Source organism: Streptomyces sp. NPDC021356 (assembly GCF_040641015.1).
Taxonomy (GTDB): Bacteria; Actinomycetota; Actinomycetes; order Streptomycetales; family Streptomycetaceae; genus Streptomyces.
The window spans coordinates 56,725-113,535 of sequence record NZ_JBFACU010000011.1; the positions used below are offsets into that span (position 1 = coordinate 56,725).

46 protein-coding genes and 5 pseudogenes (1 of these 51 only partly in view) are annotated in these 56,811 nt (G+C 72.0%); 15 read left to right on the plus strand and 36 right to left on the minus strand.

All coding sequences use genetic code 11. The features are described from left to right. The 8 genes from AB0G56_RS16700 to AB0G56_RS16735 all read right to left on the minus strand — a co-directional run. Positions 1-1,122, minus strand: partial view of a cytochrome P450 gene (locus tag AB0G56_RS16700; protein ID WP_360970077.1) — the beginning only. It extends 1,362 nt beyond the left edge of the window; 1,122 of the gene's 2,484 nt are visible here — the first part of the coding sequence; the start codon lies at positions 1,120-1,122; its stop codon lies beyond the left edge, outside the window. Continuing rightward, positions 1,071-1,829: a hypothetical protein gene (locus AB0G56_RS16705; protein ID WP_360969717.1), complete on the minus strand. Its 759-nt coding sequence runs from the start codon at positions 1,827-1,829 to the stop codon at positions 1,071-1,073. The genes AB0G56_RS16700 and AB0G56_RS16705 overlap by 52 nt, the downstream gene beginning before the upstream one ends. 213 nt (positions 1,830-2,042) lie before the next feature. Next, a complete protein-coding gene (locus AB0G56_RS16710; protein ID WP_360969719.1) occupies positions 2,043-2,600 on the minus strand; it encodes a type VII secretion system-associated protein in 558 nt (185 codons plus the stop codon). A 121-nt stretch (positions 2,601-2,721) separates the two neighbouring features. After that, on the minus strand, positions 2,722-3,081 hold the full coding sequence (locus AB0G56_RS16715; RefSeq protein WP_360969721.1) for a hypothetical protein: 360 nt from the start codon (positions 3,079-3,081) through the stop codon (positions 2,722-2,724). A gap of 1,443 nt (positions 3,082-4,524) precedes the next feature. After that, entirely contained in the window at positions 4,525-5,511 is a 987-nt protein-coding gene (locus AB0G56_RS16720) for a hypothetical protein (RefSeq protein ID WP_360969723.1), read from the minus strand. Between the two features lie 270 nt (positions 5,512-5,781). Then, entirely contained in the window at positions 5,782-6,402 is a 621-nt protein-coding gene (locus AB0G56_RS16725; protein ID WP_360969725.1) for a hypothetical protein, read from the minus strand. A 278-nt stretch (positions 6,403-6,680) separates the two neighbouring features. Further along, a complete protein-coding gene (locus AB0G56_RS16730) occupies positions 6,681-7,445 on the minus strand; it encodes an MBL fold metallo-hydrolase (RefSeq protein WP_360969727.1) in 765 nt (254 codons plus the stop codon). 190 nt (positions 7,446-7,635) lie between these two features. Continuing rightward, a complete protein-coding gene (locus AB0G56_RS16735) occupies positions 7,636-8,157 on the minus strand; it encodes a cupin domain-containing protein (protein WP_360969729.1) in 522 nt (173 codons plus the stop codon). Positions 8,158-8,948: 791 nt separating this feature from the next. Between AB0G56_RS16735 and AB0G56_RS16740 the strand changes: the two are divergent. Together AB0G56_RS16740 and AB0G56_RS16745 are read left to right on the plus strand one after the other, a co-directional pair. Beyond that, a pseudogene (locus AB0G56_RS16740) lies at positions 8,949-13,045 on the plus strand (discoidin domain-containing protein). A gap of 124 nt (positions 13,046-13,169) precedes the next feature. Further along, positions 13,170-13,607 carry a hypothetical protein gene (locus AB0G56_RS16745; protein WP_360969730.1) on the plus strand — a complete coding sequence of 146 codons (438 nt, stop codon included), beginning with the start codon at positions 13,170-13,172 and terminating at the stop codon, positions 13,605-13,607. Positions 13,608-13,667: 60 nt separating this feature from the next. On the opposite strand, the pseudogene AB0G56_RS16750 reads toward AB0G56_RS16745, so the two are convergent. The 5 genes and pseudogenes from AB0G56_RS16750 to abc-f form a co-directional block, all read right to left on the minus strand. Beyond that, positions 13,668-17,032 (minus strand): annotated as a pseudogene (locus tag AB0G56_RS16750) (right-handed parallel beta-helix repeat-containing protein). Positions 17,033-17,194: 162 nt separating this feature from the next. Further along, positions 17,195-18,265, minus strand: coding sequence for a hypothetical protein (locus AB0G56_RS16755; protein ID WP_360969732.1), 1,071 nt, complete (start codon positions 18,263-18,265; stop codon positions 17,195-17,197). A gap of 950 nt (positions 18,266-19,215) precedes the next feature. Continuing rightward, positions 19,216-19,773: a CGNR zinc finger domain-containing protein gene (locus AB0G56_RS16760; RefSeq protein ID WP_360969733.1), complete on the minus strand. Its 558-nt coding sequence runs from the start codon at positions 19,771-19,773 to the stop codon at positions 19,216-19,218. 60 nt (positions 19,774-19,833) lie between these two features. Further along, positions 19,834-21,510, minus strand: coding sequence for an ABC-F family ATP-binding cassette domain-containing protein (locus tag AB0G56_RS16765; protein ID WP_360969735.1), 1,677 nt, complete (start codon positions 21,508-21,510; stop codon positions 19,834-19,836). Between the two features lie 83 nt (positions 21,511-21,593). Next, entirely contained in the window at positions 21,594-23,228 is a 1,635-nt protein-coding gene (abc-f, locus tag AB0G56_RS16770; protein ID WP_360969737.1) for a ribosomal protection-like ABC-F family protein, read from the minus strand. A gap of 276 nt (positions 23,229-23,504) precedes the next feature. Between abc-f and AB0G56_RS16775 the strand changes: the two are divergent. Next, positions 23,505-23,654 (plus strand): annotated as a pseudogene (locus tag AB0G56_RS16775) (hypothetical protein); the annotation flags it as partial. 97 nt (positions 23,655-23,751) lie between these two features. Next, entirely contained in the window at positions 23,752-24,555 is an 804-nt protein-coding gene (locus tag AB0G56_RS16780) for a thiamine pyrophosphate-dependent enzyme (RefSeq protein WP_360969739.1), read from the plus strand. 68 nt (positions 24,556-24,623) lie between these two features. On the opposite strand, the gene AB0G56_RS16785 is transcribed toward AB0G56_RS16780, so the two are convergent. From AB0G56_RS16785 to AB0G56_RS16810, 6 genes and pseudogenes are all read right to left on the minus strand, one after another. Next, on the minus strand, positions 24,624-25,010 hold the full coding sequence (locus AB0G56_RS16785) for a hypothetical protein (protein ID WP_360969741.1): 387 nt from the start codon (positions 25,008-25,010) through the stop codon (positions 24,624-24,626). Positions 25,011-25,087: 77 nt separating this feature from the next. After that, entirely contained in the window at positions 25,088-26,455 is a 1,368-nt protein-coding gene (locus AB0G56_RS16790) for a cytochrome P450 (RefSeq protein ID WP_360969743.1), read from the minus strand. A gap of 43 nt (positions 26,456-26,498) precedes the next feature. Then, entirely contained in the window at positions 26,499-28,343 is a 1,845-nt protein-coding gene (locus tag AB0G56_RS16795; protein ID WP_360969745.1) for an acyl-CoA dehydrogenase, read from the minus strand. A 12-nt stretch (positions 28,344-28,355) separates the two neighbouring features. Beyond that, positions 28,356-28,886 (minus strand): EF-hand domain-containing protein, encoded by a 531-nt coding sequence (locus AB0G56_RS16800; protein ID WP_360969747.1) that lies wholly within the window; start codon positions 28,884-28,886, stop codon positions 28,356-28,358. Positions 28,887-29,022: 136 nt separating this feature from the next. After that, on the minus strand, positions 29,023-29,394 hold the full coding sequence (locus tag AB0G56_RS16805; protein WP_360969749.1) for a DUF2255 family protein: 372 nt from the start codon (positions 29,392-29,394) through the stop codon (positions 29,023-29,025). Continuing rightward, a pseudogene (locus AB0G56_RS16810) lies at positions 29,391-30,246 on the minus strand (helix-turn-helix transcriptional regulator). Before AB0G56_RS16810 ends, AB0G56_RS16805 begins: the two are co-directional and overlap by 4 nt. Before the next feature lie 294 nt (positions 30,247-30,540). On the opposite strand from AB0G56_RS16810, the gene AB0G56_RS16815 reads away from it, so the two are divergent. Next, positions 30,541-31,467, plus strand: coding sequence for an alpha/beta hydrolase (locus AB0G56_RS16815; protein ID WP_360969751.1), 927 nt, complete (start codon positions 30,541-30,543; stop codon positions 31,465-31,467). Between the two features lie 67 nt (positions 31,468-31,534). On the opposite strand, the gene AB0G56_RS16820 is transcribed toward AB0G56_RS16815, so the two are convergent. The 5 genes from AB0G56_RS16820 to AB0G56_RS16840 form a co-directional block, all read right to left on the minus strand. Then, complete coding sequence (locus tag AB0G56_RS16820) at positions 31,535-32,932, minus strand: FAD-binding oxidoreductase (protein WP_360969753.1); 1,398 nt, start codon at positions 32,930-32,932, stop codon at positions 31,535-31,537. A 273-nt stretch (positions 32,933-33,205) separates the two neighbouring features. Beyond that, positions 33,206-35,449, minus strand: a complete 2,244-nt coding sequence (locus AB0G56_RS16825; RefSeq protein ID WP_360969755.1) for a helix-turn-helix domain-containing protein — start codon at positions 35,447-35,449, stop codon at positions 33,206-33,208. Then, positions 35,340-36,206 (minus strand): acyl-CoA thioesterase, encoded by an 867-nt coding sequence (locus AB0G56_RS16830; RefSeq protein ID WP_360969757.1) that lies wholly within the window; start codon positions 36,204-36,206, stop codon positions 35,340-35,342. The genes AB0G56_RS16825 and AB0G56_RS16830 overlap by 110 nt, the downstream gene beginning before the upstream one ends. Next, positions 36,154-36,504 carry a hypothetical protein gene (locus tag AB0G56_RS16835; protein ID WP_360969759.1) on the minus strand — a complete coding sequence of 117 codons (351 nt, stop codon included), beginning with the start codon at positions 36,502-36,504 and terminating at the stop codon, positions 36,154-36,156. Before AB0G56_RS16835 ends, AB0G56_RS16830 begins: the two co-directional genes overlap by 53 nt. Positions 36,505-36,649: 145 nt before the next feature. Then, entirely contained in the window at positions 36,650-37,084 is a 435-nt protein-coding gene (locus AB0G56_RS16840) for a nuclear transport factor 2 family protein (protein ID WP_360969760.1), read from the minus strand. Between the two features lie 407 nt (positions 37,085-37,491). On the opposite strand from AB0G56_RS16840, the gene AB0G56_RS16845 reads away from it, so the two are divergent. Beyond that, positions 37,492-37,833 (plus strand): hypothetical protein, encoded by a 342-nt coding sequence (locus tag AB0G56_RS16845; RefSeq protein ID WP_360969762.1) that lies wholly within the window; start codon positions 37,492-37,494, stop codon positions 37,831-37,833. 13 nt (positions 37,834-37,846) lie between these two features. Here AB0G56_RS16845 and AB0G56_RS16850 read toward each other — a convergent pair whose 3' ends face one another. From AB0G56_RS16850 to AB0G56_RS16860, 3 genes are all read right to left on the minus strand, one after another. Beyond that, a complete protein-coding gene (locus tag AB0G56_RS16850; RefSeq protein WP_360969764.1) occupies positions 37,847-38,107 on the minus strand; it encodes a hypothetical protein in 261 nt (86 codons plus the stop codon). 75 nt (positions 38,108-38,182) lie between these two features. Then, entirely contained in the window at positions 38,183-38,947 is a 765-nt protein-coding gene (locus AB0G56_RS16855) for a hypothetical protein (protein WP_360969765.1), read from the minus strand. Positions 38,948-39,194: 247 nt separating this feature from the next. Next, positions 39,195-40,076, minus strand: a complete 882-nt coding sequence (locus AB0G56_RS16860) for a S41 family peptidase (protein WP_360969767.1) — start codon at positions 40,074-40,076, stop codon at positions 39,195-39,197. A gap of 395 nt (positions 40,077-40,471) precedes the next feature. Here AB0G56_RS16860 and AB0G56_RS16865 point away from each other — a divergent pair, with 395 nt between their 5' ends. Next, complete coding sequence (locus tag AB0G56_RS16865) at positions 40,472-41,671, plus strand: SGNH/GDSL hydrolase family protein (RefSeq protein WP_360969768.1); 1,200 nt, start codon at positions 40,472-40,474, stop codon at positions 41,669-41,671. A gap of 273 nt (positions 41,672-41,944) precedes the next feature. Further along, positions 41,945-42,916 (plus strand): L-threonylcarbamoyladenylate synthase, encoded by a 972-nt coding sequence (locus AB0G56_RS16870; RefSeq protein WP_360969770.1) that lies wholly within the window; start codon positions 41,945-41,947, stop codon positions 42,914-42,916. 384 nt (positions 42,917-43,300) lie between these two features. Here AB0G56_RS16870 and AB0G56_RS16875 read toward each other — a convergent pair whose 3' ends face one another. From AB0G56_RS16875 to AB0G56_RS16885, 3 genes are all read right to left on the minus strand, one after another. Then, positions 43,301-44,350, minus strand: a complete 1,050-nt coding sequence (locus AB0G56_RS16875) for a MerR family transcriptional regulator (RefSeq protein ID WP_360969772.1) — start codon at positions 44,348-44,350, stop codon at positions 43,301-43,303. 5 nt (positions 44,351-44,355) lie between these two features. Continuing rightward, a complete protein-coding gene (locus AB0G56_RS16880) occupies positions 44,356-45,033 on the minus strand; it encodes a HEAT repeat domain-containing protein (protein WP_360970079.1) in 678 nt (225 codons plus the stop codon). A 199-nt stretch (positions 45,034-45,232) separates the two neighbouring features. Next, on the minus strand, positions 45,233-45,619 hold the full coding sequence (locus AB0G56_RS16885; protein ID WP_360969774.1) for a nuclear transport factor 2 family protein: 387 nt from the start codon (positions 45,617-45,619) through the stop codon (positions 45,233-45,235). A 100-nt stretch (positions 45,620-45,719) separates the two neighbouring features. On the opposite strand from AB0G56_RS16885, the gene AB0G56_RS16890 reads away from it, so the two are divergent. Further along, positions 45,720-46,436 carry a TetR/AcrR family transcriptional regulator gene (locus AB0G56_RS16890; protein ID WP_360969776.1) on the plus strand — a complete coding sequence of 239 codons (717 nt, stop codon included), beginning with the start codon at positions 45,720-45,722 and terminating at the stop codon, positions 46,434-46,436. Here the strand turns inward: AB0G56_RS16890 and AB0G56_RS16895 are convergent. Continuing rightward, positions 46,414-46,797 carry a hypothetical protein gene (locus tag AB0G56_RS16895; protein WP_360969777.1) on the minus strand — a complete coding sequence of 128 codons (384 nt, stop codon included), beginning with the start codon at positions 46,795-46,797 and terminating at the stop codon, positions 46,414-46,416. The genes AB0G56_RS16890 and AB0G56_RS16895 overlap by 23 nt on opposite strands. A gap of 228 nt (positions 46,798-47,025) precedes the next feature. Here AB0G56_RS16895 and AB0G56_RS16900 point away from each other — a divergent pair, with 228 nt between their 5' ends. The 3 genes and pseudogenes from AB0G56_RS16900 to AB0G56_RS16910 form a co-directional block, all read left to right on the plus strand. After that, positions 47,026-47,313, plus strand: coding sequence for a hypothetical protein (locus AB0G56_RS16900; RefSeq protein ID WP_360969779.1), 288 nt, complete (start codon positions 47,026-47,028; stop codon positions 47,311-47,313). A gap of 324 nt (positions 47,314-47,637) precedes the next feature. After that, a complete protein-coding gene (locus AB0G56_RS16905) occupies positions 47,638-48,555 on the plus strand; it encodes a hypothetical protein (protein WP_360969780.1) in 918 nt (305 codons plus the stop codon). Between the two features lie 125 nt (positions 48,556-48,680). Then, positions 48,681-48,992 (plus strand): annotated as a pseudogene (locus AB0G56_RS16910) (alpha/beta hydrolase); the annotation flags it as partial. A 68-nt stretch (positions 48,993-49,060) separates the two neighbouring features. Here the strand turns inward: AB0G56_RS16910 and AB0G56_RS16915 are convergent. The 3 genes from AB0G56_RS16915 to AB0G56_RS16925 all read right to left on the minus strand — a co-directional run bounded on the left by AB0G56_RS16915 (position 49,061) and on the right by AB0G56_RS16925 (position 52,403). After that, positions 49,061-49,855, minus strand: a complete 795-nt coding sequence (locus AB0G56_RS16915; protein ID WP_360969782.1) for an SDR family oxidoreductase — start codon at positions 49,853-49,855, stop codon at positions 49,061-49,063. Between the two features lie 293 nt (positions 49,856-50,148). Continuing rightward, complete coding sequence (locus AB0G56_RS16920; RefSeq protein ID WP_360969784.1) at positions 50,149-50,973, minus strand: aldo/keto reductase; 825 nt, start codon at positions 50,971-50,973, stop codon at positions 50,149-50,151. A gap of 125 nt (positions 50,974-51,098) precedes the next feature. Beyond that, positions 51,099-52,403 (minus strand): MFS transporter, encoded by a 1,305-nt coding sequence (locus tag AB0G56_RS16925; protein WP_360969786.1) that lies wholly within the window; start codon positions 52,401-52,403, stop codon positions 51,099-51,101. 224 nt (positions 52,404-52,627) lie between these two features. Between AB0G56_RS16925 and AB0G56_RS16930 the strand changes: the two genes are divergently transcribed. Beyond that, entirely contained in the window at positions 52,628-53,098 is a 471-nt protein-coding gene (locus AB0G56_RS16930; protein WP_360969788.1) for a MarR family transcriptional regulator, read from the plus strand. 151 nt (positions 53,099-53,249) lie between these two features. Then, a complete protein-coding gene (locus AB0G56_RS16935) occupies positions 53,250-53,876 on the plus strand; it encodes a GNAT family N-acetyltransferase (RefSeq protein WP_360969789.1) in 627 nt (208 codons plus the stop codon). Between the two features lie 159 nt (positions 53,877-54,035). On the opposite strand, the gene AB0G56_RS16940 is transcribed toward AB0G56_RS16935, so the two are convergent. Both AB0G56_RS16940 and AB0G56_RS16945 read right to left on the minus strand, forming a co-directional pair. Then, entirely contained in the window at positions 54,036-54,710 is a 675-nt protein-coding gene (locus tag AB0G56_RS16940; RefSeq protein ID WP_360969791.1) for a helix-turn-helix domain-containing protein, read from the minus strand. A gap of 16 nt (positions 54,711-54,726) precedes the next feature. Beyond that, positions 54,727-55,485: an SDR family oxidoreductase gene (locus tag AB0G56_RS16945; protein WP_360969793.1), complete on the minus strand. Its 759-nt coding sequence runs from the start codon at positions 55,483-55,485 to the stop codon at positions 54,727-54,729. A 313-nt stretch (positions 55,486-55,798) separates the two neighbouring features. Between AB0G56_RS16945 and AB0G56_RS16950 the strand changes: the two genes are divergently transcribed. Further along, positions 55,799-56,671, plus strand: a complete 873-nt coding sequence (locus tag AB0G56_RS16950; protein ID WP_360969795.1) for a DUF4132 domain-containing protein — start codon at positions 55,799-55,801, stop codon at positions 56,669-56,671. The last annotated feature ends 140 nt before the right edge of the window (positions 56,672-56,811 follow it).

The following is a 56,811-nucleotide window of genomic DNA, read 5'->3' on the forward strand; positions in this document are numbered from 1 at the left end:
GCCATTCCCGTCCCCCTCCGTACACACATGTTTCCCCGTCCGTGGCCGCGGGGAGTGCACGGCCACGGACGGGCGGACCCGGGGGAGGGACGGGCCCCCGGGGGCTCTCGGTGAGGAGCGGCCGGACCGTCGGGTGGCGGGCGGCAGGTTCGGGCCGGTCGTCCCGAGCTGCTCCGTGGCGACCACCGGCGGCACCGGCCAGGTCACGCCCTTCGGCGGCCAGCTCTGCCCGGTCGCCTTCAGGAAGTCCGCGGGCGGCTCGTACAGCGGCGGCTGGGTGCCGTCGGGGATCATCGAGGCCCACTGGATGCTCTCGGTGCGGCCCTTGAACTCCTGCTTCATCGCGTCGAGCCGGTCGGGCTGCTCGACGAGGTCGATGGCGCCGGCCGCGAGGTAGCGGGCGGCCGACAGCATCGCCTGGTGCCCGATATTGGTGGCCGCCGTCGCGGTCACGCCCCAGTTGTGGTTGGGCAGTCCCGGCGGGTACGCGGCGGACAGCAGCACGGCGGTGGGTGCCTGCCAGCTGATGTCGGCGGTGTCCGTGGCCAGCCCGCCGGTGCAGGCGGCGGCCGGGGGAGCGAGCGGTACCAGTTCGGTGGGCATGCCCACCTCCGGGCGGCCCAGCGACTTCTGCACGGCCTTCGCCAGGGTGTGGTCGGCGTCGGTGAACTTCGGCGCGCCGATCTGCTGCATGTTGTCGTACAGCAGCTCGGCGCCGGCCTTGTTCGCCAGCAGGTTCCAGGTCGCCGAGTGGAACTTGTGCACCAGCCGGGTCTGGCTGGCCTGCGCTGCGGCCTTCGCGCACTCCACGATCTTGTCGTAGAGCACCCGGGCGCGTGCCGGGCTGCCCTCGCGGACGAAGAACCAGATGGAGCACATGTCCGGGGTCACGTTCGGGGCGCCGCCGCCGTTGATCACGGCATAGTGGAACCGGCCCGACGGCGCGACGTTCTTCTCCCGCAGGTACTCGGACATGGTCGCCATCAGCAGCGCGCCGTCCAGGCCGCTCTTGTTGCCGAGCGGGGTGCCGCCGTGACCGGAGGCGCCGAGAAAGGTGAACGTGGCCGATATCAGCGCACGGGTGGTGTTCCAGAACGGGTCGTGTTGTTGAACGGGTGCCAGTCGAGGAACGCGTCGAGGCCGTCGTAGACGCCCTCCTTCACGGCGTACGCCTTGCCGACGAGCTGCTCCTCGCCGGCGCTGCCGAACAGCTTGACGGTCGCCTTCAGGCCCTGGGTGCGGATGGCCTGCGCGACCGCGATGGCGGCGGCCGTACCGCCCGCGCCCAGCGCGTTGTGGGCGTCGCCGTGCCCGGAGCCGTACGACGGGCCGTAGGCGTCGTAGTTGTAGACGAGCGGGTCGTGGGTGGCCACGCCCTTCTTCTGCGAGAGGCCCGGCAGCGCGTCGTACTCGGCGTTGAAGCCCAGCACCGGGCCGCCGTTGCCGTAGGTGGCGACGAACGCGGTCGGGAAGCCCGCCGAACCCCATTCGACCGTGAAACCGTTGGCCTTGAGGAGATTGGCGGTGGCGAGGGACGACTTCCACTCGCGCAGCGACAGCTCCGCGTACTTCCAGACGTCGTCGTTCAGCTTGGTGACCGCACCCTGGTCGGCGTCGATCCAGCCGAGCGCGGTCTGCCTGGCCGCGGTGTTCCTCGCCAGCCCCTTGGGCGCCCGGTACGTCGTCGGGGAGACCCCGGTCTTCTCGTCGTAGCCGAGGGTCGCGGCGAGCACCGGGTCGCCCTGGAGCAGGGCGGCCGTGGTCGCGGTGGCGCCCAGCCCGAACATCTTCAGCAGGCGCCGGCGGCCCGGGTGGAGGTCGTCGTTCACGTCAGTCTCGTTCCTCGGGGGAGGGAGGAGGGCCGGTGGACAGCCCACGACAGAGCTGCCAGGTGGGTCCGTAGAAAACATGTATGCCGGCAGATGTGCACACCTGGACAGACTGACGGAGTGTAACGTGCCGACGCTTCAGATACGTGTCTCATTCTCGGTGAGGGCCGGGTCCGGCCACTCCGTACGCGGACCGCCTCCGGCCGTCCCCTATTACGCCGTAATAGGGGTCGGGCGTCCGCGTCCGCAGCGGAGTTCCGTCGGGTGCCAGCCATATGCCCACGATCGTTCCGGCCAGCCGCTGGGGACATCCTCCGGAGGTCCCCAGCCGGTGGAGGCCAACTGCACCGCTTCGTCCACGGGACCGGTCGGTTTGGGCCACCCGAGCGCCAGCGGTGAGGGGCGGTACTCCTCGTTCTCCCGGCACTCCACCACTTCGCCCTCGGGGCCGGATCGGTACTCGCCCGCCACGGTCCAGCGGGGTGGCGCACCCTCGCCGCGCCATCCCGGGTCGACTAGGCCGAGCCAGTGGTCGGGCGCCACCTTCGCGGCTTCACGGAGTTCTTCCGGGATGTTGGAAAGCGGGTTCGTGTCGTCCGGTCCGGTCGATGTAACGTCGCTCATTTTTTCCGTTCGATGAGGATTCAGAATTGCGTGGATGGAAAATCTTCCACTGGCCTTCGCCGGTTTCCGGGTCGATCTCCACCGGCGAATCGATATATAAATCGTTCGTTGGTGCATGCACCGTCTGTCGAATAGTGCCCGGGCCATTCCTCATTCCTCTGCAGGTCGATTTCTGCAGCAGCGACAGCCCTTGTTGAAGAGAATCTTCCCTCTCGCTGAGAGCCCCCACGGCGCGTGTCGGCACAGTCCTTCCCAGCCTGGCAGAGTCCTAGGAAAACTCCTGGCGGTGCCCTGGATCATTCGCCTTCCCTCCTTGCTGGTGCGGGACACCGGTACTGCCACTGCTGGTTGCGGGCATGTGCCCTCGGATCTCCTGCCGAGGTGCCCTGTACTGGTGAGGCGCGGCCGGCAGTCGATAGGGGTGTTCCGGTTGGGGGTGGCGTTGCCTGGGGTGATAGGTGAACCAGTAGCCGTCCAGCCGAAGCCATTCCGTGTGGGTGTCGATGGCTTGGCCGATGGGCTCGCGGGTCTCTTCGTCGATGAGCACATGGGTCCACAGCTCCGAAGCCGGGACGGATTCACCCGTGATGGCGGTCAGGCGGATCTGTTCGGGCCGTTCGGCGGACACGCTGTGGGCGTTCGGCCGGCTGAGGATCCAGCGACTGACGGCGACACCCGCGGGGCATGCCGCACGATCCAGGTCGTGGGTGCTTGACGGTCTCCTTGGTGCAGTAGTGCCATGGGCCCGTCACCGGCCCACACGTTCCTCCCGGTCACAGCCGCCAGGATGCGCGGCAGTTCCAGCCGCCCGGCCGCCGCGTAGGGCATCACGAGAACGACCGGAGCATCCGCGGGGAAAGAGTGGTGCTCGATGACACTACGCACATGCTCGGCGAACTTCGTGAAGGACAGCTCTCGGGGTCCTCCGCGAGAGGTCACCGCCACCCCGAACGCCGAGGAGCCGGCGGCGACGAGGATCGGCATGGTCGTACCCCAGGGAGACGGCCTGCCCGGCGTTCCTTGGGGCACCTCGTGGGGCAGCCGCGGCGCGTGGGAGAGGACGAATTCCTCGGTGATCGGCGGCCCGATGGGAGCGATCAGCCGACCGTCGCCATGATGGCGGTAGTCCACGCCGGTGATCACGGAGCCGTGGCTGACGACCCACTGGCTGAGGACCGCTGACTTCAGGGCCGCTTCGAGCGGTCTCGATGGTCCGGTGAGACTCGGGCCGAGTGCCGGGTTCAGTTGGGTGCCGGGCATTCGCCAGTTCCGGTTGGCTGCGGAGTTGATGTGGTACCGGACGCCGGTTGGGTGAGTGGGTGGTCGGGGGAGTGCTCGGGAGGACTGGGGCAGCGTGCGGCGAGGGAGGGAGGCGTTGGGCTGTTGATGCTGAGGTCGGGGGCGGAAGGTGCGCCAACCCTCGTGGTGTGCTGCTTCCAGGTCTGATGTTGTGGAGCCCCAGGGGGCGTGGACGATGCGTCCGGTGATGTCGGCGACTTGTTGCGCGATGACTGTTCCGTCGGGTGCGGGGGCTGCGGTGTTGCAGGAGACGAGGACGATTTCCCGGTTGCGGTCGAGTTGCAGGCTGGGCCGTCGTTTCAGGAGGTTGCCGAGGCCGTCTCCCGTCAGCGAGTGGGTGGCGCCGTGTGAGTCGCGTACACGGACCAGGTTGCGGGCTCCATGAGCCAGGTAGAAGGAGGGCACGGGTCGCCGGCCGCCGTTTGCCCAGGGCAGTTGGACCTGCGGGGCGTTCATGATGTCCAGGCCCTCCTTGCCGTCAGCTGAGTAGATGGTTCTGGCGGGCGCGTGATGGGTCGGGAATGCGAGCGTTGACGAGCCCGGCTCCCTGACGAGCCAATCGGTGGGTGACAGGTGTGCTCGTCCGAGGTGGCGGCCGCTCTGGTCGACGATGGTGTAGCTGGCCAGTTCGGAAGCCTGTACGTGTCCGCCGAGTGTGGTGAGTTGCTGGTGGGGTTCGCCGTGGGGTTGTTGGCGAGGATGTCGGGGGTGCTGGCGAGCCAGTGGCTGGGGGGTGTGTGGGTGTCGGGCTGGTGGAGGGTGATCCAGGTGGTCAGGCCGCGTCCGTCGGGGCGGAGTCCTTGGGTGGCCTGGGGGACGAGTGCGAGTCCGCCGTCGGGTGCCCAGACGGTGCGTCCGGTGCGGGCGGCGATGGTGCGGGGCAGGTGCATTCCGCCGGCGCCGGCGTGGGGATGAGGAGGACGATCGGCTCGGCGGGGTGCATGGCCAGGATCATGTTCGCGGCGAGGTGGTCGGCGAACTCTTCGACGCTGTACGTGTACGGACCGTGAGGAGTGGTGGTCTCGGTGCCGCCGTGGGGGCTCAGCTCGGCCGCGATGAAGAAGGGTGTCTCGGAGGCGCGGTTCCAGGGCGCGTCGCTGTTGCGGACGGTGGGAGGTACTTCGAAGGGAACGGGGCCGGTGAACGTGGTGAATCCGTCGGTGATGAGCCGCGTCACGGGTGCAGGCATCTGGCCGCGCCCGTCCGTCAGACCGTCCAGGGCCGCGGCGAGCACGACGTTCATCGTCATGATCGACGCGGTCTGCGCCGCGGTGCGGGCCAGGAACTGCGTCAGCTCCGTCGTGAACAGCTCTCTGAAGAACGTGTCCAGAGCCAGTTTCTCGAACGCCGCCTGGATGGGGTTGAAGACCTCCAGGGTGGCGATGAGGGCCAGCTCCGCGAAGAACAGGACCACCTGCTCCACGATCATCATGTTCGTGTAGTCGAGCTGGTAGGCGAACTCGTTGCCGGCGTCCGCCAGCTGCAGCGCGGTGTCCTTCAGACCCTTCACATAGTCGGCGCCGTCCCCCGAGGTGAGCTGCGAGACCGCCTGCGCGTACGCCTGCATCGCCTCGCCTTGCGCCCCCTTGACGGTGGCACCGGTGATGTCCCCGAGCGCGCCCTCCAGACCGGTCAGGAAGCGTGCCGGCTCCAGGTGCGGGACCACGATCTCGGCGCGCACCCGCTCCGCGGAGCCCTCGGGGATCGACATCCCCGACAGTGCGATCACCAGACCATCGACCACCGGGTCCACAGCCACCGAAAACCACCCGCAAGCACACATCAGCCGACGGAACAGGCCGTCGCGTGATCGCGTCCACAGCGCCTGTGCCGTGGAGGGTAGGCACCCTCTTCACCTCACACGATTCTCGCCGCGGAAAAGTTCACGGCGGAAACGCGCATGGATCGAGCCACACCGGGAGCGGCGGTCTCACGGAGCGGCGGACATGTGTCCGGGGAGACGACGAGGGCGTGTCCTGGCGCGGGAGGACCGGGGCCGGGACACGCCCGAACGAGCGCGGGCAGGGGGTCAGCCGCGGGAGGCGCCGGCGCCGTCCTCGGCCGCGTCCTGCCGCCCCACCGGTTCGACCAGGGAGTACATCACCGACCGCTGCTGCTTGTGCCGCCGGATGCGGCCCTTGGCGACCAGGGCTTCCAGGGTGTTGCGCACCACCTGCGGCGTCGGGTTGCGGTCCGGGTGCTTCTCCAGGAGTTCGTCGCGCAGTTCCTTGGCAAGGCGCGGCTCCTCGTACTGGCCGAGCAGGTCCCGCAGCAGGTCTCCGAGCAGAGGCTGACGCGACTTCCCCTTCGCGGCAGTCCTCGGGGCGGTGCGGCCGGCGCGTGCGGCGGCGGTGCCGCGGGACGCCGTACGGCGAACGGGCGCGCCCGTCCCGGCGGGAACGGTACCGCTGCCGGACTCATCGGGTGTGAGAGCAGGCTCCCCCTGGGCCTGCTCGGGCAGGCGGGACGGGTCCGACGACGCCTCATACCGCTCCGCGAGGGTCAGGATGTCGACCAGGAGTCCTTCCTCCTGCTTCAACATCTTGATCTTCTCGGCCAGTTCCTGCTGCCGACGGCGATTCTCCTCAAGGTCCGACGCGGCCTGCTCGACATACCGCGATCGGAGGGTGGCGGCTGATTGGCTGGTCACAACCGTTCACTCCTTTGTATTTGGATGACGTTGCGCATGGTACCCACGCCGGGGGACCTGTGCTCAGGAGTGCGCTTCACGGAGACCGGGCGGACGACGTGTCGACGGTGTGAACCGGTGTGCCGTCCCGGCGGGACAGCCCCTGTTCCGTTGCCGCTCCGGTGTGCTCGCCTGCGATTCGGAAAACCTCCTCCGGGAGAAACATTCCCCCGAACGATGTCCCGGAACCGGCCGGCTCCGCATCGCGCCGCACGGTGCCCCGTGCCGGGCACGACCGTTCAGCGCTGCGCGCGCTCGTACGCCCGGCCTGCGGCTTCCTTGACGGATCCACGGTGCACCGGGCCGTGACCGGGCACGACGACATCCGCCTCCACCCCTTCGAGTGTGGTCAGGGCACCCAGGGCGGTGGCACGGTCGGTGTGGAACATGTCGGGCAGCAGCTGGGGGCCGGCGGTCCTCGACGCCGGGTGCGCGGTGACCAGTGCGTCGCCGCTGATCAGGATGCCGCTGCGGGGCAGGTGGTAGGCGCAGTGGCCCTTGGTGTGCCCCGGGGTGTGCACGGGAACCGGGGAGCCGGGCAGGTCCAGCGGCCCGGGCGCGGGAAACGCCTGGGGACCGGCCACCGGGACGTGCTCCGTTCCGCCGGCCCGCAGCGCGTGCAGGGCCCACGGCAGCACACCCGGGCGCCACGCCTGGGCGAGCACTTGGCCGATGGACACCTGGTCCAGGAAGTCGCGGCGGGCGTGCGGCACCTCTTCCTCGTGCATCAGGACGGGCACGCCATGGGCTGCCCGGAGCCGTTCGGCCGCTCCGATGTGGTCGTTGTGCGCGTGCGTCACCAGGACGGCGGCCACCGACTCCGGACGCAGTCCGAGCATGCCCAGCGACGCCAGCACGGCGTCGTGGTCGCCGGGATAACCGGAGTCGACCAGGACGCAGCTGTCCCCCTCCTTGACGATCACCCAGTTGGTGTTGCTCCCGGTGACCGCGTAGACCATGTCACCGACGTGCACGACGTCCTCGTCGCGCAGGTCCTTCGGCATGTCTTCCCTCCCTCGGTGGGGCCGGCGGATCCGCGCGCGGTCCTTCGGCCCTCCCCCGGGAAACCGGCAGGTGGACAGGGCCCGTCGTGCAGCCCGGCGGCCGAGGCGTGCGCCTGCCGCGGTCCTCGCGGCGGGCACGGATCGTGCCGCATGCGTGCTCAGCGCGCGCGAGCACCGCATGCGGAGTGTGTCATGCGCGGTCAGGTCCGGAGTGGCCGGCCGGGCTCTTCTCCAGGTCCGCGGGGACGGCCCCGGGCGGGCCGAGGATGATGTCGCCGAGTTCCTCGGTGACCGCCTGGAACAGGCCCATGTCCCATTCGGTCTCGGCGGTCGCCAGGTGCGCCGGGGTCCCGCTGCGGCGGATGAGTTCCGCGAACGCGGCCGGGGAGGTGATGTTGAGGGACCGTGCGCCCTCCGGGCCCGCCTTGATCGTGTGCGGGGTGTTCATCGGGATGGCGTAGAAGTCGCCGGACCGCAGCGTGAACGTGTCGGGGCCGGCCCACACCGTGAGACTGCCCTCGACGACCCAGATCCGCTCCTCGTAGCCCGTGTGCAGGTGCAGCGGCGTGCCCGCGTCGGCGGGCAGGACGATGTCCGAGAGGTCGTGCCGGCCGTCCGTCTCCTCCGCGGACGTGAGGATGGACATGCGCAGGTGCTGCCCGAGGACGAACTGGCGGTCGTGCGGTACCGGCGGCGAGGGGAAGTTGCTCACGAGGACGGGATCCTGACTGGGTGGGAGGATGACTCCAAGTCCGGACGGCGCGCAGGGTGTGTGCGCGGGCGAGCGCCCGGACCGAGTCGCAGATGACACACGGACCCCATACCCCGGTCACACTTCGCAGGGACCGATCGGCGGTGGCGACACATATTTCTGGCTCGGGAGAAACCTGACAGGGCGCCTCCTGGACAGGGCGCCTCCTGGACAGGGCGCCTCCTGGACAGGACGGAGGATGCCCGGCCGGGTCCGTGGCCCTGACGGCGGCCGCACGCTCCCCTCCCGGACGCGGACGCGCCCGCAGCGCTCCCAGTCGGATTCCTCGTTCCGCCAGGGTCCCGGGTCCCTGCGTTCCTCCGGGTCCGGGTCCCTGCGGTCCCTTGCGGTCCTCCGGCCCGCCCGCCGGTCCAGTCCCGTCATCAGCCGGGGGGCGGGCCCAGGCCCCCGGCCGTTGAAGGCGCCGCTGCCCGGGCTATGGCGCGGCCGGCGGCGGCCCTCGTCCGGCACATGTCGTCGCGCTCGTGAAGCCGGCGGCCCGAAGGCCGACGGTGCACACGGGGCCGCCAGCTCCAGAACCGCCGCACGGCTCGCCCGCACCCGTACGCTCCGGCAACGAGCGCGCCGGGCCCGACCGTCGGTGAACCGGCCGCGCCGTCCCAGCTCTTGACAGATGCCCCACCTCGCCACAGCCTATGGCCACACCTATGGCAACGTTGTCAGACCCGGGCGGGGCAGCCCCGCGCCAGGCCGCTCGTGCCACCCGCCCACCCTGTGATTGGACGACTCACATGGCCGACCAGGCGAGTCCATCGCACCGCCCCTCCCGGCGCACCGTCGTGGCCACCGGCTCGACACTGCTGGCCGGGTTCAGCCTCGGCACGGTGTTCCCGGCCGCCGCGGCCGGCGCCGAGCGCGCCGGGCAGCCGACCGCCGCCGCCTCCTCCACCCCCGCCTCCGGTGAACTCGCCGCGTACCGCCCGGTCGAGGTCTCCTCGCAGGCGTACGCGCCCACCCCGGCCGAGTTCGCGGTGGACGGCATCGGCGCACAGGGTGTGCGCGGCACCGGCTGGCGCGCGCAGGCGGGCGACCCGCAGTGGATCTCCGTCGACCTCCAGGCGGAGTGCCGGGTCGACTGGGTCCGCCTCACCTTCGAGGCCGACGCGAGCGACCCGGTGTTCACCCCGCCGAGCGACGGCAACCCGCACCAGGGCACCACCGGCAAGGAGATCCAGTCGAGTTACGCGACGGAGTTCGTCGTGGAGACCTCCCGGGACCGTGCGTCCTGGACGAGCGTGTACCGGACCACCGCGGGCACCGGCGGCCGGGTCGACATCCAGTTGCCGAGGCCGGTCACCGCCCGCTGGGTGCGCATGACGGCCCGCAGGCGCTCCAGCCCGAACCCGCTGGGCGTCAACGGCTTCGAGGTGTACGGCGCCGTCCACGGCAGGCGCCCCGCCGCCACCGGCTGGACCGACTGGGGCACCCACCACACTCCCGCCCCGCCGCTCGCCGTCGCCGGCGACGGCACCGTGCCCCTGGAATCCGGCTGGACCCTCACCCTGGACGACCGGGCCGGCGGCGACGGCGCCCACCTGTCCACGCCCGGCGTGGACACCAGCCGCTGGCTGCCCGCCACCGTGCCCGGCACCGTCCTGGGCTCCCTGGTCGACCAGGGCAAGCTGCCCGACCCGGTCGCCGGACTGAACAACCTGCACGTCCCCGAGGCACTGTCCCGCCACTCCTGGTGGTACCGCCGCGACTTCGACCTGCCCAGGGGCCTGCGCACCGGCGCCGGGCGGCACGTCTGGCTGGAGTTCGACGGCGTCAACCACCAGGCGGAGATGTGGCTCAACGGCCGGCAGGCCGGCACCCTCACCTTCCCCTTCGCCCGCTCGGCCCACGACGTCACCGGGCTCCTCACCGCCGAGGGCCGCAACGCGCTCGCGGTGAAGATCACCCCCATGCCGGTGCCCGGCAGCCCCGGTGACAAGGGCCCCGACGGCTCGGCCTGGGTGGACGCCGGCGCCGACCAGATGAACCGCAACTCGCCGACGTACCTGGCTTCCTCGGGCTGGGACTGGATGCCCGCCGTCCGGGACCGCGGCGCGGGCATCTGGAACCACGTGCGGCTCAGATCCACCGGGCACCTCGTCATCGGCGACCCGCGCGTGGACACCGTGCTGCCGGACCTGCCCGGCCTGTCGGTCGCCGAGGTGACCGTCACCGTCCCGGTCCGGAACGCCGACACCACCGACCACAGCACCACCGTCACCGCCGCCTTCGACGGCATACGTGTCTCGCGTACGGTCACCGTCCCCGCGGGCAGGAGCGTCGACGTCACCTTCGCGCCGGACGCCTACTCCCGCCTGCGCGTCAAGAACCCCCGCCTGTGGTGGCCCAACGGCCTGGGCGAGCCCGTCCTGCACGACCTCACCCTCACCGCCGAGGCCGGCGGGACCGTCAGCGACCGGCGCACCACCCGCTTCGGCATCCGCCAGTTCGGCTACGAGCACCACACCCCGCTGCCCTTCACCCCCTCCACCGACGCCTGCACGCAGTCCGTCGACCTCGGCGCACAGCACGCCCGGTACGTACGGGTCCGCTGTCTGACCCGGGCGACCGACTGGGGCAGCTCGCTGTGGGCGCTGTCGGTGTACGACAGCGCCCGGCCGGGCACCGACCTCGCCCTGCACGCGCCCGCCGACGCCTCCAGCCAGGACCAGGACGACCACGGCGCGGGCAACGCCACCGACGGCGACGCGGGCACCCGCTGGGCCTCCGCCTGGCAGGACGACCAGTGGATCCGCGTCGACCTCGGCTCGTCCCAGGGCTTCGACCGCCTCGACCTGGTGTGGGAGCAGGCGTACGCGCGGACGTTCGTCGTGCAGGTCTCCGACGACGGCACCGACTGGACGGACGCCACGTCCGTGGACAACACGGCGGTGCCGCTGCCCTTCAACAGCGGCGACGCCAGCCTCCGGGTCACCGACTTCGCCCCGCGCACCGCCCGCTACCTGCGCCTGGAGTGCGGGCTGCGCAACACCAGCTGGGGCAACTCCCTGTGGTCGCTCGCCGTCGTCGACAGCGCCGCTCCCGGCACCGACCTCGCCCTGCACCGCACGGCGAGTGCCTCCAGCGAGGAGGACGGCCACCCCGCCGCGCACGCCACCGACGGCAACCCCGGCACCCGCTGGTCCTCCGCCTACGAGGACCACCAGTGGATCCAGGTCGACCTCGGCTCGGCCCGCCGCTTCGACCGGGTCGCGGTCCTGTGGGAGCAGGCGTACCCGAAGACGTACACCATCAAGGTGTCCGACGACGGGAACACCTGGAGCAACGTCACCACCGTCTCCAACACACCCGAACCGCTGAAGATCAGCGTCAACGGCGTGCGGGTGCTGGTGCGCGGCGGCAACTGGGGGTGGGACGAACTGCTGCGCCGCATGCCCGCCGACCGGATGGACACGGCGGTGCGCATGCACCGCGACATGAACTTCACGATGATCCGCAACTGGGTCGGCAGCAGCAACCGCGAGGAGTTCTACGCCGCCTGCGACGCACACGGCATCCTCGTGTGGAACGACTTCCCCAACGCCTGGGGCATGGACCCGCCGGACCACGACGCCTACAACGCCATCGCCTGCGACACCGTCCTGCGCCACCGCATCCACCCGAGCGTGGCCGTCTGGTGCGGCGCCAACGAGGGCACCCGCCCGCCGCGATCGACCAGGGCATGGGCGAGGCCGTCGAGCAGGGGGCGCCCGGCATCCTGTACCAGAACAACTCCGCCGGCGGCATCGCCACCGGCGGCGGCCCCTACGGCTGGGTCGAGCCCGCCCGCTACTTCGACCCGGCCACCTACGGCAGCAAGAACTTCGGCTTCCACACCGAGATCGGCATGCCCGTCGTCTCCACCGCCGCCAGCACCCGCCGCATGACCGGCGGCGAACCGGAGTGGCCCATCGGCGGCGCCTGGTACTACCACGACTGGAGCGAGCACGGGAACCAGGCACCGCAGAACTACAAGGCGGCCATCGAGGCCCGCCTGGGCACCGCCCGCGACCTGGACGACTTCACGGCCAAGGCGCAGTTCGTCAACTACGAGAACTTCCGCGCCATGTTCGAGGCCTGGAACGCCCACCTGTGGGACGACGCCAGCGGCCTGATGCTCTGGATGTCCCACCCGGCCTGGCACAGCACCGTCTGGCAGACCTACGACTACGACTTCGACGTCAACGGCGCCTACTACGGGGCCCGCACCGCCTGCGAGCCGCTGCACGTCCAGGCGGACCCGGTCGAGGGCGAGATCATCGCGGTCAACCACACCCGCGCTGCGCTGCGCGGGGCCACGGTCACGGCCGAGACGTACGGCCTCGACGGCCGCCGGACCGGCCCCGCCCGCAGCACACGTGTCGACGTCCAGGCTGCCGCCACCACCCAGGCGTTCACCGTCGCCTTCACCGACGACCTGCCCGACCTGCACCTGCTGCGCCTCACGCTGAGGAGCGCCGGGGGAGAGACGCTGTCGCGCAACACCTACTGGCGTTACCGCACACCGGAGGCGATGCGCGCGCTCAACCGGCTCAAGCAGGTCAGGCTTGCGGTGTCCGCCACCCACGTCGTCCGCCACGGCGACCGACGCGAGGCGAGGGCCACCGTCCGCAACCAGGGGTCCGCCGTCGCCGCGATGGTCCGGCTGTCCCTGCTGGACGCCCACGGCGGCGACCGGGTGCTGCCCACGCTCTACGGCGACAACTACGTGTGGCTGCTGCCCGGGGAGGCGCGGACGGTCACCCTGTCCTGGGCCGCGGGGGCACTGCCGTCGGGCCGCGGGATGCTGCACGCGGAGGGGTACAACACACAGCCGGTCGGCGTCCGCGTCTGACGGCCCCGCCCTGTCCTGCCGACGGGAAGACACATGCCAGGAGCCGGACTCCTTGTTCGTTGATCATGTGTTCCATAGCATGTGTCTGTCCGGCAGCTCCCTTCACCCCAAGAGGTGTATCTCCTTGTCTGTCAGATCCGTTTCCCTGCGTGCCGCCGCCACCTTCGTCGGAGCGGCGGCCCTGGCCTCCGGTGCCCTGCTGTCGAGTGGTCCGGCGCAGGCGGCGACCGCCTCGATCGGCGCGGGGCGCGTGCAACTGTGCGCACAGGGCAACTACGCGGCCTACCCGGTGTTCAACACCGCCGCGCAGGACCAGCCGGACCTTGCCACCGCCACGGTCGCGCAGGGAACCTGCCAGACGTTCGGCATCAAGGACTTCGGCGGAAATAGGCAGACAGGGATCAGCGTGTTCGGCAAGTTCAACACGAGCAACGGCTCCTTCTACGTCGACGGGTTCGATGTCGACCCGACGGGCAGCGGCTGGAAGCATTTCGCCAGGGGGACGACGGCCGATGGCGGGGCCGGCGCTTACCTTGTGATCGAAGCCCAGCCGCGTAGCTGAGCCGGAAGCCAAGATCCCGCTCGGGCCGAGGGCCGGGCGGGATCTTTCCTTTCCCCCTCGTCAGCGGGCGTGCTCGACAGGCGCCCGGTCTGCCATGCCGGGCGTGCCCGCGGGCAGGTCCTCGGGCAGCAGCGTGGTCAGTGCTTCCAGGTCCGGCGTGGACAGGGAGGCCGGCCGCCCCGCCTGGCGGGTCATCATGGTCTCCATCAGCTGCCGGGCCAGGCGGGCGTTTCCGAAGGACCGGTTACGCGGCAGCGCGTCGAGGTGGACGCGCAGCGCCTCGCGGGTGGTGGGCGCGCAGACGTAACCCGCCGTGCCGGCCTGCTCATCGATGATGGCCAGCAGTTCGTCGGTGGAGTAGTCCTCGAAGGAGGCGTGTCGGGAGAAGCGGGACGCCAGGCCGGGGTTGGAGGCCAGGAAGCCCTCCATCTCCGCCGGGTAGCCGGCGACGATCACCACGACCTCCTCACGGCGGTCCTCCATCAGCTTCAGCAGCGTGTCGACGGCCTCCCGGCCGAAGTCCTGCGGGGAGTTGGCAGGTGTCAGCGTGTAGGCCTCGTCGATGAACAGCACACCCCCGACGGCCTCCTCGAACCTCTCCGTGGTGAGCTGCGCGGTGTGTCCGATGTAGCGCCCCACCAGGTCGGCGCGGCTCACCTCGACGAGCCGGCCGCTGGAGAGGACGCCGAAGGAGCGCAGCAATTCCGCGTACAGGCGGGCCACCGTGGTCTTGCCCGTGCCGGGCGGACCGGAGAACACGAGGTGGTGGCTGATCGAGGGCGTGGGCAGACCCACCGCCGCGCGCTGCCGGTAGGCGGTGAGCAGGTCGACGATGCCGCCCACCTCCCGCTTGACCGCCGCCAGACCGGTCATGGCGCGCAGCCGGGCCAGCGCGTCCGACTCGCCGGGTTCCTTCCTGGCCTCCGCGCGCACCTCCTCGGCCTCGTCGGCGCCCACGTCCTCGGGGACCATGAGCATCAGGTCGGCCTCGCTCGCCTCCTGCTGGGTCGCCAGCCGCAGCGACTGCCGGTCGATCATCTCCTCGAAGACCTGGCGGGCGGCCCGGCCGTTGCCGAACGTCGCGTCCCGCCGCATCCGGGAGAAGCGGATGCCGAGCGCATCCCGGGTCAGCGGGTCGAGAACGTACCGGTGGGTGGGGTGGCGCACATGTTCTCGGTGATGGTGACCAGCTCGTCCACCGAGTAGTTCTCGAACTCGATGGTGCGGGTGAACCGCGAGGCCATGCCCGGGTTGGCGGCCAGGAAGTCCGTCATCTCCTTGGGGTAGCCCGCGACGATGACCACGGTGTCGTCCCGGTGGTCCTCGATCAGTTTGACGAGGGTGTCGATGGCCTCCTGTCCGAAGTCGACGGAGGAACCCTTGCTGTCGGACAGCAGCGTGTACGCCTCGTCGATGAAGAGCACGCCGCCCAGGGCGCGTTCGAACACCTCCGTCGTCTTGATCGCCGTACCGCCGATCACCTGGGCGACCAGATCGGCCCGGGACACCTCGACGATGTGACCCGAGGACAGCATCCCGAGACCCGCCAGAATCCCGCCGTACAGCCGTGCCACCGTCGTCTTTCCCGTGCCGGGCGGACCGGCGAAGACCAGGTGGCGGCTCATGGGCGGGGCCGGGATGCCGAGCCGGGCCCGCCGCTGGGCGAGCTTGCCCAGGCTGACGAGCATGTTGACCTGTTCCTTGACGTTGTCCAGGCCGATGAGCGCGTTCAGCTCCGCGACCAGCGCGTTCTCCGGCTCCCGGTTCTCCTGCCCGCTGCTCGTGGCCGGCTCGCCGGCGGTGGACGGGGCGTCCTCGGCGGGCGGCTCCGTGCCCACGTCGGGCGTCTTGTTGTCGAGGCTGGTCAGACCGGAGAGGGTGAAATGAGCACCTGGGCGGGCGTGCTTCAGTCCGGCCCCCCTGTTGGACCGCACGGTGCAGTCGGTCACCTCCACCGGGCCGTCCGACTCGATCCGGACTCCGTCGCCGGTGTTCCCGCTGAACTCGCACGCCTTGAGCACCGCCAGGCCGTCCGCCGCGACCAGCGCACCGTGCCCGCCGGACCCCAGCACCCGGGTCCTGACCAGGGTCAGCTCACCCTTGCCCTCGACCGCGGCGCCCGACGCGGAGGAACCGGAGATCTCGCAGTCGCGCAGGGTGCCTTTCCCCTCCGCGCCCACCGAGACACCCGAGCCGCCCGCGCCGCGCAGCGCCGAACTGCCCATGTGCGGGTTGCCGCCCCCCTCGATCCGCAGCGCGTGCCCCGCGCAGTCACCGACCTCGCAGTCCTCGAACCGGCCCCGGGCCTGCCCGGAGACCTGGATTCCCGCACCGCGCGCCTCGGTGACACGGGCGCGGCGCAGCAGCAAGTTCGCCCCCGAGGCCACCGACACTCCGGTGCCGCCCGCCCGCAACACGTCCAACTGGTCGAACTCGGCGGCGGACTCCCCCTCCGGCAGCAGTCCGGTGCCCTTGCTGCCGGTGACCCGGGCGCCGGTGAAGGACGGGGTGCTGGAGTCCCCGACGTGCACGGCCGCCGCTTCGGCACCGTCGAAGTGGCAGTTCACGAAGTAGCCGAGGGAACGTCCGGTGACGTACACGCCGCTGCCCTGCGTCGCGGAGGTCTCGCAGTACGACAGCTGCGGATCGGAGCGGTCGGCGACGACGAAACCGTGGCCGGCCGAACGGTGCACCGCCACGTGGGACAGCTCGGTGCGCACCGAACTCGACACGTGGACACCGAGCGTGCAGTCCCGCAGCGTGGTCCGCACGACCCTCAGCGACGTGCCGCCCTCCAGCGCGACACCCGGCTTCTCGGTGGAGGTGATTTCGCAGTCCTCCACGACCCCGCGCGACTGGCCGTTGGCCAGCACGCCGTTGCCCCGGGCGTCGCGCATACGGCAGTTGCGCACCGTCGCCCGGCCCTCCTCGCTGACCACGACCGCCGACGTGCCCAGGTTCTCGATGAGGCAGTCCTCGATGACACTGCCCGTCGAACCGGCCTCGACGACACCCGCGCCGGTCGGGTTGGTGACCCGGCACGACCGCATCGCGAGGGAGCCGCTGCCCCGGCTGAGCAGCGCCGTCCAGCCCGCGCCCAGAACTTCGCAGCCGTCCAGGGCGACCTGCCCGCGGACCGCGTCGATCACCGGCAGCTCGCCCTCGCCGGCCCGCAGCAGCAGGTCGGTGAGCATCACGGCGTCCGCCGCGAGGGTCACCGCCGCCCCCTTGGCTGGGGCGATCTCGACGCTGCCGCGCGGGCCGTCGGCGACGATCGTCACCCGGTTCTGCACGACCAGGGTCTCCTGGTAACTGCCCGGACGGACACTGATGATCGCTCCCGGACGGGCGTTGAGCAGAGCCGCGCCGATCGTTGTGTGATCGCAGCCGCCCTCCCGGCCGACGGTGATCAGATGGCGGGCCACGACTGCTCCTTCCCGTCGGGTGCGGACGGCCGGGACGCCCGGTCCGGGGCGCCGGCGGGCGGCGCGGCGGGACCCGCGCCGCAGGCACGGCGGTGCGCGCTCTGCATGGTGATCACCTCTTCGGGGTGGGGTACCCGGCCGGGCTCGTCGGCCGGGCCGTGCTCAGTGCTGCGTCCCGGCGGCCCACAGAACGCGGCCGTCGGTGGCGAGGATCGTGACGTCGCCGTCGTTCTGGAGGACGAGCCGGGCCCCGTCGTGGCCGCCCGAGCCGGACGACCAGAGGGTCTGCTGCGCCGCCGTACGGACCACGAGGTCACCGTCCGACTGGAGGACGGCGTAGTCGCCCTGGCCCGAGGTGTGCGAGGACCAGCGGACCGCGCCGTTCTCGTCCGTGATGACGAGGTTCCCGTCCGCACGCATCGTCAGGTGCGTCCGGTCGGAGGCGAGGCTCTGCCCGGGGCGCAGGACGTGGGTGCCGGTGAAGACCTCGGTGCCCCACCGTGGGGCGGGCTCGGGATCGGGGTGCGCGGCCGGCTTCGGGTCGGCGGCGGCGCCGTCGCCCTGCGCCGGGGCGCCGGGGTCGGTGCCGGTGTCGCGGGTGGTGGTGTGGTCGGGGGTGGTGGCGACCGGGCTGGAGCCGGTGGCGTGGTCGTGGGGTGCGGCGGGGTCGGTCGTGGTGGGTTCGAGCGGGGTGAGGGGAGTCTCCGTGGCGGGCGCGGAGGCGGCGGCGCGCGCCTGGGGCGCGGCGGGCTCGGCCGCGGACGCGGCCGTGGCACCAGCCGCGGTTCCGGTCGCGGCCACGCGCGCGCGGGCCGTGGCCGTCGCCGGTTCGGAGCCGGCCCTCGCCGGCGTGTCTGCCGCGGCCTTCGTCGACGTGTCGGTCGCCGGCTTCGCGGTGGCGTTCTTCACAGCCGCGGTCTTTGCGGCGGCGGTGGTCGTGCCGACCGGCTTCTTGGCGGCAGCGGTGCCTGCGCCCGTGCCGGCACCGGTGGCCGCGGTCTTGGCGGTTGTGCCGTCCGGCACGTCCGGGTGGGCCGCGGCCGGTACGGTCTGCCGCGCCGCTCCCATCGCGGGGGCCCCGGCGGCCGTCGCGGTGCGCTGCGGTACGGCGGAACGGACCGGGGAGGAGACGTCCGCCGCCACTTGGGGCGGGGTGTTCGAGTATGCCGTTCCCGTTCCCGCCGGGGCGTTCCCGGCCCGGTCGGCGGTGTCCGCTGCGAGCGCCTGGGGCACCGCGGGGGAGTCCGCCGCCGTCTGTCCGTCCTGCGCATGGACTTCACCGCCACCCTGCAGGAGATGCTGACCACCCTCATCACAGGCACCCTCGCCAGAGCAGAGCTTGGTGCTCACTGATTTGGGCTGCTCGGCGTGACGGTGGATCGTCGAGAGCCAGCACGGTGCCTGCTGGAAGCCGTCGAGGATGCCGGGTCGTTGCTGAAGGCGTGTGAGCCCGGTTGCGTACGGGGGCTTCACAGGTGGCCTCCTTCCATGCGATGGCGGTCCGCTCGGCACGCTGGGCGACCGGCCGGCCGCGAACCTGCGGGCTGAAGCGCCGGTGACGGCTCCAAGGGCCCGCCTGCTTGGGTTCCTCGCCGATCACCGACTGCCGACAGGGCCGGGTGATCCGGGACGCTGCTGCCTCCGGCTGCCCCTCAGCGCGAGATGTCTCCAGGAGATTTCGCCCAGCGCGTCCAGGAGGGCCGACTCGTCGTTGCCGGCCTTCTGTGACCCCAGGGTGGCTCCGGTCTCGTCGGCCACAGCCGCCCGGTGATGGGCTCTGCCCGCGTCGATGCCGGCCCAGGCACGTGCCCGTTCCTCGCTCGTACACCCTCCTGGCCTCCGACGGCAGGCCGCCGGGCCCGCGGAACACCCGCTGTCATCCCCGTGATCAGCAGCCACACAAGGCGCGCACATCCCCAAAGGCCCCGGCAGGCATCGGTGGTACTCCGTACCCGCCACCGGCGAGCCCGCCGGAAGGCCGCCAGGTCTGCCCTGGTGGCCTGCGCGAACCCCGCGTGCGGCCGGCCCGGTCAAGAGACCGGCGACGACCACCGTTCCTCGTCCCATGACACCTGGCCGAGGCCGGGCTGTCGCGCCGTCGCGAGCAGACGGGCACGCGGACGGGCTCGGCGTCCACCCGGGAGCGCCGGTCCCGCCCGCTCGCCACGCCGCCGTGCGGTGCTTCAGGCCGCCGCGGGCGCGCTCTTCTTGCGGGCGCGGTACGCGGCCGCCTTGATCTTGTTGCCGCAGGACTCCATGCCGCACCACTGGCGCCGCATGCCCCGCGAGCGGTCGATGTAGACGCGGGTGCACTCTGGGTTGCCGCACTCTTTCAGCAGCGGCACGTCCGGGCCGCTCAACAGCTCGACGGCCGTGCGGGCGAGGGTGGACAGCACCTCCTGCGGCGTCGCCTCGGTCCGCCGGCCCTCCGGGGTGAGCTGCGGCACCGCGGACGGCGTGCGCGCCGTGCTGTTCACCAGCTCCAGCGCGTCGGCCTGGTACTCCTCACCGAGACGGCGCGAGGTGACCAGGTGGTAGATGGCCTCCCGCAGGGCCGTCGCCTGGTCCACGTCGGCCTGCTCGCTGGGCGTGACGGCGTCGACGACGCCCGACTCCAGGAACCAGGCGTCCAGGCGATCCGGTGTCACGAACATTTCAAACTGCAGCGTACGGCGGGCACGCAGTGTAGCGGCGAAATCCAGGACCGGATTGCCGCACACGAAGACATGGTCGAGATTCATGTCACCATTTTGACAGGTGACCGCCACCTCTGCAAGAGTCGTCACCTGTTCAGCCGGTATTCAGTTGTGTGCGGGGTTCACCGTACCGGGCGCCCGCCCTTCCTGTGCGGAGCCCAGCCGGATCTCCCGGCCCTGCCAGCGGTCGCGCAGCCAGCGGTCATGGCTGGCCAGCACGATCGCGCCCGGCCCGGTGCCGAGCGCCGCCTCCAGTTCGTCGCACAGGCGCGGCGAGAGGTGGTTGGTGGGCTCGTCCAGCAGCAGCAACCGCGGCGGCCGGGCCACCAGCAGCGCCAGCGCGAGCCGCCGCCGCTGCCCCACCGAGAGCCGGCCGACCGGCTTGTCCAGGTCCGCCTCGTGCAGCAGCCCCAGCGAGGACAGCGGCACCGCGTCGGCCCGCTCGGCGCCCAGCGTCTGCTCGTACGTGTCCCGGACGGTGCGCTCCGGCCGGTCGAAGACGGTGTCCTGGGCGAGCAGCCCCACCGTCAGCCCGGCGCGCCGCCGCACCTGGCCCTCGGGCACGAGGTGCCCGGCGAGCACGGCCAGCAGCGTGGACTTCCCCGCGCCGTTGCCGCCGGTGACCAGCAGCCGGTCGGTCGCCGACACCTCGGCACACACCGGCGCGAGCCGCCCCGGCACCCCCGCGCCGTCCAGCGACACCAGCGGCCCGTCGTCGTCCCCCTCCTTCTGCTCCACCGATGCCGCCAGCGCCGGGCCGGCGAACCGCAGCGGCCTGGGCGGCTCACCGACCTGGGCACGCTCCAGCTCCTCCAGCCGCCGGGCGGCGTTGCGCACCCGCCGGGAGACCTGGCTCTGCACCCGGCCGGCCCGGTGGCCGTAGCCCATCTTCTCGTTGTCGCGCGGTCCCCGGTCCGGTGCCACCCGGCGCGCGGTCACCTGGGCCGAGACCCTGAGTGCCGCCAGTTCCTCCTGTTCCTGCGTCCAGCGCCGCTCCCAGCGCTCCCGCTCGGCGCGTTTCTCCGCCAGGTAGGCGCTGTAGTTGCCGCCGTAGCGGACCGGCCCGACGACGGCCGGATCGAGGTCGACCAGGTCCGTGCACACGGCGTCCAGGAAGGCCCGGTCGTGGCTGGCCAGCACGACGACGCCGGGCAGACCGCGCACCTGTTCCTCGACGAAGGCGGCGGCCTCGTCGTCGAGGTGGTTGGTCGGCTCGTCCAGCAGCAGCGCGGCCGGCCGCCGGATCAGCAGCGCGGCCAGCGCGAGCCGCCCGCGCTGCCCGCCCGACAGCGACCCGAGAGTCCGGTCGTGTCCGAAGCCGCCGAGGCCGAGGCCGTCCAGGACGAGCGCGGCCCGCCGGTCGGCGTCCCACGCCTCCCGCTCCTGGGCCTGTTCGAGCCGGGCGCCGTACATATCGAGCAGTACCGCGTACTCCGGTGCGTCCTGCGCGGTGCGCGCGAGCTGTTCGGTGAGCCGTTCCAGCTCGGCGAGGTCGTCGCGGGCCTCGCGCAGGGCGTCGTCGAGGACGCCGGCGATCGTCGTGCCGGGGTCGTAGGGCATCTCCTGCTGGAGGAAGCCCAGGTCGGGCGGGCGGGTGACGCTGCCGGCGTCGGGCTCGTCCGTCCCGGCCAGCAGACGCAGCAGGGTGGACTTGCCGACGCCGTTCTCCCCGATCAGACCGATGCGGTGGCCGGGGGAGGCGGTCAGGGAGACACCGTCGAGCACCCGGCGGTCGCCGAGGGTGCGGACGAGGTCATGGGCGAGCAGGGCGGGCTGAGGCATGGGGGCACACCCTCCGGTGCGGTCGGTGCGCGGCCCGCGGGGCGGCGTACGCCTCACACGGGCCAGGTCGGCACACCGGCGGCTCACACCTCGGGCGCCCCCGTCTCCTTCAGCTCGCCGTCGGCCAGCCGCAGCCAGCGGTCCACACCGATCTCCCGCAGGAACCGCTCGTCGTGGCTGACCACCACGAAGGCGCCCTGGTAGGAGTTGAGGGCGCTCTCCAGCTGGCCGGCGCTGACCAGGTCGAGGTTGTTCGTCGGCTCGTCCAGGAGCAGCAGGTGCGGGGCCGGCTCCGCGCACAGCACACACGCCAGGGTGGCGCGCAGCCGCTCGCCGCCGGAGAGCACCCCGACGGGCAGGTGGGCGCGGGCGCCGCGGAAGAGGAAGCGGGCGAGCAGGTTCATCCGCTCGGCCTCGGGGCGCTGCGGCGCGTAGTCGGCGAAGTTCTCGGCGACCGTACGGTCCAGATCCAGCAGGTCGAGCCGCTGCGAGAGGTAGGCGATACGTCCGTCGGCCCGCCTGATCTCGCCGCCGTCCGGGGTCAGGTCGCCGTTCAGCAGCCGCAGCAGCGTGCTCTTCCCGGCGCCGTTGGGGCCGGTCAGCGCGATGCGCTCGGGGCCACGGACGGTCAGGTCGACACCCGCTCCGGCGAACACGTCCTTGTCACCGAGCCGGACGCGCAGCCCCTCACCGAGGAACAGGTTGCGCCCCGCGGGCACATTGGTGTCGGGCAGCTCCAGCGTGATGCGCTGCTCCTCGCGCAGCGCGCGCCCGGCCTCGTCCAGCCTGGCCTTGGCCTCGCTGACGCGTCCCGCGTGCACCTGCCCGGACCGGCCCGCGGACTCCTGCGCGCCGCGTTTCATGTTGCCGGCGAAGATGCGGGGCAGGCCCGCGTTCTTCAGGTTGCGGGCGGCGTTGCTCTGCCGGCGTTCGGCGCGCTCGCGGGCCTGCTGCATCTCCCGCTTCTCCCGCTTCAGCCCCTGCTCGGCGTTGCGGACATTCTTCTCCGCGACCTCCTGCCCGGCCCGGACGGCCTCCTCGTACTCGGTGAAGTTGCCTCCGTAGAAGCGGAGTTCACCGCGCTCGAGTTCGGCGATGCGCTCCATGCGGTCGAGCAGGGCCCGGTCGTGGCTGACCAGGAGGAGGCAGCCGGTGAAGTCCCCGAGCACGTCGTAGAGCTTGTGCCGGGCGTCGGCGTCGAGGTTGTTGGTGGGTTCGTCGAGCAGCAGCACATCGGGGCGCCTGAGCAGTTGCGCGGCGAGACCGAGGGAGATGACCTGGCCGCCGCTGAGCGTGCTCAGAGCGCGGTCCAGGGTGAGGGCGCCCAGGCCGAGGCGGTCGAGCTGGGCGCGGGTGCGCTCCTCGATGTCCCAGTCGTCGCCGATGGTGGTGAAGTGCTTCTCGTCGACGTCGCCGGACTCGACGGCGTCGATGGCCCGGATGATCTCGGCGACGCCCAGCACCTCGGCGACCGTGAGATCACCGGTGAGCGGCAGGGACTGCGGGAGGTAGCCGAGGGTGCCGGAGACGGACACCGACCCACTGGCGGGCCGCAGTTCACCGGCGATCAGCTTGAGCAGGGTGGACTTGCCGGTGCCGTTGGGCGCGACGAGACCGGTGCGGCCGGGGGTGACGGTGAAGGACAGGTCCTGGAGGACGGGGGTGTCGTCGGGCCAGGCGAAGGACAGGTTCGAGCAGACGACGGAGGCGTCGGACATGAAGGTGACCTCGTGAGGAGAGGACGGGGCACACGCGAGACAGGTGTGCCTCGGCGGAAGACTGGTGGCATGAGGGGACGACAGCGAGACCACTTCGGCGGCGCCTCGTACGCACCGGCCGGTGGCCTGTCGGGGCCGGGTGATCACCCGGAGATGTCGTCGTCCACCACCATGTCTGGTCTCCTCGAAAAAGGATCAAGGTCCTCTTCAGTCTAGCAGGCCGGCCGGCGGGAGCAGGTCCTGGTCCGCCTCGTCGAGGTCCTCAAGGCGCCGGTGGTGCACACCCTGCGCGGCAAGGAGCACGTCGAGTACGACAACCCCTACGACGTCGGACTCACCGGCCTGCTCGGCTTCGCCTCCGGCTACAAGGCGATCGAGGAGGCCGACACCCTGCTCATGCTCGGCACGGACTTCCCCTACCGGCAGTTCTACCCGAAGCACGCGAAGGTCGTGCAGCTCGACGTACGCGTGCTTCGGGTAGATCGGCCGGCGCACCCACGTCGGCCTGCCCCTGGTGGGCAGTGTGCGCGACACCCTGCCCGCGCTGCTGCCGCTGCTGACCGCCAAGTCCGACCGGGACCACCTGGACCGCGCCCTGGCCCACTACACCCGCACCCGCCGCTCACTGGACGCGCTCGCGGTCAACGACCACGACCGCACCCCCATCCACCCGCAGTTCGTGGCGAGCACCCTCGACCGCCTCGCCGACGACGACGCCGTCTTCACCACCGACGTCGGCTCGCCCGCGGTCTGGGCGGCCCGCTACCTGACGTTCAACGGGCGGCGGCGCCTGCTCGGTTCGTTCAACCACGGTTCGATGGCCTGCGCGCTGCCGCACGCGGTCGGCGCCCAGGCGGCGTACCCCGGGCGGCAGGTCGTCGCGCTCGCCGGGGACGGCGGGCTCACCATGCTGCTCGGCGAACTGTTCACGCTGAGGCAGAACGGGCTGCCCGCCAAGATCGTCGTCTTCAACAACGGCTCGCTCAACTTCGTCGAGCTGGAGATGAAAGCGGCGGGTGTCGTCAACTTCGGTACGGAGCTGGACAACCCAGACCTCGCCGCGGTCGCCTCCGCGATCGGCCTGTGGGCACGGCGGGTCGAACGCCCCAGTGACCTGGAGGGCGCCCTGAAGGACGCGTTCGCGCACGACGGACCGGCCGTCGTCGAAGTCATGACGGCGCGTCAGGAACTGTCGGTGCCCCCCGCGATCACCGTGGAGCAGGCCAAGGGCTTCACCCTCTACGCCATCCGTACGATCCTGTCCGGTCGCGGCGAGGAACTGCTGGACCTGGTCTCCACCAACGTGGCCCGGCGGATCCTGCGTTAGCGCACGCCAGGAAACGCGGGCGTGGGCCGGTCCGCCCTGTCGCGGGGGGCGGGTCGGCCCACCCCCGGTCACTGCCGGCGGAAGCTGTGCGCCGGGCCGAAGGTCAGCCACGAGTGGAAGTCGCCCGCCGGCTCGGTCACCGAGGCGCCGGAGCAGTCGGTGTTCTTGTAGTAGGTCACCGGCCCGTCGGTCATGTCGAAGTCGGCGAGGACACCGAACGGCGTCGTGACGCACTGGGCGTCGACGTCCTGGTAGAGCGCCACCCTGCCGTCGAACCACTGCGTCTCGAAGACACACACGTTTCCGCTGCCCACGGTGACACACCGTTCGTCGGCCTTGTCCAGGAAGGTGGGCCCGGACGTCGCCGACGCCGTACCGGGAGTCAGTCCCAGCAGCACGGCGGCCGCTGCGGAGGCTACGGCGACGGTGACACGTCTGCGAGGGGACCTGCGCATGATTCTCTCCTCATGGGGACGGGGGACACGTGCACTGCACGCGTAGCCTGCCCATACACCGCACAGCTGTCGAGAGTTCAACTTCCTTTGGCTGAATATGTGTCTCCAGGTGTGCGCCTGCGGAGCCGGACCCGGCCGCCCCGGGCGGGGACGAGCGTCACGGAGACCAGTCGCGCGGGCTCCTGGGGGCCGGCCGGCTCGGGAACGGCCGACGCGAGGACCACCTTCAGGACGGTCTCGATCTCCAGTCGGGCCAGCGACACCCCGATGCAGCGGCGCACACCCCCACCGAACGGGGTCAGCGTGTACGGCGCCGGGTCCGCGCCCAGGTGCCGCTCCGGCCGGAACACATCCGGCTGGGGCCACAGCTCCGGATCGAGGTGGGTGAGCGGGAACAGCGCCGCGACGAACGCGTGCCGCGGCACCGGGTGGCCGCCGAGTCCGGTGTCCCGGGCCGCGGTGCGCATGGCGTTCCAGACGGCGGGGCGCAGCCGGCCGGACTCCTTGACCGTGGCCTTGAGCAGGCGCTCCGAGCCGGCGTCGAGATCGGCGATCAGGTCGTCGCGGGCGACGGGGTGGTGGGCCAGCAGGTGCAGCGTCCAGGCGATCGTCGTGGCCGTGGTCTCGTAACCGGCCAGGACGAGCCCGGTCAGCTCGTCCAGCACCTGCGCGTCGTCCAGCCCGGCCCCTTGCTCGTCGCGCGCGTCCAGCAGCAGGGACAGCACGTCGTCGCGCCGGACGCGGTCGGCGGCGGCCCGGCGGTCGGCGATCTCCTCACGGGTCAGGGCCAGCACGGCGGCCCGCAGCCGGTGGAAACGTCCGCCCGGTGAGAGCGGCCCGAGGTCGCGCCGCAGCGGTCCGGGCAGGAACAGGCACAGGAGGTTGCCGGTGGCGACGAAGGGGCCGAGGGCCTGCCGGAAGGCCGCCGTCCGGGACGGATCCGTCAGGCCGAGGACGACCCGCAGGATGACGTCGAGGGTCAGCCGCTGTGCCCAGGGCCGCACCGGTGCCCCGCCCTCGGACAGCAGCGCGGGCAGTCCGGCCCGGACGAGTTCGCGCACCCGCTCGGCCCAGACGGCGATCCGCGTGCCGTGGAACGACGGCAGCAGCAGCTTGCGGTGGCTCAGGTGCAGCGGCGGCGGCGTGCAGATCAGGGACCCGGCGCCGACCGCGGGCGCCAGCAGGGCCGCGGCGTCGCCGCCCGTGAACCGCTCGTGGTCGGTCAGCACCGCCCGGTTGGCCGCGGCGCCGGCGGCGCACACGAGGGCGCCGCGGTAGGGGAACGTACGGAGCGAGAAGACCGGCCCCAACCGCGCGCGCAGCGAACGGGCGTACCCCTCGGGGTCCGTGAGCATCCGCAGGGTCTGCACGGCCCGCGGGGCGCGGGCGGCCGGCGGGAAGCGCCGGGGGTCCCACGGCGGCTCGCGGGAGAACGCGTCGTTCATGACCGTGGTGCTCCGGGGAAGCAGGGGACGGGACATGGCACGGTCAGCCTGCCGCTGTCCGCCGCCAGGGGCCGCCCGGGTCGTCGTACGCGGCGGCGTAGCCGTCGGTGGCGATGGGGGCCTGGAGGATCGTGTCCGGAACGGCGAACGCCGCCACGAGGTCGAGCGCGTGCGGCGCCAGCTCGGCTCCGAGCCGGTCCACGGCCGGGGCGAGATCGCGGACCGCTTCGGCGGTCAGGCGGCCGTCCGCCAGCAGGACGCCCGCGTGCGCAGCGATGCGTTCCAGGGCGAACAGCCGGAACACCTGCTGGAGCAGTCCGCGTGCGAAGTCGTCGCGGACGTGCTCGGCGGCGGCCAGGAACGCCTGCGCGGCCCGCCGGGTGGCGTACGCGTCGACGAGGTCGAGGCCTGGGTTCACCGCGTGGTTCCAGCGGTCCAGCGCGCCGCCGCTCGGCCTGCCGAGGCTCTCGCGGGCCTGCCGCAGGCGGTACAGCTCGTGGTGCACGAGCAGGTCGAGCAGGAGCGAGCAGTCGGTCGACGGGGCGGCCCGCGCGGCGGGTTCGGCCGGTGGGTCGTAGCCGTGGCCGGTCAGCATGTCGGCGGCGGCCTTGGTCCAGATGACCAGGTTGTCCCCCTCGGCCGTGATCGTGCTCTCGACGGGTGTGAGCAGGTCGACCATGCGGTTGACCGACAACAGCCCCTGCGCGCCGCAGCGTTCGCGGCTTTCGAGCACGATGTCCCTGGCCTGCCAGGTGATCCAGCCCTTCGCCGCCGCGACGAGGACGTCCGCCTCGGCCGACCCGGTCTCGTCCGGGCCGGCGCCGGCGCGCGTGGCCTCGCGCAGCAGGAACGTCGCCGCGTACGCGCGGGCCACCACGCCGAGCAGCCTGGTCTGGTGGCAGCGGTAGGCGAAGAGCGGAACACCGGTCCTGCTCGCCGGTGCGAAGGTGTGCCGGCGGTGGGCGTGGCGCACGGCGACGACGAGGCTCGCCCGCGCCCCGCCCAGCGCCGCCGCGCTCAGGCAGATCTTGCCGGTGGTGACGCGCTGGATGGACCGCAGGAAGCGGCGGCGCCTGCTGCCGGTCGTGCTGCGGAAGACGCCTTCGGCGGTCAGCTCCCCGTGCCCGCCGGTCAGCAGCGCGGTCCGCGGCAGCGTCACCCGGTCGAAGGAGGTGAGGGCGTGGTCGACCGCGGAGCCGGGTGTCTGCGACAGGGGCCGCACCCGGATGCCCGGCAGCGGCCCGTCCTCGTCGCGCAGGGGCGCGAGGAACAGGAACACGCCGCAGTCCTGGTCTCGGACGATCAGCCGGGCCGCGACCAGACCGCTCTTGGGGCCGCCGAAGGGGCCGGTGTTGGGCATGAACTTCTGGGCGCCTGCCGAGGGGGTGTGCAGGACGAAGGTGTCGGTCTCCGGCCGGTGGGTCGCCGTGGTCTCCAACGCGGCGGCGTTGTTGCCGTAGCCGAGTTCGGTGATCAGTACGGTGCCGTACCGACGCAGCCGGACGAAGGGGGACAGGTCTGTCGTGCGCCGGGTGTCGAGACGCAGGAGGCTGCCCAGGAACAGGTTGTAGTGGATGGTCGCCAGGGTGGTCAGGGTGCCGTCGACGGCACCCAGCCACTCGTGCAGGGAAACGAGCCGGTCCGTCTCCGTGACCAGTTCCTCGACGGACTCGATGTCCTGGTTGAGAACGCGCAGCCGGCGGTAGGCGAGTTCGGACCGTTCCGAGGACGACAATCCGTCGCGGTAATGGAATATCTCGCGGCCCAGTATTTCCGTCCAGGGTCTGTGCAGTGCGTCGAAACGCCCCTCGAAGAGCACGTCGGTCAGCCGTCGTACGTGTGTCCCGTCGGCCGTCGTGACACTCGCCGCCACCGTGGTCGCGTCCACCACAGGGTTACCTCACAGTGCCCCGAAGAGGAGATGGCTCGTGGTGTTCGCCGGGTCGTCGTCGCGGTAGTAGCCGGTGGCGGCGGTCATCAGCTGGTCCTTCGTCAGCTGTCCGTCGGGGCCGGCCAGGCTGTCGAAGGCCGGTCCCGCGCCGTCGGCGGGGACACCGATGGCGGTGAGGACCGTGACGAAGTCCTCCCTGCCCACCCGGCCGTCGTCGTCGCGGTCGGCCAGGTGGAAGCCGGCCGCGTAGAGCGGGCCGATCAGTGTGTCGAAGTCGTCGCTCACATGGCGCAGTGCCTGACGGAACTCGTCCCTGTCGATCCGGCCGTCACCGTCGGCGTCGGCGGTCTCCCGCAGCGCCCGCCAGTAGTTCAGCATCTCGGCGGCGTAGACCTGGCCCTTCGCGGTCTGCTCCCCACCGAACGCGGTGACACACCGGCCCGCCATCAACGTGAAGTCGTCCTCGGCGATGACTCCGTCGCCGTTCGCGTCCAGTAAGGAAAACAGCCTTTCGTACTTCTGGTTCAGCAGTTCGCTCATGAAGACCTCCAGGTGTGAATTCCCTCAGTCGATCCGATGGCGAGAATACGGTCGGGCGATCGGGTGAATCCATCCCTGCGGGGATCCTCGTTCGAGTGAACGACGTAATTCCTGATTGACGTCAGGGGAAGAGGCGTCAGATCAGGTGCGTGGGTGCCGGGTGGATACGGATCGTGGCGGCGCGGGCCCCGGGGGAGGCGACGAGGGCGGCCGCGGGCGTTCCGTACGCGGTCCGGTAGGCGGCGTCGATCTCGGCGGCGGCCCCGGCTGCGCCCGTCTCCAGCAGGACCTCGCGGGCGACCGTCCCCACCCGGATCCGCCCCCGGCCGTGTTCCCGTGCCGCCTGGTACCAGCGGGAGCGGACTCCCCGGTAGGCGCGGACGTAGAGGGCGCCGTGGACCACCACCATGCCGATCTCGACCCCGTCCCGGTCACCGTCCCCGGCGGTCAGGACGAGGGAGTCGTGCGCTGCGAGCAGGGCGAGGTCTTCGGGGCTCCAGGTGTTCACCGGGTCGGGCTCTCCGTTCTGCCGGTGTCCGGCTGCCGGGCGTTCCACGAGGTGAGGATCCGCAGTGCGTCGTGTGAGGGGGTGCCGCATCCGGCGGTCAGGACCATGAGGCGCTGTCCGGAGCCGTCGGGCGCGGTCCAGGTGCCGCAGCCGAGGGTCAGGTCGACCACCACAGGGTGGCGGTAGTGCTTGGTGCCGTGCCCGGCGCCGCTGACCTGGTGCTCGGCCCACCAGGTGCGGAAGTCGTGGTCCCGACCGACAGTTCGCCCACGAGGCGGGCGAGCGCGGGGTCGTCTGGATCGGCCGCGGCTTCCCTGCGCAGGGCGGCTACGGCATCGCGGGCGTCGTGGGTCCATCGCCGGTGCATGTCCCGGATCACCGGGTCGGTGAACAGCAGCCGCACGTAGTTGCGGCGGGCGGCCGGCACCGACGCGAAGCCGGTGTAGAGGGCCGCGGCGGCGGAGTTCCGGGCCAGCACGTCCAGCCGCCTGCCGAGGACCATCCCCGGCACGTGCGTGAGCTGGGCCAGCAGGCGGCCGGGGGCGGGACGCACGTGCTGCACGGGCCGGCGGCGGGGCCCGGCGTCGCCCCGGCCGGCGAGTTCGTACAGGTACCTCGTCTCGTCCTCGTCCAGGCGCAGGGCGCGTACCAGGGTGGCGAGCACGGAGGCGGACGCCCGGACGCGGCCCTGTTCCAGCCGTGTGTAGTAGCCGACGCTGATGGCGGCCAGGTGGGCGACCTCTTCAGGGCGCGGCCCCGCGACCCTCCGGGCAGGCCGCAGTCCTGCGGGGCGAGTTGTGACCGGCGTGCTCTGAGGAAGGCCCCGAGAGCGGGGCCGGGTGACGCATGCATGTCTCCCAGTGTCCCGCCGTCGGCTCCGCGGTTGCACACGTGTGGGGGGGAAGGTTTCTTCCCAGGCAGGAACCTGCCTCTTGTCCCCCCGGTGAACGGGGTGTGACCGTGGAAACGTCCTCCCCGGCACGGCGGAGGCCGGGCTCCTTCCGAGGCGTCCGACGAGTGGACCGCACCGTCATGTGACTGATGCGCGGCCCGTGTCCGCCGTGAACTGTGGACGGAAGGCATGGACCCGTCGTCCGGGGACCCGCTCCGGCAAGCACGCCACAGACAGTTGACAAGGAGATTTCCATGGCCAGGACCAGCGTCACCTTCGACAGCGCCGGCATCACGATCGCCGCCCACCTCTACACCCCCGACACCTCGGTACCGGGTCCGCGTCCGGCACTCGTGGTCGGCCACCCCGGCACCGGCGTGAAGGAGCAGACCTCAGGCACCTACGCGCAGCTGATGGCCGAGCGCGGGTTCGTCACCCTCGCCTTCGACGCCGCCCACCAGGGCGAGTCCGGCGGTCTGCCGCGCGGACTGGAGGACCCCGCCCAGCGGGTGGAGGACTTCAAGGCCGCCGTCTCCTTCCTCACCGCCCGCGAGGAGGCCGACGCCGACCGGATCGGCCTGCTCGGCATCTGCGCCTCCGGCGGCTACTCACTGGCCGCCGCCGGCGGCGACCACCGGGTCGGGGCGGTGGCCACCGTCAGCACCGCCGAACCCGCCCGCCAGTTCCGCTACGGCGCGGAGGGCTCCCAGGACCCGGCCGTCTTCCGCTCGCTCCTCGACGCCGCCGCCCAGGCCCGTACCCGGGCCGCCCGCGGCGAGGACCCGGGTGTGATGACCATGTTCCCCGAGACCGCCGAACAGGCCGCCGCACTCGGCGGTGAGCACGGCGTGGAGGGCTTCGAGTACTACTGCACCTCCCGGGGCGAGCACGAGCGGTCCGCCAAGTTCCTCGCCTGGGAGAGCATCGACAAGATGGCCTCGAGCGACGCCTTCCACGCCGTCCCCCTGATCGGCCCCCGCCCGATCCTCCAGATCATCGGCGAACGGGCCGTCACCGCCTGGATGGCCGTCGAGGCCCACCGCCGGGCCACCGGCCCCGCGGAACTCCACCGCGTCGAGGGAGCCAGCCACGTCGACCTCTACGACAAGAAGGAGTACATCGACCCGGCCGTCGACAAGCTCGCCGTCTTCTTCACCGGCCACCTCGCCGCCACCGACTGAGGTTGGCGCCACCCGTACCGAGGCGGTGGCTCCGTCCTGTGGCCGGGCCGCCCGATCGCGCGCGGCCTCACGGGGCCGCGGGCGGGATGTTCTGGTTGGCGTGGAAGAAGTTGCCGGGATCGTAGGTGCGCTTGACCTCGGCCAACCGGTCGTAGTGGCCGCGGTAGGTCCCCCGTACCCGGTCGGTGCTCTCCTGTTCCCCCAGGAAGTTGATGTAGGCGCCGCCCATGGAGTGGGGGTGCAGGGCGGTCCAGTAGTCCACGCACCACCGGCGGATCAGCTCGGCGTTCGCCGGCTCGGGGTCGATGCCGGCGATCACACCCGACCACATGGCGTCCCGGTAGGCCCAGGCGGTGTCGTCGGCACCGGGGCGGCGGGCCGCACCGTCGACCGGGTACAGGTGCATCGTGGACAGGCCGGTGGGCAGCGCCCGGCCGTACTTCTCGTGGACGGCGACGGCGTCGTCGGAGATGGTGTCGAAGAAGTCACCGCGCCAGTACCACTGCAACCCCTTGGGGAGCAGCCCGTCGAACATGGTCTGCAGGGCGGGGTAGGGCATCGGGGTGGTGAAGTGGAAGGCGGGCGGCCCGGGGGTGTTCACTTCCCTGAGCGCGTCCTCCAGGCGGTCCTGTCCCGGATCACCGGTGTGGCACCACACCACTCCGCACATCTTCCGGCCGTGCAGTGGCTCGGGGAAGGGCGGAGCGGGCGGTACGGTCAGCAGGACGAAGAAGCCGTTGAGGTCCTCGGGCGCGGCGGGCAGGAACTGCCGGTACCAGCGCAGCACTTCCCCGACGCGCTCGACGGGCCAGAACGTCACCGCGACGCCGACGGTGTCCACCGGGTGCAGCCGGAAGGTGAACGAGGTGACCACGCCGAAATTGCCGCCGCCGCCCCGCAGGGCCCAGAACAGGTCCGGGTGGTCGTCCGGGGAGGCGGTGAGGAACGTGCCGTCGGCGCGGACGACGTCGGCGGACAGCAGGTTGTCGATCGTCAGGCCGTACCTGCGGGTCAGATGTCCGTGCCCGCCGCCCAGCGTGAGTCCGCCCACCCCGGTGGTCGACATGATCCCGGTCGGCGTGGCCAGACCGAAGGTGTGCGCCGCGTGGTCGAGATCGCCCAGCCGGCTCCCGCCGCCCACGCGCGCGGTCCTGGCCTCGGGATCGACGTGCACCCAGCGCATCGGCGTCAGGTCGAGCGTCAGCCCGCCGTCGACCAGGCACAGCCCCGGCCCGCTGTGTCCGGCCCCGCGCACCGCCGGCTCCACCCCGGTGTCCCGGGCGAAGGACAGCACGGTCCGCACGTCCGCCACGTCGACGCACCCGGCGATCGCGGCCGGCCGCCGGTCGATCATGGCGTTGTAGATGCCGCGGGCCTCGTCGTACCCCGGGTCTCCCGGAGCGAGGACGGGTCCTCGCAGTGCCGTACGCAGACTCTCCAGAGCCTGCCCGTCGAAGCCGTCCATGGCCGCACACTCCTGCCTGCGCGCGTGGTGCGCGGACGGACGTGTGCGCGACGTCCAGGCAGGCCGCGGGGGCGTGAGACGCGGATCCGTACGCGCCTGTGCTGACGGTCGGCGGGGTGCGCGAAACCAACCCCACCAGCAGCATTGTCCGCCCGTCGACCGCGGCCCGCACGCCGGCCGCGGGGCGCTGCCCCACGGACGGACTCGCCGGACGGACTCGCCGGACGTTCCGGACCCTCGCCCGTGCGCCGGCAGTGTCAGCGTGCAGGCACGTCACCGTGCCGGCACGTCACCGCGGTTCGCCGCCGATGTCCGTGCCTTGGCGCGCATCTCGTCGGCCTGCGGACTGCCGGTCGCGCCCAGCAGGTCGGCGGCCCGGTCCCAGTGCGCGCGGGCCTGGTCGGCGTCGCCCCTCTCCAGGTGGGCGGCGGCGAGCCGGTCCAGCACCTCCACCTGACCGTAGGTGTCCAGCACCTCCTCCCGGGCCCTCCCGTAGTCCGCCACGGCGGTGTCGAGGTCGCCCAGGTGCCGGCGGGCGTAGGCGATGCTGTCCCAGGTCGCCGCCTCGTTGCGGCGGTTCCCGTTCCTCCGGAGGATGGGGAGCGCCTCCTCGCACATGGCGATGGCCTCCCGGTACTCGCCGAGCAGGGCGAGGTACCAGCCGACCGCGTTCAGCTCGCGCGCCACATGGCTGGGCTGGTCGAGCGTGCGGTACAGGTCCAGGGCGCTGCGCGCGTGGTCCACGGCCTCGGAGAGGCGTCCCTGGCTGCCGCACACCCAGGCGACGCACCGCTCCGTGCTGGCCCGCTCGGCCGGGGCCAGCCGGGGCAGCTGGGCGAGCATCAGCTCGACCGTCTCGTCGGCCGCCAGGACCTGGCCCGTCTCGGTCAGCGCACGCGCCAGCATCCCGCAGTTGCGTGCGATGGCGACCGGATCCCGCAGCACCAGGGCCGCGTCGAGACTGATGCGCTGGACCGAGATCTCCTCGTCCCAACGCCCCATGATCGCGAAATAACCCTCCCAGTCCGCGGTGAGACGGGTACGGGAGGCCAGCAGACCCGGGTCGGCCAGGGCGGCCACGGCGGCCGTGACGGCGGACTCCACCTGGCGGAACCAGTCCAGCGCCTCCGCGTGGGTGTCGATCGCGACCCGGGCCACTCCCTCGGCCGGCCCCTCCGCGAGCGCGGTGCCCAGCCGCGTGGAGAGGGCGCCGCTGGCCGCGTGCGCGTTGTGGCGCAGGTAGTCCAGCAGCCGCGTCAGGGCGGCGAGGCGGTCGTCCCCCGCATGGTCGACGAGTTCGGCGCCGTAGGCACGGACCAGGTCGTGCAGGACGTAGCGGCCCGCCGCGTCCCGGGACAGCAGGCTGGCCGCGGTCAGTTCCCTCAGGTGGCGGCGGGCGTGGAGCATCTCCACGCCCGCGAGGGAGGCGGCGGCCTCGGCCGACACGGCCGGACCCGGGTGGAGCGCCAGATGCCGGAAGAACCGCGCGGTGGGCGCCCCGAGCGCCCGGTACGACCAGGAGAAGACGGCGCGCACGTCCGTCCGCCGTTCGTCGGCCTCCAGGGCGTCGAGCCGGGCCTCCGCCAGTTCACCGGCGGCCCGGCGCAGGAGCATCCGGGGTGCCGCACTCAGCTGCGCGCCGACGACGGCGACCGCCAGCGGCAGACACCCGCACAGCCGGACCAGCTCGGCGGTGGCCTCCGGCTCCGCCCGGCACCGCTCCTCGCCGATCCTGGCGGCCAGCGCGGTGACGGCCTCCGCCTCGGTCCACACGTCGAGGCCGATCAGGGAGGCCGCGTCGGTAGCGGCGAGGCCGGAGAGCCGATTGCGCGAGGTGATGACGGTCAGGCATCCCGCCGAGGCGGGCAGCAACGGCCTGACCTGCTCGGCGTCGCGTGCGTTGTCCAGCAGCACGATCAACCGCAGGGCGGCGACCCGCTCCCGGAACAGCGCGGAACGCTGCTCGGTGCCCGTCGGCAGCTCGTCGCTGGCCACGCCGAGCGCGCTCAGGAAGCCGCCGAGGGCCTCGCCGGGATCCAGGGGCCCGCCCGCGTCCTCGAAGCCGCGCAGGTTCACATAGAGCTGGCCGTCCGGGAATCGGTCCGCCACCTGGTGCGCCCAGTGCACGGCCGGCGTGGTCTTGCCCACGCCGGCCAGGCCCCCGACCGCGGCGATGACGACGCACCCTCCCCGCTCGGCGACCTGCGCCGTGAGGGCACGAGCGGTCGTCAGTGCCTCGTCGCGGCCCCGGAACACGGCGAGGTCGGGCGGCAGTTGCCGGGGCACGTCCCGGGTGTTGCGCGCGGACGCCCGGACCAGACGCCGCCGTGTCTCCTCGTCCGGTTCCAGGGCGTCCATCAGCTCGACGAGGGTCCCCTGCCGCGGGAGGCTGCGGCCCCGCTCCATGTCACTGATGGCGCGCACGCTCACACCTGAGGCCGCGGCCAGCCCCTCCAGCGTCAGCAGCGACCGCTGCCGCGCCGCACGCAGCAACCCACCGAACGTGTTCTCGTCCATCCCACCCCGCCGGATACGCACAGGAGTGTGTGCAGCAAAAAGCCGGTACCGCCGCCTCGGACACGGCCGGCCCGGCCGGTTGTGGATCGAACAGTAAAGCAAGGGGACGCTCCACGTGACACCGGGCAGGGTCCCGCGAGCCTCCCGCCCGTACGCGGCGGGGCAGGGCGCGGCGGGACCGGGGGAGGGGGGTGCCGGCACCGGCACCGGCACGGTGACCTCGCCACAGGACCTCACACTCCTCGGAGCGGGCGGCCTCGAAGACGGCCCGCAGGCCTGCGGGCGGTGCCCTGATCTTCCGTGCGCGGACGTCGATCCAGGCGCCGAGCGAATGGACGACGGCGGCCTCCTCGCCGTCCTCGCGGAACACGGTCCGGCGCACCCGCCACCGCGACCTGCCCTCGGTCAGCCCCACCACCTCGCAGGAGACCTCGACCTGCTCGGCGAGGAAGACCTCACGGCGGTACCGGACCTCCTCACCCAGCAGAACGGCGGCGAACCCCTCCTTCTGCAGCGCCCGGACGTCCCACCCCGACACCACCAGGAAGCCGAGCCGGGCCGTGCTCGCGTACTCCAGGTACCTGGTGCTGCGCAGGTGGCCGTCGAGGTCGACGTCGTCCCAGCGGACTTCGAGGCATTTCCTGAAAACAATGCCCCTCGGACGGTCCGGCCCCACCGGGCAGGATCCGTTCGAGGGGCGGCCCCTAGTCTCCCTGGGACCACGCGGCCGTGGGCAGGGACAAGTAGACGCCGACATCGTCGAGTCCGGTCGCGGCGCTGATGGCCTGGTGGAGTGCGTCCACCCGTTCCTGGCGGTCGGTGGCCCTGCTCTCGAACCACTTGGACTTCACCTCGATCACCACGTCCAGGCCACTGCGGTCCAATGGACCCAGCTTCCGGAAACGGATCTCGACGTCGCCAGGCTGCAGGTTCCCGTCGTACGGTTCCTCGGGACACTCCACGGCCTTGGACACCAGGTGCGGCAGCACCTCACCCAGTTCGCGGAGCTTCGACTCGGCGACAGCCGGAGCATGAGTGACTTCCACAAGAGGCATCCGACCACTGTAGGACGGGGGCGGCTCATGAAGCGTGCCGGAATGGACCGCGGCCGCACCCGCACCGGGAGGACCGGGCACCACCGAGGGCCCCTCAGCCGGCCGTACCCAGCGCCGGACGCCGTACACGCGGTTGGTGGGGGTCTCAGGCGCGCAGGTGGCGGCTCACGTCGCCCACCAGATGGATCCGGACCCGCCTCTCCGTGAACCGCCACGTGCCGTCGCGGCGCTCGAAGCGGTCGTTGTAGCGTCCCGCGGCCACGGGCTGGAGCGGCAGATCGGGCAGGCACTGGAAGACGGTCACACAGGCGCGCGCGTCGGCGGTACCGGCTTCGTCGTCGACCTCGATGGCGAGGTTGCTCGTGGCGTGATGGGTGCGCGGCGTGCCGTCCTCGTAGAGGATCACCGAGTCCCGGAGCATCTGCTCCACGGCCGCACGGCCCCGCACCGGCGCGCCGCTCCCGATGAACACGCCCTCGGCGAACAACTCCCCGACCCCCGCGAAGTCTCCGGTGTCTACCAGCTCCGCGTACCGGGCGATGAGGTTCGCGACGGACTGTGCGTCTGTGGTGGTCTTCATACATGTGAGGATACGAGACCGGTGGCGCGCGCGGCTCGGAGGTGTGACGACCCCGCTCACATGTGTCATGCGGTGGCGAACCAGGGACCGCCGCGAGAGCGGGCTTACGGAATGCGACACGGCGATTGCCCGTAGAGAAACGCGAGAAACGGGCAATCGCCGTTTTCGTCGCCGGATCAGCCGGAATTCCGCGCTACGAGCGCTCGTGCATTCCGTGAGTCCCGGTCAGTAGTTCTTGTGCCACTCGTTCGCCGTACCGTTCCCGCCGCCGGCGCAGTGGAAGTACGTGCTCGTGACGAGGGGGCCGGGTCGCGGCCGGGTGCCGGGCTTGGTCCACACTGCGGTGACGTCCCGTCGGTCGCCGTGCGCGGTGACCGGGTCCCGCCGTCTCGTCCCCTGGGGGTCCAGTGAAGTACAGAGCCGCTCTCCTCGCGTTCTTCCTCCTGCCCGTGCTCTGGGGACTCGCGAATCTCGCGGGTGCCCTCACGGCTTCCGCGGAAGTCGTGTGCCCGGGGGAGAACGTGCGCGACGGGGAGGAACACCCCGGCCCCATGCGGCCCGGGGACAGCGAGTGCTCGGTGCTGGAGGGATCCCTCGCGGTGGCGAGCCGGACGTACGAGGAACAGCGGCACTACCAGTCCCTGCAGCGGCGCCGGGACGCCAGGAACGGTGGCCTGCTCATGGCGTACGGTACCGTCGGCGCGCTGCTGGCCTGGCGCGCCACCCGGCCCGGAGCGGCCGGCGCCTGAACCCGGAACCCGGCTACGAACGGACCGCGAGGATCCACCGGTTGGCGGCCACCGCATCGTCCCGCACACGCCGCAGACCGTCGCCGTACCGGCCCGTGAAGTCGAACGGCGTGTGGACGGTGGTGCTCCAGCCCCGGTCGCCGAGGTCGGCGACGGAGTCCGGGCGGGGCTCCGTGCTGAACAGGGCGAGCAGGTCGATGCCGAGCCGCTCCCGGACCGCCGCGTAGACCGGAAAGTCGCGCTGCGCCGCCGGATCCACCCCGGTCCTGGCCACCGCCAAACGGACAGGTCTGCTCCGCCCGGGCTTCTGAACCCGCCCTCCGAACCCGCCGGTCCCCGGCGGCGCGCGTCAGGGGGCGACGGCGCCGTCGGCCGCGTCGGGGGTGCGCAGCAGGCGCAGGAAGGCCTTGACCCCCGCGATGATCTCCTGGTTGTCGGTGAGGCGGTTCACCGTGGATTCGAACTCCCTGCCCAGCGCGGCGATCCTGCGGTCGGTCCCCTCCGCCCGTTCGTGCGTGCTCATGGCCAGGGCGTCCATGGTGCGGCGCAGTTCGGCGAGGGCCCGGTACTGTTCCTCCGCCTTCTCCTCCAGGGCCCGTGTCCCGGCCTCGGCCTGGTTCAGGCGGGTGTGCAGCTCGACGACGTCGTCGCGGGGATACGTGACGTCCGTGAGGAGGGTGCCAAGACGCCGCCGGAGCTGGCGGAAGTAGGCTCCGGCCGGCCGGAAGAAGGTGCTGAGCAGGAAGAACGCGGCGAACCAGTAGCCGGTGAACTCGCCGGTGGCCCAGGTGGCCGCGAGCACCACGGCCGCGGTCAGCACGTGGCCCGCGACGGCCGCCCGGAGCATGACGCGGGCGATGCGCGCGGCCTCGGCGTCGCGGGCCCGGGACACGTCCATGCCTTTCTCGCGGCTCACCGCGATCTCGGCGAGCACCGTGTGCGCGCGGAAGTACAGGTTCCAGGGGAGCGTGAGCAGGAGCAGCAGCCACAGCAGGCTCACCATGCCCGCGCCGACGGCGAGCACCACCGCGAGCGGCGCCCCCGCCGCGTAGGCGAAGACCAGTGCCGCGACCGCGGCCACGGCGACCGCCGCCGCCCCGAGAAATCTGCCCATGCCCCGTCTCCCTCCCGTACGCCGACCCACCCATCGTCCCCGGCCCGGTGCGGGCGGGCATGAGTAGGCGTACTCAGAGAGGCGGGCGGTGCGGTGACCTACCGTCAGCCAACGGTCCCTCTGTGACCCGTGCGGCCTCCTGTGACCCGTGCGGCCTCCTGTGATCCGTGCGGCCTCCTGTGATCCGTGCGGCCTCCTGTGATCCGTGCGGCCCGTGTCGCCCGTCTGGCGTGCACGGCCAGTACGGTCACTTTCGCCGGCAGGCGGCCTGCTCGAGCAGCCAGTTCCGGGCCGCGTCCAGTACGGCGTCCTGGTGGCGGGCCACCGGGCGGGGGTCCTTGACGACTTCCTCGTCCGGCGCGATCGGGGCGTCGTAGGTGCGGCCCGTGCGGTCCGCGTCCTTGGCTTCCGTGAGGATGAGCACGGCTCCGTCGGAGAGGCGGTTCGTCACGTTTCCCGTCGGGAGCCCGCGGGTCGGTTCGCCGAAGGACCGGGTGTCCGGGCGTCCGCGGAACGCCACCGCGACCGCTTCACCGGCGCTCGACGTCTGGTTGCCGGTCAGGACGGCGACCGGCGGCCTGCCGGTGCCGAGGGGCCGGCCGGCGCCCCAGCCCTGCGCCGCGCCGGCCAGGTACGGGGCGCCGTTCCTGACCGACCACACGGATTTCCGGCCGTCGGCGTCCACGGACATGCCCACCGTGCCGTCGCCCAGGATCGGCCCGGCCACGGCGAGCACCGGCCACATGCCGCCGCCGGTCTCCTGCCTCAGGTCCACCACCCACCCGCAGGCCTCCGCCCCGCCCGCCTCCGCCACGGCGTCCCGGCCCTGCCGTACGTACGCGTCGTACGTCTTCTGGGAACCGTCCACCGCGGTCAGCGCGAGGTACCCGACGCCGTTCTTCAGGGAGCGTCCCTGCGGCGGTTCGAAAGGGGCGGTCGTCGCCCCCAGGGTCTGCTCGGCCTGCTCCGGGTCCCAGAAGGTGCTGTGCCGGTCGCCCAGGGTCACAAGCGCCGACTCGATCGCCCGGTAGGTGTCCGCCGGCTTCCGCGCCCCGCGAGCCTGAGAGAACGTCCTGCTCCGCACGTCGGCCCAGTCGATCTGGTGACGGCGCAACGAGTGTTCTTCCATGATGTCCAGCGCCTTCGACAAGTACTTCCGCGCCGCGGGCGCCATGTCGTCGCGGGACGCGTCCCGCCCACCGGACGCGCACCCCGCCGCCGCCACGAGAAACCCCGCCAGCGCGGCACAGGCCGCCGCACGCGGTGAACGCTCCCGCCCCATCGTTCCCCCTCACGTCGTGGGACGACCCTGACCCTCGCCGGTCCGGGCCCCGCGTGTGCCCAGGGCACCTCGGACCGGCCCGTGCGATGCCGATGGCATTTGCCTAAAGATATTAGGCAAATGCATAATGGCTGTCGCCAGTGGGTCAAGACCCGCCGGCGCCGGCGCGCCACGACCATCAGGGCACCCGGAGCATCCACGCATCCGGACAACCCGCGCATCCCGATCAAGAGGCTGGGACCATGAGCACCGAACACGACTGGATCACCACACCGGTCACCGCGGACCTCCTGCGCGGTTGCCTCGACCTGGAACCGACCGCGCGCGGCCTGCTGCCCCACCGGCTGCCCGCCCGCGCGCGCCGGCAGATCCCGGACACCCAACTGACCGTGGCCGAGGCGCAGCCCTCCGGCGTGCGCCTGGCCTTCCGTACCCGGGCCACCGCCATCGAACTCGACACGCTGCCCACCAAGCGCGTCTACCAGGGCTTCCCCGCCCCCGCCGACGGCGTGTACGACCTGCTGGTCGACGGCCGTCTCGCCGCCCGGACCACGGTGCCGGGCGGCAACACCCGCGTGATCACCGACATGGTGGCCCAGACCTCCGAACTGCGGGAGGGACCGGCCGGCACCGCCCGTTTCACCGATCTGCCGGCGGGTGAGAAGGACATCGAGATCTGGCTCCCGCACGCGGAGGTCACCGAGCTGATCGCCCTGCGCACCGACGCCCCCGTCGAGCCCGCGCCGGACAGGGGGCGCAGGGTGTGGCTGCATCACGGCAGTTCCATCAGCCACGGCTCGAATGCTGCCCACCCGACGGCGATCTGGCCCGCTCTGGCCGCGGTCCGCGGCGGAGTGGAACTGGTCAACCTGGGCTTCAGCGGCGGCGCGCTGCTCGACCCTTTCACCGCCCGTGCGATGCGGGACACGCCCGCCGACCTGATCAGCCTGAAGATCGGCATCAATGTCGTCAACGCGGACGTGATGCGCCTGCGCGCCTTCGGCCCCGCCGTCCACGGCTTCCTCGACACCATCCGTGAGGGCCACCCGGCCACCCCGCTGCTGGTCGTCTCGCCGATCCTGTGTCCCGTGCAGGAGGACACCCCGGGCCCCCTCGCCCCCGACCTCGCCGACGGCACCCTGCGGTTCAAGGCCACCGGCGACCCCGCCGAACGTGCCGCCGGACGCCTGACGCTCACGGTCATCCGCGACGAACTCGCCCGGATCGTCGGACAGCGGGCGGTCGACGACCCGAACCTGCACCACCTCGACGGCCGTGACCTCTACGGCGAGCAGGACTACGCCGAGTTCCCGCTGCCCGACGAGGTGCACCCCGACCCCGCGGGGCACCGCCGCATCGGCGAGAACTTCGCGCGGCGCGTGTTCGGCGACGGCGGCCCCTTCGCCACCGGTCGGGGTGAGGCGAACCACTCCCTGGGGTGACCAGGGGTGACAACGGTGACCAGGGTGACCAGGGGTGATGAGACGGGTTTGAAGCCCGGCGGGGTGGCTGGAGTACCGTGCCATCGGCCTCGGTCCGTCGTCAGTCGTCGTGCGTCAGTCGTCGCGTCAGCCGTCGTGCGTCAGCTGTCGTGCGTCAGCTGTCGTGCGTCAGTCGTCATGCGCGTTCGTGATGCGCCTGTCGTACCGGGGCCCCGGTATGGAGCGCGGAAGCACGGACGTGGCCAAGCGCGGATCAGTGAGAGGATCGTGAGCGTGGCGGCAAGCAGCAGTGACATCGAGAAGGCGGCCGGGGTGCTGCGTGCCGGAGGCCTGGTGGCCTTCCCGACCGAGACCGTCTACGGCCTGGGCGCCAACGCCGAGGACCCCGCCGCCGTCGCGCGCACCTTCCAGGCCAAGGGGCGCCCGCCCACCCATCCGCTGATCGTCCACATCGGCGGCGCGCAGCACCTGGACGACTGGGTCGAGGACGTACCCGGGACCGCGCGCCTGCTGGCCGAGCGCTTCTGGCCGGGGCCGCTCACCCTGGTCCTGCGGCGCAGCCGACGGGTGCCGCTCGAAGCGACCGGCGGCCTGGAGACGGTGGCCGTGCGCGTCCCCGACCACCCGGTCGCTGGCGCGCTGCTGTCGGCCTTCGGCGGCGGCGTGACGGCCCCCTCCGCCAACCGCTTCGGCTCCGTCAGCCCCACCACGGCCGACCACGTCCGTACGGAACTCGGCGACGCCGTCGACTTCGTGCTGGACGGCGGCTCCTGCGCGGTCGGCGTCGAGTCGACCATCGTCGACGTCACGGGCGACACCCCGAGCGTCCTGAGGCCCGGCGGGGTGACGCGCGAGGACCTCGAAGCGGTGCTGGGCCGGCCCGTCACCGTCCCGTCGGCCAGTCGTGTCCGGGTACCCGGTCAGCACCCGTCGCACTACGCGCCGCGCGCCAGGGTCGTCCTCGTCGAACCCGGGAACGTCCTCGCCGAGGCGGAGGCCGCGCGGGAACAGGGGCACCAGGTGGGCGTCTTCCTGCCCCCCTCCTTCGCCGACGCCTCGGTGAAGGCCCACGCGGTGGTGGCGGTCCCCGGTTCGGCGGCCGCCTACGCGCGCGGGCTCTACGGTTTCCTGCGCGAACTCGACCACCGGGGCTGCGACCTGATCATCGCGTCCCTGCCGGTGGAGGAGGGGCTGGGACTCGCGATCGCCAACCGGCTGCGCCGCGCCGCCGGCCCCCGCGCCTGAGGGCCTGACCAGGCGCGTCAGCGTTCCGTCAAAGCGGCGCCGGGTGGCGTCAGCGTCCCGTCAGGGCACGTCAGGGACCCCGGGGAGCGGGCATGACGTCGAGGGCGAGCCCCGGTCCGCCTCCCCGCGGCCGGGGCGTCCCCAGCCCACTCGCCCGAGCGGATCGTGCTGCACGGCAACGCCCGCGTTCTCGACCAGCGCGGGCTCCGGCTGACCGGCCGGCACTGCCACCTGGGCTCCCAGGTCACGACCGTGAGGCCGTACCTCGTCGCTGTCCGCCGCATGGTCGGCGTTCAGGAGTCTCGTAGGTGGGGGCAGCGTGAAACCGGCCAGACGGTGCTTCACGCCCCCGTCCCGTCCCTCCACGCATATCCCGGAACCGCTTCAGGAAGACCCCGGTCCCGTGTGTTGCCCCGTCCGACGCAACTGGAGAACGTAGGCCGCGGTGAGGGCGATGGCGCGGTCATCGTCGTGTGTGAGTTCCGCGAGGGCACGGGACGTGGTGGGGCCGGGCACGCCCGCCAGGGCATGTGTCAGGCTCAGCCGCGCGGACGACGTGAGGGTGTCGTGGGCGAGGCGGTCGACGAGCCGGGCGGCGATCGGCTCCGCCAAGGCAGGGTCGGCCGCCAGGTCGCTCAGCGCATCGGCCGCGCTCGCGCCGTTGGTCTCCTGGACGATCATGTCGATGAGCGTCGGGACCGCCTCGGCCGCTCCCCGTGTCCCGAGCGCCAGGGCGGCACACCGGCGGACCGAGACCTCGGAGTCCGCGAGGGCGGCGCGCAGCAGCGCGGTCGGCGTCCCGCCCTCCGCCGTCGCCTCCCCGTCCCCCAGCTCGGCGATGCACTGGACGGCGCGTGCGCGCACCTCGGCGGCGGGCGAGTCCAATCCCTCGGCGAGCAGGGCCAGCGCGTCGCCGCCGGAGTGCGCCAGAGCCCAACGAAGGGTCCCGGCGACGTTCGGGTCCGTCTCGCTCAATGCCGCCTCGACCAGGGCTTCCACCGGCATCCGAGCCTGCTCGACGGAGGACAGGGCCGCGCGCTGGCGCTTCCCGGCGCTCTGCGACCCGAGGGCGTGCACCAGGGCGACGCTGCAAAGGACGTCGTCCCAGCCGGCGGGTTCCGCCGCACCGATCCGGCACAGCCGTGTGAGCAGTTCCGTCTCCTCCGCGATGCGCTGCCGGGTCCGGCGGACGAGGTCGTCGACGAGCGCCGAGGGTTCGAAACCGGGGTCGTCCAGCGCGCGTGCGACATCGCGCAGCGACAGCCCTAGGGACCGCAGGCTCTCGATGTGGAAGATCCGCTGGATGTCCTCGCCGGAGTACTCCCGGTACCCGGTGCCGGTACGAGCGTTCGGCCGCACCAGGCCGAGCGCCTCGTAGTGCCTGAGCATACGGGCGCTGACCCCGGACCGCCGTGCCACTTCGCCGATCAACACACGTATCACTCCTCCTGGCCGGTCGTTCCGAGGGCTACGATGCGCCTCGCCTCCCCGATCGCGAAGTCGTGTCCGGCATCCGGGTCGCGCAACAACTGTTCCGTGCCGACCGCGTGCCCGCGCACCCGGGGGTCGGTGTGGGCCGTCGCCGCACGCAGGACAGGCATGACTGCCGCCTCACCGAGCGCGATCAGCGCCCGGCTGAGGCTCAAGTGCATCTCCCGTCCGCCGCGCCCGAGTTGTGTCGCCAGGACTTCGGCCAGCGACGGGGCTTCCTCCTCGGGCACGAGGACGACCGCTGCCCGCCAGGCGCACCGCGCGACCTCGTCGTCGCCGTCGGTCAGGAGCGACCGGGTGATCGCCGGCCATGCGTGCCGGTCCCCGATCTTGGACAGCGTGTGCAGCGCCTGGCTCCGCGCCTGCGGCCGCTCGGAGCGCAGTTCGGCGATGAGCTTGGGGAGCGTCGTCGAGGACGGGTGGCGGGTGAGCGCCCAGGTGAGCATTTCCCGTACGTACGGTTCGGGCTCGGTCGCGCACTGTTCGACGAGTGTGTCGACGAACCGCGGGTCCGGGGTCGTACCGGCGGCGAGCGCGGCCTGCAACCGGACGGACGAACTGCCGTTCTCCAGCCCACGGACGACCCGCTCGGCATCGCGCACCGAGTCCGGTACCGAGTCCGGCATCGGTTCCCGTACCGAGTCCTGCATCGGTTCCCGTACCGGGTTCCGCATCGGCTGCGTGCCGTCTTCCGTTTCCGCCCTGATCATGGGGACCACCTCCTGCGCCGCAGTGAAGACCTTGTCACCGTGTCAAGGTCAAGCAGGCGCGGGCCGGTCGGGCGGGTAGGGCCGGCTGGGCCGGTCGGGCGGTCGGTGAAGGTCCTCAGACGAAGAACGCGTTCATGCCGGGGACGTCGGACAGGTACGTCTCGATGCTCGCGATCCTGCCGTCGCGCAGGCGGCAGACGGTGGACAGGTGTTCGTCCAGCCGGAGTTCGCCCCGGCGGGCGGTGTTGTGCAGGGACAGGGCCAGGTTCTCGCGGCTGACCAGGATGTGCAGCAGTTCGAAGTCGAGGCCGTAGGAGGCGATCTTCTTCGCCCGCTCCACGACCTCCTCGGCGCCCTCGGCCGTACCGGAGACGGCGTTGTCACCGGGAAGCGTCCACGTGGCGTCGTCGGTGAGCAGAGCCCGGATGCCGTCCCAGTCGCCGGCGGTGAGGCAGGCGTGGAACGTCTTGCCGAGCTGGTGCTGGGCCTCGTGCTGGTGCATGGGTCTCCTCCTCATGGAGTGCTTAAAGCGGTGATCACCGCTTTAAGCACTCTAGAGGGGCCGGGCGCTAAAGCGCAATTCGTTGCTTTAAAATGAGGGGATGCCCCCCAAAAGCAAAGACAGCCGCCCCGGAGGACGCAGCGCCCGGGTACGCGCCGCTGTGCACCAGGCGACCGTGGAGCTGGTCCAGGAAGTCGGAACCGACAAAGTGACCCTCCCCGCGGTGGCGCGCCGCGCCGGGGTCAACCCCAGTTCTGTCTACCGCCGTTGGGGGACGACCTCCGCCCTCCTGGCGGACGTGGCCGCCCGGCGCCAGGACGAGGGGACGCCGGAGCTGCTCGGTGAGCTGCGCAAGGACCTCGAACGGGCCGCCGTGTGGACGCTCACCGACCTGTCCCGGCCGGGAGGCGTGGCGTTCTTCCGCGCCGAAGTCGCTCCCGACGTCGACGAGCGCCGCGCCGGGCTGCGCGAGTGCCTGGAGCGGGTCAGCACCCGGTTCCACGCGGCCCTGGCGGCCGCGGCCCGGCGCGGCGAGGAGACACCCCCGTTGGAGCGGGTGCTGGAGCGGGTGGTCGCGCCGCTCTACTTTCGGGTGGTGTTCTCGATTCCGGAGACGGACGAGGAGTACGCACGTGGCCTGGTCACCGAGTTGTGTGACTGGGGTGCCGCCGCTGCCGCTGCTCAGGAACCGTCCCTGGCCCAGGACACGGGTGCACCCACGGGGCAGCCCGTACGCGAGACGTACGCCCCGCCCGGTGACGCCCGCCCGGTGACACCCGCCAGTGACACCCGGGTCAGTGGCCCCGGTCCACGGTGAAGGCGGCGTGGAACCCGCGGCCGTCCGGGCAGTTGCCGTCGACGCCCCACTGCGACAGGCGCCCGACGGGGTCGGGACCGCCGGAGGTGAAGTTCTCGGCCGGGGCGATCGTGGCCTGTCCGGTGTAGCCGGCGCCCTGGGTGCGGCGCAGCGTGACTGTGCCGTTCTTGAAGGCCTGGGACGTGGCGTCGACGGTCTCCGCCGTGCCCGTGTCGCAGCTGGCGCGAACCGTGACCGTGCTCCCGGCCTTGACCGTCGTCGGCGACACCTGGGCCGCCGGGTCGGCCTGCGCCCCGGGGGCCAGCAGGCCCACACTCAGGGCCGCCGTGATGAAGGCGATCGGAGCCGTTGTGCCGCGCATGTGCCCTCCTCGTTGCCGGACGCTTTCGTTCCAGTGCAGGCCCTGCCTGGTGGGGCGGCACCTTCACTAGGCCGAATGGGTGATACGCCCGTTCGCCTCCGAGGGCGCCCTCGGTGGCGGTGCCCGGCTTCCGGGGGGAGGGTGGTGTGCAGGCACCAGGTTGGTGTGCAGACACCAGCGCGCGCCGGGTCGCTGGGCGGTGCGCCAGGGGCAAGGGAGTTCCAGGACATGGGATCGATGCGCTCGCTCGCCGGAACAGCCGCAGCAGCCGCACTGCTCGCTCTTCCCGTCGCCGTGCTCCCGGCGGCCGCCGCCACGACCGACGACTGCACGAGCGCGCAGGCCGCCGCGGACCGGGCACAGAAGGATTTCGACCAGACGAAGAAGGCCTACCAGGACCAGATCGCCGCAGGCGGGAACCCGGGCGCCGCCGAGCGCCAGGAGCTGGCGGACGCCGATGTGCGACGCAGTGTGACCGCCGCCGAGGCCGAACGGGTCTGTGACAGCGCCACTTGACAGGGCGTCCGGCGCATGGAACGGCGGAATCCAGTGGTTTGGGACGGGTGATCGGGGACATGCCACTGTCTGTCGTGACGGCAGGCGTGAGGCAGGCGTGACGGCAGAACGGCAGAACGGCAGATGTCCGGGGCCGGGGAGGCTCTGGCCGAGGAGGGGGAACGGACCGTGCGTACTCGCACACGAGCCACACGAGCCACACGAGCCACACGAGCCACACGCGAAGAACGCGAAGGACGAAGAGGACGAAGAGGACTAGAAGGGCGAAGAGGACGAGAAGGGCGAGGAAAAGGGAGCAGACGCGGCGGCCGGGGTTCGTCCGGCGTGCTGGTCGGCCTCGTCGTCCTGGCTGCGGCGATCGGCCTGACCGCAGGGCTGGTCTCGCCCGCCGAGGCGGCCACCGCGGCGCCGGTCGCCGTGACGAAGTACAGCCACACCAGCGAGAACGGGAACTGGGTCGGCCAGGGCGGCAGCGTCGCGTACACCCCGAAGACGGCGACGATCACCGTCGAGGGGACCGCGGAAGCGCTGACCGCGCGGATCGAGAACGACACCGACTGGTGGACCGTGGAACTCGCGGCCCCCGCGGGAGAGAAGCTGCACCCGGGCGTCTACCGCGATGCCGAAAGGGCGGGCTTCGCCACCGGCCGGGCCCCCGGTCTGGACGCCAACGGCCAGTCGCGCGGCTGCAACAGGGTCTACGGCCAGTTCTCGGTCAACCAGATCACCACCGACGACTCCGGCGCGATCAGCATGCTGGACGCCACCTACACCCAGCGCTGCGAGGCGCCGGACGCGCCCGCGCTCAAAGGGGTGATCAAGTACCGCGCCTACCCGCTGTCCTTCTCCTACGCCAGCGAGCCGGGCGACTACGTCGGGCAGGGCCGCACCGGCACCCACACCGGTGCCACCAGCCTCTTCTCCCTCCGTCCCTGGGGAGTCGGCGGCCTGTCCTTCGAGGCGTCCGGCAAGCGGGAGAACTGGTCTGCCCTCCTGGTCCCGCCCACGGGCGAGGTGTTCGAGCCGGGTCACACCTACACCACCGAGCGGAGCAGCGGCCCCGGCACGGCGGGGCTCGACGTGTCCGGCTTCGGCGGCTGCAACGCGAGCAACGGCTCACTGACCATCACCAAGCTGGCACGTGACACCGGCGGCACGGTCACAGCGCTTGCGGCCACGTTCACCCAGCACTGCGAAGGAGCCGCACCGGCGCTGCACGGGACGATCCACTACTACGCCTGAGCACACGTGCCGTCCGCGCGGCAGGAGCGAGCCGCCACCGCCACGCTGCCGATACCTGGCTACCGGCCGCCACGTTGCCGATATCCGGGTGCCGGCCGCCACGCTGCCGACGCCCGGGTGCGCGCGGCGACCCCGCCGCCCTGCGTGAACTGGCCGCCCGAAGCTACGACCGGGCCTACTACCCGGCCGGAGTCGGGCGGCAGCTCGGAGTGATGATCCTCGGCGGCTCACGCGCCGACGCACTCCGCGGGCTCCAGGTGCCGACCCTGGTGATCCATGGCCTGGACGACATCCTGATCGACCCGAGCGGTGGGGAACGCGCCGCCGAACTGGTGTCCGGAGCGGAACTGCGCCTGATCCCCGACATGGGGCACGACCGCCCGCGGGAACTGTGGAACGAGATCATCGACGCCTTGGACGAGCACACCGCCCGCTGACCGCGCCCCGACCGAGAAGGCCCGCGCCCCGACTCGCCCCGTGACGTGGTCGGTCCGGCGCCCCGGCCTCAGGGGAGGATCGAGTCGACGTAGCCGCCGTCGACGCGGACGGCGCCGCCGGTCGTGGCGGAGGCGTAGGGGGAGGCGAGGTAGACGACCAGGTGGGCGATCTCCTCGGGCTCGATGAGGCGTTGCAGGAGGGACTGGGGACGGTACTTGACCATGAACTCGTGCTGCGCCTCCTCCCACGGCAGGGTGTCGCCGACCAGTTCGCGGACGAACGACTCCACGCCGCCGGTGTGCGTCGGCCCGGCGATGACGGAGTTGACGGTGACACCCGTGCCGGCGGCGTCCTTGGCGAACCCGCGGCTGACGGCGAGCAGTGAGGTCTTCGTCATGCCGTAGTGGATCATTTCGGCGGGGATGGCCACGGCCGAGTCGCTGGCGAGGTTGAGGACGCGGCCCCAGCCCCGTTCCTTCATGCCGGGCAGGTAGGCGCGGATGAGCCGGACGGCGGAGAGTACGTTGACCTCGAAGTAGCGGCGCCACTCGGCGTCGTCGATCTCCAGCGGCGGGGCGGCGCCGAAGATACCGAGGTTGTTGACGAGGATGTCCACCGCGGGCACGGCCTCCAGCACGGCGGCGGCACCCCGCTCCGTCGCCAGGTCGCCCACGGCGCCGGTGACGTCGCCGCCGCCCGAATCGGCCCGCACGGTGCGGACGGCCTCGGCGACGCGCTCCTCGCCGCGCCCGTTGACGGCGACGCGGGCGCCCGCGCGGGCGAGTCCCGTGGCGATGGCCTGGCCGATGCCCTGCGTGGAGCCGGTGACCAGGGCGGTGCGGCCGGACAGATCGATCTGCATGAGGATTCCCCTCGTCGAGGTGGTGGAGTCGCCGTGACGGTGTCCGAGCCCCGAAGACCTCGAGTCGCGAAGACTCCGAGTCGCGAAGACTCCGAGTCGCGAAGACTCCGAGTCGCGAAGACTCCGAGTCGCGAAGACTCCGAGTCGCGAAGACTCCGAGTCCTGGAGCGCCCGGTCCGTCCAGCCCGTCCAGCCCGTCCAGCAAGGGCGGAGGGGCCGGACGCTCCGGGCGGCCACGGCGGTCGGCTACCGGGCCTCAGGCTCCGTTACGGTCATCTCCCGTGCGTTGCCGGTCAGTTGAGGGTGTCGGGGTCCGGGCCGGTGCGCAGACCCCGGTCCGGACGAGCGAGGGCGTTCATGTCGGCGTCGGTGAGCTGGAAGCCGAAGACGTCGAGGTTCTGCCGGATGCGGTCGGGGGTGACGGACTTCGGGATCACGATGTTGCCGGTCTGCAGGTGCCAGCGCAGGACGACCTGCGCCGGGGTTACGCCATACGCCTCGGCGATTCCCACGATCGCCGCGTCACCGAGGACCGCTCCCTGGGCCAGCGGGCTCCAGGCTTCGGTGGCGATGCCGTGCTCGGCGTGGAAGGCACGCAGCGCGGTCTGCTGGAGGCCGGGGTGCAGCTCCACCTGGTTGACCGCCGGGGTGACGCCGGTGTGTTCCATGAGCCGCTGCAGGTGCGGGACCTGGAAGTTCGAGACGCCGATGGCGCGGGCACGCCCGCCGGCGAGGATCTTCTCCAGCGCCTTGTAGGTCTCCACGTACAGGTCACGGGCCGGGGTTGGCCAGTGGATGAGGTAGAGGTCGACGTGGTCGAGGCCGAGCTTGTCCAGGGAGGCGTCGAAGGCGTGCAGGGTGCGGTCGCGGCCCTGGTCCGCGTTCCACAGCTTGGTCGTTACGAACAGCTCCTCGCGGGGGAGGCCGGCGGCCGCGACGGCCTTGCCGACGCCGCGCTCGTTGCCGTAGACCGCGGCGGTGTCGATGCTGCGGTAACCGGCTTCCAAGGCGTGGGTGACGGCGGCGGTGGTCTCCGCGTCGGGGACCTGGAAGACGCCGAAGCCCAGCTGCGGCATGGTCACGCCGTTGTTGAGCGTCACGATCGGAACGGAAGTCATGAGGGGGCCTTTCTCGGGTCTTTCTGGTGGTGCCTTTTTGCGATGTGTTTTGGCGGTGTGCTTCTGGCGGTGTGCTTCTGGTGATGTGTGTCTGGTGGTGTGTGTCTGGTGGTGTGTCGCGGGCGTCAGGAGCGGGCGGCGCTCGGCACGGCGCCCGCGGGGTCCGCCCCACCGGCCCCGGCGCCGGACGCGACAGACCCGCCAGGCCCCGCAGCCACGGCATTCCCGGTGGTCCCGGCATTCCCGGCGGTCCCGGCAGTCCCCGCAGTGGTGGCGGCGCCCGCGGCGGTCCGCAGTTCAAGCCGGTGCGATACGACGGCCAGTGTCAGCGCGGCGGCGGCCAGGACGGCCCCTACGGCGTTGGGCGCGGCGTAGCCGAAGCCCGCCGAGATCACCAGGCCACCGAGCCAGGCGGACAGGGCGTTGCCCAGGTTGAAGGCGCCGATGTTGGCCGCCGAGGCCAGCGTCGGCGCGCCGTGGGCATGGTCCAGGACGCGCTTCTGCAGGGGCGGGACGGTGGCGAAGCCGAGGGCGCCGATGAGGAAGACGGCCACGACGGACGCGGTCTTGCCGGAGGCCAGGAAGGTGAACAGCAGCAGGACCAGTGCCAGGCCGCCCAGGGAGGTGTAGAGCAGGGGCATGAGCCTGCGGTCCGCGAAGCGGCCGCCGACGAGGTTGCCCGTCACCATGCCCAGCCCGAACACGACCAGCAGCCAGGTGACGGAGGATTCCGCGAAGCCGCTGACCTGGGTCGTCATCGGCGCGATGTAGGTGATCGCGGCGAACACGCCGCCGAAGCCGAGCACCGTCATGACCATGGCCAGAATGACCTGTACGTTCCTGAACGCGGCGACCTCGTGCCGCAGCTGGACCCCGTCCGGCTTGGGGACGTCGGGTACGAGTTTGGCGACGCCGGCCAGTCCGAGCACACCGAGGGCGGCGACGATGAGGAAGGTCACGCGCCAGCCGGCGCTCTGGCCGACGAGGGTACCCAGCGGTACGCCGACGACGTTGGCCACGGTCAGGCCGGTGAACATCATGGAGATGGCGCCGGCCTTCTTCTCCGGTGCCACCAGCTCGGCGGCGACGACGGAACCGATGCCGAAGAAGGCGCCGTGGGCCAGTGAGGCCACCACTCGGCCGATCAGCATGACGGCGAAGACCGGGGCGAGCGCGGAGATCAGGTTGCCGATGATGAACAGGCCCATGAGCAGCATGAGCATGTTCTTGCGGGTGATCCGGGTGCCGAGGACGGTCATGATCGGTGCGCCGACCATGACGCCGAGGGCGTAGCCGGTGACCAGGAAACCGGCCGTCGGCACGGACACGCCGAGGTCCGCGCCGACCTGGGGCAGCAGCCCCATGATGACGAATTCCGTGGTGCCGATTCCGAAGGCCCCCATGGCCAGGGCCAGGAGTGCGAGCGGCATGACGAGGGTCCTTTGCGTAGGTGAGGTGAGGTGAGGTGAGCTGGGTGAGGGCGGGGGAGACGCGATCACGGCGTGGATTGCGCCAGCGCCTTACGTGCGTCGACAATAGTTGCATGCGATGGTTAATGGCAAACGCGGGTATGATGAATGTCGTGATACGGCGGCAGGCAGCCCCTACCGGCCGCCCCACCGCTCGTACGAGCCGACCGAGGGAGCTGCTGCTCATGACCGCCACCGACCCGGCGCTGACCGCACTTGCGCACAACTGGTCGGCGCTCTCGCTGCTGCACGCGCGGATCGAGGGCAGCGTCGAACGCGCGCTCCAGGCCGCACACCGGTTGAGCGCACGCGAGTACTCGCTGCTGGACGTGCTGAGCCGCCAGCACGACGGCGAGGGCGGGCACCTGCAGATGCGGCAGGTCGCGGACTCGGTCGTCCTCAGCCAGAGCGCCACCACGCGGCTGGTGACCCGGCTGGAGGACCGCGGGCTGCTCTCGCGCTACCTGTGCCCCACCGACCGCCGCGGCATCTACACCGACGTCACCGACTCCGGCCTGCGCCTGCTGGAAGAGGCCAGGCCCACCCACGGCACGGCCCTGCGCAAGGCCCTCGACCAGGCCGCCACCGAGCCCGCGCTCGCGCCCTTGGTCCATGTCGTCCAGCCGTCATCACAGACCGCTGACCTGGCGGTTTGACCTCCGGTATGCCCTGCCCATATGACCTGCCGGTGTGACGTGCCGGTATGAGCAGCCGAATGGGCCGCCGCCGCACGCGATGAGCCGGTCAGCGGGCTCAGCGTTTCCCGCTCATTGCCAAGCCCCGTGCCGCGCAACAATCATGGCCGCCATGGACCGACCGAGCCAGATCATCGAGTGTGGAGACCTCGTCCTGCGGCGCTGGCGGGGGCAGCGCGATGCCGCCCAGGCGTTCAAGTTGATCGAGGAGTCCGTGGACCACCTGCTCCCGTGGATGCCCTGGGTCGCCCGGCACAGTGAGGAGAGCACCCGGGACTTCCTGGCGAAGTCCGAGTCGAAGTGGGCGAGCGGCGAGACGTACAACTACGCCCTCGACCAGGGCGGCACGCTCGTCGGCATGTGCCAGTCCCACCGTGCGGCCGAGCCCCCGGGGTGGCGGCTGGGCTACTGGCTCCACCCCGCCGCCGTCGGCCGGGGCATCGCCACGCGGGCGACGGGGGCCCTGGTGAACGAGCTGTTCGCCCTGCCGGACGTGGAGTACGCGGAGATCACGCACGATCTGGCCAACACCAGCAGTGGTGCCGTGGCGCGCCGACTGGGGTTCACGGAAATCCGGCGCGAGCGGACACCACCGCCCGCAGCCCCCTCCGGCTGCGGCATCGACGTGGTCTGGCGGCTGAACCGCCCCACACCGCCTCGCTCGGTGAGTTCAGCGCCGGCGGGAGTGCCGCATGCGTCCTTGCCGTGCGGCTTCTTCGACCCCCATCTGGCCGGCTGACCGGCCGCTGCGGGCCGCCCTCCGGCCGACGGCACGAAGGGCCGCGGCGTCCGGTGCCGGCGGCGCGCAGGCCGAGCGGGGCAGAAGGGTAGTGACCGGTCCGGCCCGGGCCACCCAGAGCGCGCCTCGGTCAAGTTCGGGCGCGGAGCCTTTCGGCCGTCATCCCTTCGGCGCCCCGGTCGCGTTCCACAGTTCGGACAGTTCCCCCCAGTGCGGCGCGGGGCCGGGCAGGACGCCGGGCTCGGTGGCGGCCTGGGTGCGGAGGCCGGCGAGGATCAGGTCCAGGTAACGCAGGTGCAGCGCGGTGGCGCGCTCACCGGTGACGGGGATCCGCACGCTGAGGTGTTCGAGCAGGAGCGGTACGTCGGCGGACGTGAAATCGGTGCGCAGCACCCCGGCCCGGTGTGCGCCGCCCACCAGCTCGTCGAGCGCGGCACGCAACCGGTCCCTGGCAGCCGCGATCTCCTCCGTGGCCGGCAGCCGGCCGCCGACCAGGGGGAGGAGCGGGCCGGCACCACCCTGGGCCGACAACGCGTCCCGCAGGAAGCGGACGAAAGCCGCCCAGGGGCCCGGCTCTTCCGCGAGGGCCGTCCGCGCCTGGGTGACCAGCTGTTCCATCCCCGCGATCCGCATGCGCTGCGCCAGCAGTTCCTTGCTGGGATAGCGGCGGTAGAGACTTCCCATGCCTATGCCGGCCCGCCGGGCGATCTCCGACACGGGGGCGTCCCAGCCGCGCTCGGCGAAGACCTCGCGCGCCGCTTGGAAGAGGCGGGCGTCGTTGCGGTCCGCCTCCCGCTGCCGGCCGCGCGGCTTGCCCGCGTGCGTGTCACCCATGACGCAGCATTCTCCCTTACGGGCGTGCCACGCCGTGCCCGCCGTCGACGGTGACGACCGAACCGGTGATGAAGGCGGCGTCCTCCCCGACGAGCATCGCGATCGCCCGGGCCACGTCCTCCGGTTCCGCGACCCGCCCGAGCGGGGTGCCCTCCGCCAGCCGCCGCTGGAACTGGAGCGGCATGCCGGCGCTGGCCTCGGTGCGGACGAAGCCGGGCGCCACGACGTTGACGTTGACGCCGAGCGGGCCGGCCTCGTACGCGACGAAGCGGGCGAAGGTGTTCAGCGCCGCCTTGGCGGTGCCGTGCGCGGCCATGCCCACGGTGGGCGGCCCGTCGGCCACGGCACTGGACACGTACACGATCCGGCCCCCGCCCTGCGCCTCCATGATCGGCAGCGTCCGCTGGGTGAGGGTGTGGGCGGATGCCAGCTCGCCCGTCACCTTCGCGTTGAAGTCGTCCCAGGTGAGCCTGGAGATCGGGGTCGGTGTGAAGCGAGCGCCGGCATTGCAGACGAGGACGTCCAGACGCCCGTCGACCGTGGCGCGCTCCAGCAGTTCCGCTGCCTGCCGGGGGTCGTGCACATCGGCCTGCACGGCCAGGGCCTCACCGCCGTCCGCCTCGATCCGCTTGACCACCTGGTCGGCCGCCTCCCGGTTCGAGTGGTAGTTCACGGCCACGCGGTAACCGCGGGCCGCCAGCTCACGCGAGGTGGCCGCGCCGATGCCCCGGCTGCCGCCGGTGACCAGCGCGGTCGGCTTGGTCGTCGCCTTCATGTGTGTCTCCTCCGTGCCGGTGAGCGGGTACGCCTCGTGCGGACCTTATCGGAGCGGAGCGCTCCGTTCAAAAGCGTGCCAGGCGTCCCCTACGACCGAAACCGGGTTACGACTCCGTCGTGTGATCGCGGTGGCGGCCGGGTGTGGAGTGGCACCCTGCCCGGCCGTCCCCGGGGGGCTGTCAGTGGGGGCGCTTAGTCTTTCGTCGTGGTCGCTGTGGAGCGGGCCGGTCCGGGCTGTCGGGAGTTCTGTGGTGCCTTGCGGGCCATCAGGGCGAGCACGACGGGCGAGACGAGCGGAGGGGCGGGACATCATGGGGTGGGTGGCGGCGGGCGACGACTACGAAATCGCCCTCGATCAAGGGCGGGTGGTGGCGCGGGCCGTGTCCGAGCCGTCCTCGGCGGCGGGGTCGCGGAGCCTGCCGGCGGAGCTGCGGGACCGTCCCGAGGTGATCGAGCTGGAGCGGCTCGCCCAGTGGCTGGAGCGGCACGCGGCCGACTGCGCGGCGCAGGTCGGCACCTGGGTGGTGTCGTCCTTGCCGGTGCCGACCGTTCTGCTGGCCCGGGTGTGGCCCGACGAGGCATGGCGGTCGGCGCTGCGTGACCTCGTCGTGGTCGGCGGACACCCGGACGAGGTCGGCTTCCTGCGGGACGCCGACGCCTCCGGCCACCTGCGGCTGGTGGCCCCGGACGGCGGGACCGTCGTCGTCCGCGCCCGCACCGTGACCATGCCGCACCCCATCCTCCTCCCCGAGCTGGAGACCCTGCGGGCACGCGCCGGCGAGCTGGGGGCCGTCCAGGGCGTCGAGCAGCTCCACCGTGCCGTGTGGCACAAGCCTGTCGGGCTCGACCCCGACGCCCGTGCCGTCACCGAGTTCGCGGGCGCCGAGTACAGCTCCTGGTTCCGCCTCTCCGCCCGTGCCACCGCCCTCGGTTACAAGGTCGCCGGGCAGTACGCCACCGACCGGATACGGGAGGCGGGGCGAGTCGTCACCGCGTCGGTCGCGATCGGCGACCCCTATACCGAGGAGCAGGCCTGGACCGGCGGCCTGGCCTGGGGCACTCGTCACGACGACCGGATGCCGTTGGCCGATGTCGGCCCGGTGGCCTGGTCGGAGGGCATGCGCATGGCCGCCGCCCTGCACGCCGGGGGCCGTAGCGCGTCCGTGGACGACGGCGCGGCGTGAACGGCGTGGCGCCACGGCGGCGCCTCGGACAACGCCACGGACAGCGCCGCCGCCGGGAACCGGCCCGGTAGCCCTGACGGCCCTGGCGGGTCCGGGAGTTACGTCGGGGGCGTAACGCACAGCAGGCACAGCACGCTCGG

Excerpts from the sequence above, each read along its gene's own strand:
- AB0G56_RS16710 (WP_360969719.1), bottom strand. The coding sequence starts at position 2,600 with ATGGCCCGGGCACTATTCGACAGACGGTGCATGCACCAACGAACGATT.
- AB0G56_RS16730 (WP_360969727.1), bottom strand. The coding sequence starts at position 7,445 with ATGCCGAAGGACCTGCGCGACGAGGACGTCGTGCACGTCGGTGACATG.
- AB0G56_RS16760 (WP_360969733.1), bottom strand. The coding sequence starts at position 19,773 with ATGAATCTCGACCATGTCTTCGTGTGCGGCAATCCGGTCCTGGATTTC.
- AB0G56_RS16765 (WP_360969735.1), bottom strand. The coding sequence starts at position 21,510 with ATGCCTCAGCCCGCCCTGCTCGCCCATGACCTCGTCCGCACCCTCGGC.
- abc-f (WP_360969737.1), bottom strand. The coding sequence starts at position 23,228 with ATGTCCGACGCCTCCGTCGTCTGCTCGAACCTGTCCTTCGCCTGGCCC.
- AB0G56_RS16785 (WP_360969741.1), bottom strand. The coding sequence starts at position 25,010 with ATGCGCAGGTCCCCTCGCAGACGTGTCACCGTCGCCGTAGCCTCCGCA.
- AB0G56_RS16790 (WP_360969743.1), bottom strand. The coding sequence starts at position 26,455 with ATGAACGACGCGTTCTCCCGCGAGCCGCCGTGGGACCCCCGGCGCTTC.
- AB0G56_RS16800 (WP_360969747.1), bottom strand. The coding sequence starts at position 28,886 with ATGAGCGAACTGCTGAACCAGAAGTACGAAAGGCTGTTTTCCTTACTG.
- AB0G56_RS16815 (WP_360969751.1), top strand. The coding sequence starts at position 30,541 with ATGGCCAGGACCAGCGTCACCTTCGACAGCGCCGGCATCACGATCGCC.
- AB0G56_RS16820 (WP_360969753.1), bottom strand. The coding sequence starts at position 32,932 with ATGGACGGCTTCGACGGGCAGGCTCTGGAGAGTCTGCGTACGGCACTG.
- AB0G56_RS16825 (WP_360969755.1), bottom strand. The coding sequence starts at position 35,449 with ATGGACGAGAACACGTTCGGTGGGTTGCTGCGTGCGGCGCGGCAGCGG.
- AB0G56_RS16830 (WP_360969757.1), bottom strand. The coding sequence starts at position 36,206 with ATGTCGGCGTCTACTTGTCCCTGCCCACGGCCGCGTGGTCCCAGGGAG.
- AB0G56_RS16835 (WP_360969759.1), bottom strand. The coding sequence starts at position 36,504 with ATGCCTCTTGTGGAAGTCACTCATGCTCCGGCTGTCGCCGAGTCGAAG.
- AB0G56_RS16840 (WP_360969760.1), bottom strand. The coding sequence starts at position 37,084 with ATGAAGACCACCACAGACGCACAGTCCGTCGCGAACCTCATCGCCCGG.
- AB0G56_RS16855 (WP_360969765.1), bottom strand. The coding sequence starts at position 38,947 with ATGGGCAGATTTCTCGGGGCGGCGGCGGTCGCCGTGGCCGCGGTCGCG.
- AB0G56_RS16860 (WP_360969767.1), bottom strand. The coding sequence starts at position 40,076 with ATGGAAGAACACTCGTTGCGCCGTCACCAGATCGACTGGGCCGACGTG.
- AB0G56_RS16865 (WP_360969768.1), top strand. The coding sequence starts at position 40,472 with ATGAGCACCGAACACGACTGGATCACCACACCGGTCACCGCGGACCTC.
- AB0G56_RS16880 (WP_360970079.1), bottom strand. The coding sequence starts at position 45,033 with ATGCCGGACTCGGTACCGGACTCGGTGCGCGATGCCGAGCGGGTCGTC.
- AB0G56_RS16885 (WP_360969774.1), bottom strand. The coding sequence starts at position 45,619 with ATGCACCAGCACGAGGCCCAGCACCAGCTCGGCAAGACGTTCCACGCC.
- AB0G56_RS16890 (WP_360969776.1), top strand. The coding sequence starts at position 45,720 with ATGCCCCCCAAAAGCAAAGACAGCCGCCCCGGAGGACGCAGCGCCCGG.
- AB0G56_RS16895 (WP_360969777.1), bottom strand. The coding sequence starts at position 46,797 with ATGCGCGGCACAACGGCTCCGATCGCCTTCATCACGGCGGCCCTGAGT.
- AB0G56_RS16900 (WP_360969779.1), top strand. The coding sequence starts at position 47,026 with ATGGGATCGATGCGCTCGCTCGCCGGAACAGCCGCAGCAGCCGCACTG.
- AB0G56_RS16915 (WP_360969782.1), bottom strand. The coding sequence starts at position 49,855 with ATGCAGATCGATCTGTCCGGCCGCACCGCCCTGGTCACCGGCTCCACG.
- AB0G56_RS16920 (WP_360969784.1), bottom strand. The coding sequence starts at position 50,973 with ATGACTTCCGTTCCGATCGTGACGCTCAACAACGGCGTGACCATGCCG.
- AB0G56_RS16925 (WP_360969786.1), bottom strand. The coding sequence starts at position 52,403 with ATGCCGCTCGCACTCCTGGCCCTGGCCATGGGGGCCTTCGGAATCGGC.
- AB0G56_RS16930 (WP_360969788.1), top strand. The coding sequence starts at position 52,628 with ATGACCGCCACCGACCCGGCGCTGACCGCACTTGCGCACAACTGGTCG.
- AB0G56_RS16935 (WP_360969789.1), top strand. The coding sequence starts at position 53,250 with ATGGACCGACCGAGCCAGATCATCGAGTGTGGAGACCTCGTCCTGCGG.
- AB0G56_RS16940 (WP_360969791.1), bottom strand. The coding sequence starts at position 54,710 with ATGGGTGACACGCACGCGGGCAAGCCGCGCGGCCGGCAGCGGGAGGCG.
- AB0G56_RS16945 (WP_360969793.1), bottom strand. The coding sequence starts at position 55,485 with ATGAAGGCGACGACCAAGCCGACCGCGCTGGTCACCGGCGGCAGCCGG.
- AB0G56_RS16950 (WP_360969795.1), top strand. The coding sequence starts at position 55,799 with ATGGGGTGGGTGGCGGCGGGCGACGACTACGAAATCGCCCTCGATCAA.